The 55,109-nt window shown below is 68.8% G+C and carries 63 protein-coding genes and 1 tRNA gene (1 of these 64 running past the window's edge); 6 read left to right on the top strand and 58 right to left on the bottom strand.

Annotated elements, in window-relative coordinates:
* Both alr and F8R89_RS21250 read right to left on the bottom strand, forming a co-directional pair.
* Nucleotides 1-404: the 5' end (the start) of an alanine racemase gene (gene alr, locus F8R89_RS21255; RefSeq protein WP_151785421.1), read on the bottom strand. 763 nt of this gene lie to the left of the window's left edge; only the first 404 of its 1,167 coding nucleotides appear in the window; the start codon lies at nt 402-404; the stop codon falls past the left edge of the window.
* 62 nt (nt 405-466) lie between these two features.
* A complete protein-coding gene (locus tag F8R89_RS21250; RefSeq protein WP_225994451.1) occupies nt 467-1,354 on the bottom strand; it encodes a L,D-transpeptidase family protein in 888 nt (295 codons plus the stop codon).
* 85 nt (nt 1,355-1,439) lie between these two features.
* Between F8R89_RS21250 and F8R89_RS21245 the strand changes: the two genes are divergently transcribed.
* On the top strand, nt 1,440-1,811 hold the full coding sequence (locus F8R89_RS21245) for a holo-ACP synthase (RefSeq protein WP_151785420.1): 372 nt from the start codon (nt 1,440-1,442) through the stop codon (nt 1,809-1,811).
* A gap of 42 nt (nt 1,812-1,853) precedes the next feature.
* Nucleotides 1,854-3,290: an NAD(P)H-hydrate dehydratase gene (locus F8R89_RS21240; protein ID WP_151785419.1), complete on the top strand. Its 1,437-nt coding sequence runs from the start codon at nt 1,854-1,856 to the stop codon at nt 3,288-3,290.
* A gap of 28 nt (nt 3,291-3,318) precedes the next feature.
* On the opposite strand, the gene F8R89_RS21235 is transcribed toward F8R89_RS21240, so the two are convergent.
* Both F8R89_RS21235 and glmS read right to left on the bottom strand, forming a co-directional pair.
* Complete coding sequence (locus tag F8R89_RS21235) at nt 3,319-3,717, bottom strand: GNAT family N-acetyltransferase (protein WP_151785418.1); 399 nt, start codon at nt 3,715-3,717, stop codon at nt 3,319-3,321.
* Between the two features lie 52 nt (nt 3,718-3,769).
* Nucleotides 3,770-5,617, bottom strand: a complete 1,848-nt coding sequence (glmS, locus tag F8R89_RS21230; protein ID WP_151785417.1) for a glutamine--fructose-6-phosphate transaminase (isomerizing) — start codon at nt 5,615-5,617, stop codon at nt 3,770-3,772.
* 165 nt (nt 5,618-5,782) lie between these two features.
* Between glmS and coaA the strand changes: the two genes are divergently transcribed.
* Together coaA and F8R89_RS21220 are read left to right on the top strand one after the other, a co-directional pair.
* Complete coding sequence (gene coaA, locus F8R89_RS21225; protein WP_151785416.1) at nt 5,783-6,772, top strand: type I pantothenate kinase; 990 nt, start codon at nt 5,783-5,785, stop codon at nt 6,770-6,772.
* 16 nt (nt 6,773-6,788) lie between these two features.
* Complete coding sequence (locus F8R89_RS21220; protein WP_151785415.1) at nt 6,789-7,727, top strand: DUF389 domain-containing protein; 939 nt, start codon at nt 6,789-6,791, stop codon at nt 7,725-7,727.
* A gap of 58 nt (nt 7,728-7,785) precedes the next feature.
* On the opposite strand, the gene glmM is transcribed toward F8R89_RS21220, so the two are convergent.
* The 4 genes from glmM to F8R89_RS21200 all read right to left on the bottom strand — a co-directional run bounded on the left by glmM (nt 7,786) and on the right by F8R89_RS21200 (nt 11,861).
* Nucleotides 7,786-9,144 (bottom strand): phosphoglucosamine mutase, encoded by a 1,359-nt coding sequence (glmM, locus tag F8R89_RS21215; protein WP_151785414.1) that lies wholly within the window; start codon nt 9,142-9,144, stop codon nt 7,786-7,788.
* Between the two features lie 236 nt (nt 9,145-9,380).
* Nucleotides 9,381-9,893 carry a 30S ribosomal protein S9 gene (rpsI, locus tag F8R89_RS21210; protein WP_062664011.1) on the bottom strand — a complete coding sequence of 171 codons (513 nt, stop codon included), beginning with the start codon at nt 9,891-9,893 and terminating at the stop codon, nt 9,381-9,383.
* A 42-nt stretch (nt 9,894-9,935) separates the two neighbouring features.
* Entirely contained in the window at nt 9,936-10,379 is a 444-nt protein-coding gene (gene rplM, locus F8R89_RS21205) for a 50S ribosomal protein L13 (RefSeq protein ID WP_010036634.1), read from the bottom strand.
* Nucleotides 10,380-10,652: 273 nt separating this feature from the next.
* A complete protein-coding gene (locus F8R89_RS21200) occupies nt 10,653-11,861 on the bottom strand; it encodes a glycosyltransferase 87 family protein (protein WP_151785413.1) in 1,209 nt (402 codons plus the stop codon).
* Between the two features lie 73 nt (nt 11,862-11,934).
* Here F8R89_RS21200 and F8R89_RS21195 point away from each other — a divergent pair, with 73 nt between their 5' ends.
* Nucleotides 11,935-12,819 (top strand): hypothetical protein, encoded by an 885-nt coding sequence (locus tag F8R89_RS21195; protein WP_151785412.1) that lies wholly within the window; start codon nt 11,935-11,937, stop codon nt 12,817-12,819.
* A gap of 190 nt (nt 12,820-13,009) precedes the next feature.
* On the opposite strand, the gene truA is transcribed toward F8R89_RS21195, so the two are convergent.
* The 35 genes from truA to F8R89_RS21015 form a co-directional block, all read right to left on the bottom strand.
* Entirely contained in the window at nt 13,010-13,867 is an 858-nt protein-coding gene (gene truA, locus F8R89_RS21190) for a tRNA pseudouridine(38-40) synthase TruA (protein WP_151785411.1), read from the bottom strand.
* Nucleotides 13,868-13,941: 74 nt separating this feature from the next.
* Nucleotides 13,942-14,433 (bottom strand): 50S ribosomal protein L17, encoded by a 492-nt coding sequence (gene rplQ / locus F8R89_RS21185; protein WP_151785410.1) that lies wholly within the window; start codon nt 14,431-14,433, stop codon nt 13,942-13,944.
* Nucleotides 14,434-14,617: 184 nt separating this feature from the next.
* On the bottom strand, nt 14,618-15,640 hold the full coding sequence (locus F8R89_RS21180; protein WP_003966937.1) for a DNA-directed RNA polymerase subunit alpha: 1,023 nt from the start codon (nt 15,638-15,640) through the stop codon (nt 14,618-14,620).
* Between the two features lie 154 nt (nt 15,641-15,794).
* Nucleotides 15,795-16,199 (bottom strand): 30S ribosomal protein S11, encoded by a 405-nt coding sequence (gene rpsK / locus F8R89_RS21175; protein ID WP_003956432.1) that lies wholly within the window; start codon nt 16,197-16,199, stop codon nt 15,795-15,797.
* A 64-nt stretch (nt 16,200-16,263) separates the two neighbouring features.
* Nucleotides 16,264-16,644, bottom strand: a complete 381-nt coding sequence (gene rpsM / locus F8R89_RS21170) for a 30S ribosomal protein S13 (RefSeq protein WP_004984507.1) — start codon at nt 16,642-16,644, stop codon at nt 16,264-16,266.
* A 193-nt stretch (nt 16,645-16,837) separates the two neighbouring features.
* Nucleotides 16,838-16,951, bottom strand: coding sequence for a 50S ribosomal protein L36 (gene rpmJ, locus F8R89_RS21165; protein WP_003974245.1), 114 nt, complete (start codon nt 16,949-16,951; stop codon nt 16,838-16,840).
* A 59-nt stretch (nt 16,952-17,010) separates the two neighbouring features.
* On the bottom strand, nt 17,011-17,232 hold the full coding sequence (gene infA / locus F8R89_RS21160) for a translation initiation factor IF-1 (protein WP_003948620.1): 222 nt from the start codon (nt 17,230-17,232) through the stop codon (nt 17,011-17,013).
* Nucleotides 17,233-17,372: 140 nt separating this feature from the next.
* Nucleotides 17,373-18,209: a type I methionyl aminopeptidase gene (map, locus tag F8R89_RS21155; RefSeq protein WP_151785409.1), complete on the bottom strand. Its 837-nt coding sequence runs from the start codon at nt 18,207-18,209 to the stop codon at nt 17,373-17,375.
* Nucleotides 18,210-18,341: 132 nt separating this feature from the next.
* Nucleotides 18,342-19,004, bottom strand: a complete 663-nt coding sequence (locus F8R89_RS21150) for an adenylate kinase (protein ID WP_151785408.1) — start codon at nt 19,002-19,004, stop codon at nt 18,342-18,344.
* Nucleotides 19,004-20,317 carry a preprotein translocase subunit SecY gene (secY, locus tag F8R89_RS21145; protein ID WP_151785407.1) on the bottom strand — a complete coding sequence of 438 codons (1,314 nt, stop codon included), beginning with the start codon at nt 20,315-20,317 and terminating at the stop codon, nt 19,004-19,006. The genes F8R89_RS21150 and secY overlap by 1 nt, the downstream gene beginning before the upstream one ends.
* 244 nt (nt 20,318-20,561) lie before the next feature.
* Nucleotides 20,562-21,017, bottom strand: coding sequence for a 50S ribosomal protein L15 (gene rplO / locus F8R89_RS21140; protein WP_062664033.1), 456 nt, complete (start codon nt 21,015-21,017; stop codon nt 20,562-20,564).
* Between the two features lie 2 nt (nt 21,018-21,019).
* Entirely contained in the window at nt 21,020-21,202 is a 183-nt protein-coding gene (rpmD, locus tag F8R89_RS21135; RefSeq protein ID WP_003974250.1) for a 50S ribosomal protein L30, read from the bottom strand.
* 2 nt (nt 21,203-21,204) lie between these two features.
* Entirely contained in the window at nt 21,205-21,810 is a 606-nt protein-coding gene (gene rpsE / locus F8R89_RS21130; protein ID WP_009190144.1) for a 30S ribosomal protein S5, read from the bottom strand.
* Nucleotides 21,811-21,849: 39 nt separating this feature from the next.
* On the bottom strand, nt 21,850-22,233 hold the full coding sequence (rplR, locus tag F8R89_RS21125) for a 50S ribosomal protein L18 (RefSeq protein ID WP_007494754.1): 384 nt from the start codon (nt 22,231-22,233) through the stop codon (nt 21,850-21,852).
* Nucleotides 22,234-22,236: 3 nt separating this feature from the next.
* Nucleotides 22,237-22,776, bottom strand: a complete 540-nt coding sequence (gene rplF, locus F8R89_RS21120) for a 50S ribosomal protein L6 (protein WP_062664035.1) — start codon at nt 22,774-22,776, stop codon at nt 22,237-22,239.
* A gap of 24 nt (nt 22,777-22,800) precedes the next feature.
* Entirely contained in the window at nt 22,801-23,199 is a 399-nt protein-coding gene (rpsH, locus tag F8R89_RS21115; protein ID WP_053759511.1) for a 30S ribosomal protein S8, read from the bottom strand.
* 213 nt (nt 23,200-23,412) lie between these two features.
* On the bottom strand, nt 23,413-23,598 hold the full coding sequence (locus tag F8R89_RS21105) for a type Z 30S ribosomal protein S14 (RefSeq protein ID WP_003948630.1): 186 nt from the start codon (nt 23,596-23,598) through the stop codon (nt 23,413-23,415).
* Nucleotides 23,599-23,603: 5 nt separating this feature from the next.
* The gene (gene rplE / locus F8R89_RS21100; RefSeq protein WP_053661885.1) at nt 23,604-24,161 is read right to left on the bottom strand and encodes a 50S ribosomal protein L5; all 558 of its coding nucleotides are present in this window, start codon (nt 24,159-24,161) and stop codon (nt 23,604-23,606) included.
* The gene (gene rplX, locus F8R89_RS21095) at nt 24,161-24,484 is read right to left on the bottom strand and encodes a 50S ribosomal protein L24 (RefSeq protein WP_093546083.1); all 324 of its coding nucleotides are present in this window, start codon (nt 24,482-24,484) and stop codon (nt 24,161-24,163) included. Before rplX ends, rplE begins: the two co-directional genes overlap by 1 nt.
* A 2-nt stretch (nt 24,485-24,486) precedes the next feature.
* Entirely contained in the window at nt 24,487-24,855 is a 369-nt protein-coding gene (gene rplN / locus F8R89_RS21090; RefSeq protein ID WP_003998823.1) for a 50S ribosomal protein L14, read from the bottom strand.
* A gap of 98 nt (nt 24,856-24,953) precedes the next feature.
* Nucleotides 24,954-25,238 (bottom strand): 30S ribosomal protein S17, encoded by a 285-nt coding sequence (gene rpsQ, locus F8R89_RS21085; protein WP_039656223.1) that lies wholly within the window; start codon nt 25,236-25,238, stop codon nt 24,954-24,956.
* Nucleotides 25,235-25,459: a 50S ribosomal protein L29 gene (rpmC, locus tag F8R89_RS21080; protein WP_007494763.1), complete on the bottom strand. Its 225-nt coding sequence runs from the start codon at nt 25,457-25,459 to the stop codon at nt 25,235-25,237. The genes rpsQ and rpmC overlap by 4 nt, the downstream gene beginning before the upstream one ends.
* Complete coding sequence (rplP, locus tag F8R89_RS21075) at nt 25,459-25,878, bottom strand: 50S ribosomal protein L16 (protein ID WP_009190136.1); 420 nt, start codon at nt 25,876-25,878, stop codon at nt 25,459-25,461. The genes rpmC and rplP overlap by 1 nt, the downstream gene beginning before the upstream one ends.
* Nucleotides 25,879-25,883: 5 nt before the next feature.
* Nucleotides 25,884-26,705: a 30S ribosomal protein S3 gene (gene rpsC / locus F8R89_RS21070; protein ID WP_015658463.1), complete on the bottom strand. Its 822-nt coding sequence runs from the start codon at nt 26,703-26,705 to the stop codon at nt 25,884-25,886.
* Entirely contained in the window at nt 26,705-27,052 is a 348-nt protein-coding gene (gene rplV, locus F8R89_RS21065) for a 50S ribosomal protein L22 (protein WP_003998827.1), read from the bottom strand. The genes rpsC and rplV overlap by 1 nt, the downstream gene beginning before the upstream one ends.
* Before the next feature lie 43 nt (nt 27,053-27,095).
* Nucleotides 27,096-27,377, bottom strand: coding sequence for a 30S ribosomal protein S19 (rpsS, locus tag F8R89_RS21060; protein WP_019753092.1), 282 nt, complete (start codon nt 27,375-27,377; stop codon nt 27,096-27,098).
* 12 nt (nt 27,378-27,389) lie between these two features.
* The gene (rplB, locus tag F8R89_RS21055; protein WP_055622537.1) at nt 27,390-28,226 is read right to left on the bottom strand and encodes a 50S ribosomal protein L2; all 837 of its coding nucleotides are present in this window, start codon (nt 28,224-28,226) and stop codon (nt 27,390-27,392) included.
* A gap of 38 nt (nt 28,227-28,264) precedes the next feature.
* The gene (gene rplW, locus F8R89_RS21050) at nt 28,265-28,684 is read right to left on the bottom strand and encodes a 50S ribosomal protein L23 (RefSeq protein ID WP_062664037.1); all 420 of its coding nucleotides are present in this window, start codon (nt 28,682-28,684) and stop codon (nt 28,265-28,267) included.
* The gene (gene rplD / locus F8R89_RS21045; protein WP_151785406.1) at nt 28,684-29,340 is read right to left on the bottom strand and encodes a 50S ribosomal protein L4; all 657 of its coding nucleotides are present in this window, start codon (nt 29,338-29,340) and stop codon (nt 28,684-28,686) included. The genes rplW and rplD overlap by 1 nt, the downstream gene beginning before the upstream one ends.
* Nucleotides 29,341-29,348: 8 nt before the next feature.
* A complete protein-coding gene (gene rplC, locus F8R89_RS21040) occupies nt 29,349-29,993 on the bottom strand; it encodes a 50S ribosomal protein L3 (RefSeq protein ID WP_055622540.1) in 645 nt (214 codons plus the stop codon).
* Nucleotides 29,994-30,010: 17 nt separating this feature from the next.
* Nucleotides 30,011-30,319, bottom strand: coding sequence for a 30S ribosomal protein S10 (gene rpsJ, locus F8R89_RS21035; RefSeq protein ID WP_003948644.1), 309 nt, complete (start codon nt 30,317-30,319; stop codon nt 30,011-30,013).
* Between the two features lie 444 nt (nt 30,320-30,763).
* On the bottom strand, nt 30,764-32,122 hold the full coding sequence (gene gdhA, locus F8R89_RS21030) for an NADP-specific glutamate dehydrogenase (RefSeq protein ID WP_151788226.1): 1,359 nt from the start codon (nt 32,120-32,122) through the stop codon (nt 30,764-30,766).
* A gap of 282 nt (nt 32,123-32,404) precedes the next feature.
* Complete coding sequence (locus F8R89_RS21025) at nt 32,405-33,586, bottom strand: endo-1,4-beta-xylanase (protein WP_151785405.1); 1,182 nt, start codon at nt 33,584-33,586, stop codon at nt 32,405-32,407.
* A gap of 133 nt (nt 33,587-33,719) precedes the next feature.
* Nucleotides 33,720-34,598: an LLM class flavin-dependent oxidoreductase gene (locus F8R89_RS21020; protein WP_151785404.1), complete on the bottom strand. Its 879-nt coding sequence runs from the start codon at nt 34,596-34,598 to the stop codon at nt 33,720-33,722.
* Between the two features lie 19 nt (nt 34,599-34,617).
* A complete protein-coding gene (locus F8R89_RS21015) occupies nt 34,618-35,637 on the bottom strand; it encodes an aldo/keto reductase (RefSeq protein ID WP_151785403.1) in 1,020 nt (339 codons plus the stop codon).
* Between the two features lie 153 nt (nt 35,638-35,790).
* Between F8R89_RS21015 and F8R89_RS21010 the strand changes: the two genes are divergently transcribed.
* Nucleotides 35,791-36,381 carry a TetR/AcrR family transcriptional regulator gene (locus tag F8R89_RS21010; RefSeq protein WP_151785402.1) on the top strand — a complete coding sequence of 197 codons (591 nt, stop codon included), beginning with the start codon at nt 35,791-35,793 and terminating at the stop codon, nt 36,379-36,381.
* 109 nt (nt 36,382-36,490) lie between these two features.
* Here the strand turns inward: F8R89_RS21010 and tuf are convergent, their stop codons facing one another.
* The 15 genes from tuf to F8R89_RS20930 form a co-directional block, all read right to left on the bottom strand.
* Nucleotides 36,491-37,684, bottom strand: coding sequence for an elongation factor Tu (gene tuf / locus F8R89_RS21005; protein ID WP_055622545.1), 1,194 nt, complete (start codon nt 37,682-37,684; stop codon nt 36,491-36,493).
* 155 nt (nt 37,685-37,839) lie between these two features.
* Complete coding sequence (gene fusA, locus F8R89_RS21000; RefSeq protein WP_062664051.1) at nt 37,840-39,966, bottom strand: elongation factor G; 2,127 nt, start codon at nt 39,964-39,966, stop codon at nt 37,840-37,842.
* 39 nt (nt 39,967-40,005) lie between these two features.
* On the bottom strand, nt 40,006-40,476 hold the full coding sequence (rpsG, locus tag F8R89_RS20995) for a 30S ribosomal protein S7 (RefSeq protein WP_003992340.1): 471 nt from the start codon (nt 40,474-40,476) through the stop codon (nt 40,006-40,008).
* Nucleotides 40,477-40,478: 2 nt separating this feature from the next.
* Nucleotides 40,479-40,850 (bottom strand): 30S ribosomal protein S12, encoded by a 372-nt coding sequence (gene rpsL / locus F8R89_RS20990; RefSeq protein ID WP_003948652.1) that lies wholly within the window; start codon nt 40,848-40,850, stop codon nt 40,479-40,481.
* 340 nt (nt 40,851-41,190) lie between these two features.
* Complete coding sequence (locus tag F8R89_RS20985) at nt 41,191-41,769, bottom strand: DUF1707 and DUF4190 domain-containing protein (protein ID WP_151785401.1); 579 nt, start codon at nt 41,767-41,769, stop codon at nt 41,191-41,193.
* A gap of 156 nt (nt 41,770-41,925) precedes the next feature.
* Nucleotides 41,926-45,825: a DNA-directed RNA polymerase subunit beta' gene (locus tag F8R89_RS20980; RefSeq protein ID WP_115507722.1), complete on the bottom strand. Its 3,900-nt coding sequence runs from the start codon at nt 45,823-45,825 to the stop codon at nt 41,926-41,928.
* Nucleotides 45,826-45,922: 97 nt separating this feature from the next.
* Nucleotides 45,923-49,408 carry a DNA-directed RNA polymerase subunit beta gene (gene rpoB, locus F8R89_RS20975; protein WP_151785400.1) on the bottom strand — a complete coding sequence of 1,162 codons (3,486 nt, stop codon included), beginning with the start codon at nt 49,406-49,408 and terminating at the stop codon, nt 45,923-45,925.
* A 554-nt stretch (nt 49,409-49,962) separates the two neighbouring features.
* Nucleotides 49,963-50,352: a 50S ribosomal protein L7/L12 gene (gene rplL / locus F8R89_RS20965; RefSeq protein ID WP_151785399.1), complete on the bottom strand. Its 390-nt coding sequence runs from the start codon at nt 50,350-50,352 to the stop codon at nt 49,963-49,965.
* Between the two features lie 110 nt (nt 50,353-50,462).
* Nucleotides 50,463-50,993, bottom strand: coding sequence for a 50S ribosomal protein L10 (gene rplJ / locus F8R89_RS20960; protein WP_055622549.1), 531 nt, complete (start codon nt 50,991-50,993; stop codon nt 50,463-50,465).
* 288 nt (nt 50,994-51,281) lie between these two features.
* On the bottom strand, nt 51,282-52,088 hold the full coding sequence (locus F8R89_RS20955; RefSeq protein ID WP_151785398.1) for a hypothetical protein: 807 nt from the start codon (nt 52,086-52,088) through the stop codon (nt 51,282-51,284).
* 127 nt (nt 52,089-52,215) lie between these two features.
* Nucleotides 52,216-52,941, bottom strand: a complete 726-nt coding sequence (rplA, locus tag F8R89_RS20950; RefSeq protein WP_151785397.1) for a 50S ribosomal protein L1 — start codon at nt 52,939-52,941, stop codon at nt 52,216-52,218.
* Between the two features lie 83 nt (nt 52,942-53,024).
* Nucleotides 53,025-53,459: a 50S ribosomal protein L11 gene (gene rplK, locus F8R89_RS20945; protein WP_055622551.1), complete on the bottom strand. Its 435-nt coding sequence runs from the start codon at nt 53,457-53,459 to the stop codon at nt 53,025-53,027.
* A gap of 170 nt (nt 53,460-53,629) precedes the next feature.
* Entirely contained in the window at nt 53,630-54,472 is an 843-nt protein-coding gene (nusG, locus tag F8R89_RS20940) for a transcription termination/antitermination protein NusG (RefSeq protein ID WP_151785396.1), read from the bottom strand.
* 81 nt (nt 54,473-54,553) lie between these two features.
* A complete protein-coding gene (gene secE, locus F8R89_RS20935) occupies nt 54,554-54,835 on the bottom strand; it encodes a preprotein translocase subunit SecE (RefSeq protein ID WP_151785395.1) in 282 nt (93 codons plus the stop codon).
* 108 nt (nt 54,836-54,943) lie between these two features.
* Nucleotides 54,944-55,016, bottom strand: a tRNA-Trp gene (locus F8R89_RS20930).
* Nucleotides 55,017-55,109: the final 93 nt, after the last annotated feature.

The following is a 55,109-nucleotide window of genomic DNA, read 5'->3' as shown; positions in this document are numbered from 1 at the left end:
AGCTGCACCCGCGCGGGCGTCCCGGCCCGCCGGGCGGCCCCGGTGACCTCGCGCAGCGCCCACATCGCGCTGACGGAGACGTCGAGGTCGGCCTCGATCGCCTCCTGCCAGGGCCCGCCGGGCGTCCACAGCCAGCACATCATCCGTACGCCCTGGATCCCGGCGGCCCGCAGCGCGAGGGCCTCCTCGGGAGTCGCCGTGCCCAGCCAGGTCGCCCCGGCCTCCAGCGCGGCGCGGGCACAGGGAAGCGCCCCGTGGCCGTACGCGTCCGCCTTGACGACGGCCATCAGGGCGGCGCCGGGGGCGCGGCCGCGCAGGGTCCGCACGTTGGCCCGCAGGGCGGCCAGGTCGATCTCGGCGCGGGCACGCGCGGGCGCGGTCCGCTGTGGTGCTGTCTCTCTCATCGCGCCCCCAGTGTCTCAGAGGGGCCCGGCGACGCCGTCGCGCCGGACCCCTCACGCACCGCTCAGCCCTCCGTGCGGTGGCCCCACACATAGACGCGGTCGCCGTTCCTCAGCAGCTTCCACAGCGCGCGGGCGTCGTCCAGGCGCATGTTGACGCAGCCCATGGAGCCGACCTCGGTGAAGATGCCGCCGTAGACGCCGTGGAAGGCCTGGCCGCCGTCGAAGAACTGCGCGTACGGCATGGGGCTGTTGTAGAGCGTCGAGACGTGGTTCTTGTGCCGCCAGTAGATCCGGTGCCATCCGGTGCGGGTGCCGTAGCCCTTGCGTCCGCTGCGCACGGACACCGGCTGGAAGACGACCTCGCGGCCCGTCTGCACCCAGGCGATCTGCCGGTCGAGGTCGACGCAGGCGACCCGGTACGCCCGTACGGGGCACTTCCCGGCGGCGTTGGGGTTCTCGCGGGCCGACTCCAGCCGCATGGTGGCCCAGGTGACGGGACCCGCGAAGCCGATCGCGGGCTTGATCTTGTGCTTGACCTGGAAGCCGCGGATGGCACGGCAGTCGGCGGGCGACTGCTCGCCGTCGGCCTTCCGCCCCAGCCACCGCTCGACCTCGCGCTGGTACGGCCCGTCCTCGTCGCTGCACTTCACGCCGCCGAGGGCGCCCATCGGGGTGACGTACTCGACGAGGTCGTGCGTGGGGTCGGGGGCGGCCTTCGGCTCGACGGCGTCCTCCTCGGCGCTGGGCTCGTACACCTTCGGCGGCAGGGCCTGGTCCGCGGTGTCGGCCGGGGCGGGCTGGAGCATGTCGAGGGGGACACCCGGTACGAGGCCGGCACCGGGTCCGGTGGCCGGGGGCCCGGGGTCCGCCGAGGCGCTGCCGACGGGCAGCAGGGAGGCCGCCGCGAGCATCACGGCGATGCTCCGGCAGGCGATACGTCCGCTGATCATGCGCACAGGGAAGCGTGCCCGCCGGGCCCGGTGGGAGGCGCCGCGCGGCGGGGTCACCCGAAGGAGGAACCGTAAGGTGCTGGGCATGAGCATCATCGGGGTCGGCATCGACGTGGCCGAGATCGACCGGTTCGACGCGGCGCTGCGCCGCACGCCCGGCCTGGCCGAACGGCTGTTCCTGGAGAGTGAGTTGCTGCTGCCGGGCGGTGACCGCCGGGGCATCGCCTCGCTCGCCGCGCGCTTCGCTGCCAAGGAGGCCCTCGCGAAGGCGCTCGGCGCCCCGGCGGGCCTGCTGTGGACCGACGCCGAGGTCTACGTCGAGGACAGCGGGCGGCCCCGGCTGCGGGTGCGCGGCACGGTGGCGGCCCGCGCGGCCGAACTGGGCGTGCGGTCCTGGCACGTGTCCCTCAGCCATGACGCCGGGGTCGCCTCGGCGGTGGTGATCGCCGAGGGCTGATTCGATGGGCCGGGCGCGGCCCGGTGCGTCAGACTCGGTCGTATGCGGACTGCTTACGGCGTGGAGACGGTGAGGGCGGCCGAACGGGAGCTGATGGCACGGCTCCCCGAGGGCGCGCTGATGCAGCGGGCGGCGGCCGGACTCGCCGCGGCCTGCGCGGACCTGCTGGGCCGGGTGTACGGCCGCCGGATCGTGCTGCTGGTCGGCAGCGGCGACAACGGCGGTGACGCCCTGTACGCCGGGGCCCGCCTCGCCCGGCGAGGGGCGGGTGTCACGGCGGTGCTGCTCTCCCCGGACCGGGCGCACCCGGGCGGCCTGGCCGCGCTCCGCAAGGCGGGCGGCCGCAGCGCGACGGCCGACGCGGGCGGGGAGTTGATCGGGCGCGCCGACCTCGTCGTGGACGGCATCGTCGGGATCGGCGGCAAGGGCGGGCTGCGCCCGGAGGCGGCGGCGCTCGCGCATGCCGCGGAGCGGGCCCGGGTGCCGGTGGTCGCGGTGGACCTGCCGAGCGGTGTGGACGCCGACACCGGCGAGGTGCGTGGGACGGCGATGCGGGCGGACCTCACCGTCACGTTCGGCACGCACAAGCCGGGGCTGCTGATCGACCCGGCCCGTGAACACGCCGGTGTGGTGCGGCTCGTCGACATCGGGCTGGCGCTGCCGCACGACGCGGTGGAGCTGGAGGCGCTGCAACACGCGGACGTGGCGCGGCTGTTGCCGGTGCCGGCGGCGGAGTCCGACAAGTACCGCCGGGGCGTGGTCGGCATCGCGGCCGGTTCGGCGCGCTATCCGGGGGCCGCCGTGCTCGCGGTGTCGGGGGCGCTGCGCGGCGGGGCCGGGGCGGTGCGGTACGTGGGCCCGGCAGGGGACGCGGTGATCACCCGGTTCCCGGAGACGCTGGTGTCGGACCGGGGGCCGCGCAAGGCCGGGCGGGTCCAGGCGTGGGTGGTCGGGCCGGGCGCCGGTGACGACGCGGCGACGGTCGCGGAGGTCCTGTCGACGGACGTGCCGGTGCTGATCGACGCCGACGGGTTGCGGCTCGCGGACCCGGAGGCGGTACGGGCGCGGACGGCGCCGACGCTGATGACCCCGCACGCCGGGGAGGCGGCGGCGCTGCTCGGCGTCACCCGTGAGGAGGTCGAGGCGGCCCGGCTGACGTCGGTGCGCGAGCTGGCGGCGCGCTACACGGCGACCGTGCTGCTGAAGGGCTCCACGACCCTGGTGGCCGGCGCCGGGGGCACGGGCCCGGTCCGGGTGAACCCCACGGGCACCTCCTGGCTGGCCACGGCCGGGAGCGGTGACGTCCTGTCGGGCCTCGCGGGCTCCCTGCTGGCGGCGGGCCTCGCCCCGCTGGACGCGGCGAGCGCCGGGGCGTATCTGCACGGGCTGTCGGCCCGGTTCGCGGCGGACGGCGCCCCGCTGGCCGCCCACGACGTGGCGGAGGGCGTCCCGGAGGCGTGGCGGGACGTGACGGGCTGACGGGACGGCGGGGTGAGCGGGCGGCGGGTCAGCGCAGGGCGATCAGCCCCGCGTCCGTCGGCCTGAACTCGCACGCCTCGAAGTAGAAGGGGCGCAGCCGTTCCTCGAAGTCGACGTGCAGCCAGTGGCAGCCCGCCGAGCGCGCCTCCTCGGCGGCGACGGCCACGAGTTCGGTCCCGACGCCCCTCCCTCGCGCGTCCGAGGCGACCATCGTGTCGAGGAGGAAGGCGTGCGCACCGCCGTCCCAGACGACGTTGACGAACCCAACGAGCCGCCCGTCCCGGTGTGCGCAGACCCAGCCGAGGCTGTGCCCGCGCACCCGCGCGCCCCACTCGGTGCCCGTCGGAGCGTGCCCGAACGCCTCGCCGTGCAGGGCGTCGACGGCCGCGTCCTCGAAGTCGCCCCGCCACGCGTACGTGATCGTCATGCCGGGGAGCGTAGGCGGCGGGCGGCTCCGCGCGCCGGGGTTTTGCCGCCGCCTACTCCACCGTCACGGACTTCGCGAGGTTGCGCGGCTGGTCCACCTCGTTGCCGCGGGCCGTGGCCAGTTCGCAGGCGAAGACCTGGAGGGGGACGGTCGCCACCAGCGGCTGGAGCAGGGTCGGGGTGGCCGGGATGCGGATGAGGTGGTCGGCGTACGGCACGACCGTCTCGTCGCCCTCCTCCGCGATGACGATGGTGCGCGCCCCCCGCGCCCGGATCTCCTGGATGTTGGAGACGATCTTGTCGTGCAGGACCGACCGGCCGCGCGGCGACGGCACGACCACGACGACGGGCAGGTCGTCCTCGATCAGGGCGATCGGACCGTGCTTCAGCTCGCCCGCCGCGAAGCCCTCGGCGTGCATGTAGGCGAGTTCCTTCAGCTTCAGGGCGCCTTCGAGGGCGACCGGGTAGCCGACGTGCCGGCCGAGGAACAGCACCGTGTTCTTCGCGGCGAGGCTCCGCGCCAGCTCCCGCACGGGTTCCATGGTCTCCAGCACCCGGTCGACCGCGCCGGCGATCTGTGAGAGGTCCCGGATGACCGCCCGGATCTCGTCGCCCCACTTGGTGCCCCGCACCTGCCCCAGGTACAGCGCCACCAGATAGCAGGCGACCAGCTGTGTCAGGAACGCCTTCGTCGAGGCGACCGCGACCTCCGGCCCGGCGTGCGTGTACAGCACGGCGTCGGACTCGCGCGGGATCGTCGACCCGTTGGTGTTGCAGATCGCCAGCACCCTGGCGCCCTGCTCACGGGCGTGCCGCAGCGCCATGAGGGTGTCCATGGTCTCCCCGGACTGCGAGATGGCGACGACCAGGGTCTGCTGGTCCATGATCGGGTCCCGGTACCGGAACTCGCTCGCCAGCTCCACCTCGCAGGGGATGCGCGTCCAGTGCTCGATGGCGTACTTGGCGATGAGCCCGGCGTGGAAGGCCGTCCCGCAGGCGACGATGACGACCTTGTCGACCTCGCGCAGCTCGGACGCGCTGATCCGCACCTCGTCGAGCCGGAGCGAGCCGGCCGCGTCGATGCGCCCGAGCAGGGTGTCGGCGACCGCCTTGGGCTGCTCGGCGATCTCCTTGAGCATGAAGTAGTCGTAGCCGCCCTTCTCGGCGGCGGCGGCGTCCCAGTCGACCTCGTAGGAACGCACGTCGGCGGGCCGCCCGTCGAACCCGGTGACCCGCACCCCGTCCCGGCGCAGTTCCACGACCTGGTCCTGGCCCAGCTCGATCGCCGAGCGGGTGTGGGCGATGAACGCGGCGACGTCCGACGCGAGGAACGCCTCGCCCTCGCCGACGCCCACCACGAGCGGCGAGTTGCGCCGGGCGCCCACCACGACGTCCGGCTCGTCGGCGTGCACGGCGACCAGCGTGAAGGCGCCCTCCAGCCGGCGGCACACCAGCCGCATGGCCTCGGCGAGGTCGGCCGTCGCCGAGAACTCCTCGGCGAGCAGATGGGCGACGACCTCGGTGTCGGTCTCGGAGGCCAGGTCATGGCCGCGTTCGGCCAGCTCGGCGCGCAGGCCGGCGAAGTTCTCGATGATGCCGTTGTGGACGACGGCGACCCGTCCGGCGTTGTCGAGGTGCGGGTGGGCGTTGGCGTCCGTGGGGCCGCCGTGGGTGGCCCAGCGGGTGTGCCCGATGCCGGTGGTGCCGGTCGGCAGCGGCCGCTCGGTCAGCTCCTTCTCGAGGTTGACGAGCTTCCCGGCCTTCTTCCCGGCCGCCAGCCCGCCGTCCGCGAGCACCGCGACCCCGGCCGAGTCGTACCCCTGGTATTCGAGCCGCTTCAGTCCGGCCATCACGATGTCGAGCGCCGGCTGCGACCCCACGTATCCCACGATTCCGCACATGCGCGGCAGCCTACGGGCGGAGCCGGAGCGCGAAGGGCCGAATCGTGCCCGATTTCGGAAATTCCTACGGTGGTACGAACGCTTCCGGCGGCCGGAGGCAGCCGGATGGGCGCCGAGTGACGGATCCCACCCTGCCGTCCGTTCGTACTGCCGTAACAATGGACTGTGATCTCTCCGGTCTCCTCGATCCCCCGGAGCGCCCACCGGCAGCGGCCGGAGGCGACTCCCTACGTGGACCTCACCCGCTCGGAGTGGAGCGCGCTGCGCGACAAGACCCCGCTGCCGCTCACGGCGGAGGAGGTCGAGAAGCTGCGCGGTCTCGGTGACGTCATCGACCTCGACGAGGTGCGGGACATCTACCTCCCGCTCTCCCGCCTGCTCAATCTCTACGTCGGTGCCACCGACGGCCTGCGCGGCGCGCTGAACACCTTCCTCGGCGAGCAGGGCTCCCAGTCCGGCACACCCTTCGTCATAGGGGTCGCCGGCTCGGTCGCGGTGGGCAAGTCGACGGTGGCCCGTCTGCTGCAGGCGCTGCTGTCGCGCTGGCCCGAGCACCCGCGCGTCGAGCTGGTCACCACCGACGGCTTCCTGCTGCCCACCCGGGAGCTGCAGAAGCGCGGCCTGATGTCCCGCAAGGGGTTCCCGGAGTCGTACGACCGGCGGGCGCTCACCCGGTTCGTCGCCGACATCAAGGCGGGCAAGGACGAGGTCACCGCCCCCGTCTACTCGCACCTGATCTACGACATCGTCCCGGACAAGCGGCTCACCGTGCGCCGGCCCGACATCCTGATCGTCGAGGGCCTGAACGTGCTCCAGCCCGCCCTGCCGGGCAAGGACGGCCGCACCCGCGTCGGACTCGCCGACTACTTCGACTTCAGCGTGTACGTCGACGCCCGCGCCGAGGACATCGAGAGCTGGTACCTGCACCGCTTCAAGCGGCTGCGCGAGACGGCGTTCCAGAACCCGTCCTCGTACTTCCGCAAGTACACCCAGGTCTCCGAGGAGGAGGCCCTGGACTACGCCCGCACGATGTGGCGGACCATCAACAAGCCGAACCTGGTGGAGAACATCGCCCCCACCCGCGGCCGCGCCACCCTCGTCGTCCGCAAGGGCCCGGACCACAAGGTGCAGCGCCTGAGCCTGCGCAAGCTGTGACGGCTACGCTGCCCCCATGCTCCACCTCCGGCTGATCTCGCCTACCGACCGGACCGAGGACGTGGTCCGGCTGATCGAGCGGACGGTGGGGACGGCCCATCTCGTCGTCCTGTCCGGCGCCGCCCGCGACCCCGCCGGGGACCTCGTCCTGTGCGACGTGGCGCGGGAGTCGGGCGACGCGCTCCTCACCGGGCTCCAGCGACTGGGCATCGAGGACGACGGGGCCATCGCCGTCGAGAACGTCGACCTGTCGCTGTCCCGGCGGGCCGAACAGGCGGAGAGGGACGCGCCCGGCGAAGCCGCGGACGCGGTGCTGTGGGACCACCTGACGGAGGCCACGCACGAGGAGTCGACGCTCTCCGCGACCTATCTGGCGTTCATCACCCTGGCCACCATGATCGCCGCGTGCGGTGTGGTGCTGGACAACGCGGTGCTGATCGTCGGGGCGATGGCGGTCGGCCCGGAGTTCGGGCCGCTGGCCGGGATCTCCACGGCGATGGTGCGGCGCCGGCCCCGGCTGGCCCTGCGCTCGGTGATCGCGCTGATCTCGGGGTTCGCCGTCGCGATGGCGGTGACCGTGGGCTTCAGTTGGTTCATGGACGCGCTGGGGCTGTTCTCCGAACGGCAGTTGGAGGGCGACCGGCCCAACACGGCCTTCGTCTACGCCCCCGACTGGTTCTCGTTCATCGTGGCCGTCCTCGCGGGCACAGCCGGAACCCTGTCGCTGACCTCGGCCAAGTCCGGTGCCCTGGTGGGCGTCGCCATCTCCGTGACGACGGTGCCGGCCGCCGCCAACGCGGCCGTCGCCCTCAGCTACGGCGACACCCGGCAGACCTGGGGCTCCTCGGAACAGCTCCTGCTGAACCTGCTGGGCATCGTCCTGGCGGGCACGTTCACGCTGCTGCTCCAGAGGTGGTTCTGGTCCCGGCAGCCGCGCAAGGTCAACGCCGTCTGACACGGCGGGAACCGCACGGCGCGTCACGCCGCGCGGTCCCCGCCCCCCTGACGGAGTGTCAGCCGAGCGCGGACTTCACCACGTCGGCCAGGCGGCCGGCCACGGACCGGGCCTGCTCGATGTCGGCCGCCTCGACCATCACGCGGACCAGCGGCTCGGTGCCCGAGGGGCGCAGCAGCACCCGTCCGGTGGCGCCGAGTTCGCGCTCGGCGTCGGTGACGGCCGCCGCGAGCTCCGCCGACGTCCTCACCCGCGACCTGTCCACGTCGGGGACGTTGATCAGGACCTGCGGCAGCCGGTCCATGACGCCGGCCAGCTCCCGCAGCGAGCGCCCGGTCTGCGCGACGCGGGCCGCGAGCAGCAGTCCGGTCAGCGTGCCGTCGCCGGTGGTGGCGTGGTCGAGGATGATGACGTGCCCGGACTGCTCGCCGCCGAGGGCGTAGCCGTGCTCCTTCATCTCCTCCAGCACGTACCGGTCGCCGACGGACGTCTGCACCAGCTTCAGGCCCTCGCGCTCCAGCGCCAGTTTGAAGCCCAGGTTGGACATCACGGTCGCCACCACGGTGTCGGACCGCAGCACGGACCGCTCCCGCATGGCGAGGGCCAGCACGGCGAGGATCTGGTCGCCGTCCACTTCGTCACCGGTGTGGTCCACGGCCAGGCAGCGGTCGGCGTCGCCGTCGTGCGCGACACCGAGGTCGGCGCCGTGCTCGAGGACGGCGGCCTTCAGCTTCTCCAGGTGGGTGGAGCCGCAGCCGTCGTTGATGTTGAGCCCGTCCGGCTCGGCCCCGATGGTGACGACCTCGGCGCCGGCCCGCCGGAACGCCTCCGGCGACACCCCGGCGGCGGCGCCGTGCGCCTCGTCCAGGACGATCTTCAGGCCCTCCAGGCGGTTGGGCAGCACGCCGAGGAGGTGCCCGACGTAGTCGTCGAAGCCCTCCTCGTAGTCGCGTACCCGGCCGACGCCCGCGCCCGTCGGCCGCTCCCACGGCTCGCCGTGCCGGTGGGAGTCGTACACCGACTCGATCCTGTCCTCCAGTTCGTCGGCGAGCTTGTGGCCGCCGCGGGCGAAGAACTTGATCCCGTTGTCGGGCATGGCGTTGTGGCTGGCGGAGAGCATGACACCGAGGTCGGCGCCGAGCGAGCCCGTGAGATACGCCACCGCGGGCGTCGGCAGCACACCGACGCGCAGGACGTCCACACCGGCGCTCGCGAGACCGGCGACCACGGCGGCCTCCAGGAACTCCCCGGACGCGCGCGGGTCCCTCCCGACCACCGCGGTCGGCCGGTGGCCTTCAAAGGTGCCCGCCTCGGCCAGTACGTGCGCCGCCGCCACGGAGAGACCGAGAGCCATCTCGGCCGTCAGATCCGCGTTGGCGACACCCCGCACGCCGTCCGTGCCGAAGAGTCGTCCCACTTGTCCTCCTGAGGAAACTTCACTGCCGGGAAGCGGAGCCGGCGCCCGCCCTGCCGCCTGCCGCCGGTGGCTCCCGCTTTCCGGCATTCCATGCCGGGGCAGCGGATCACACAAGCCTTTGAACGTCTTGTGCCGTTATACGCCCGCGCCCGGTGATAAGACGAACGCCCCGGTGGCACAGTGGCGTGCCGCCGGGGCGTTCGGAGTACCGGAGTACGTGCAGAGGCAGCTGGCGCTTAGCGCTTGCTGTACTGCGGGGCCTTGCGGGCCTTCTTGAGACCGGCCTTCTTGCGCTCGACCGCACGGTCGTCGCGCTTGAGGAAGCCGGCCTTCTTCAGCGGGCCGCGGTTGTTGTCGACGTCGGCCTCGTTCAGCGCGCGGGCGACACCGAGACGGAGCGCGCCGGCCTGACCGGAGACACCGCCACCCGAGATACGGGCGACGACGTCGTAACGACCTTCAAGCTCGAGGACCTTGAAGGGCTCGTTGACTTCCTGCTGGTGCACCTTGTTCGGGAAGTAGTCCTCGAGGGTGCGACCGTTGATCTTCCACTTGCCGGTGCCCGGAACGATCCGGACGCGGGCGATGGCGTTCTTGCGACGGCCCAGGCCGGCGGCCGGCTGGGGCTCACCGAAGCGCGAGGCGAGGGACTCGGAGGTGTACTCGCCCTCCACCGGAACCTCGGACTCGGTGGTGTAGCTGTCGATGTCAAGCTCTTCGAGCGGCTGCTCGGCAGTGGTCTCGGCCACGATTCTCCTCAGATTCTCTTCAGTCTTAGGGGGTGGCCGGACTTACTGCGCGACCTGGGTGATCTCGTACGGCTGCGGCTGCTGCGCGCCGTGCGGGTGCTGGTCACCCTTGTAGACCTTCAGCTTCGAGAGCATCTGACGGCCCAGCGTGTTCTTGGGGAGCATGCCCTTGACGGCCTTTTCGATGGCCTTCTCGGGGTTCTTGTCGAGGAGCTCGTCGTAACGGACGGAGCGCAGACCACCCGGGTAGCCGGAGTGGCGGTACGCCATCTTCTGGGTCCGCTTGTTGCCGGAGAGGTGCACCTTGTCGGCGTTGATGATGATGACGAAGTCACCAGCGTCGACGTGCGGCGCGTAGATCGGCTTGTGCTTGCCCCGGAGGAGCGTCGCGGCAGTGGTGGCGAGACGACCCAGGACGACGTCCTGAGCGTCGATGACGTGCCACTGGCGCGTCACATCGCCGGGCTTGGGGCTGTACGTACGCACGGTTCGTAGCCTTCGCTTCGAGTGAATGGTCCTGAACAGGTCACCGAAACGATCACGACAGCCTGAGCCACTGCGGCGACGCATACCGCGTACGTGGGGTTGCTGGTCATCGGCCCGGTGGACCGGTGTAAGGGCCCGTCCCGTGAGAATGAGCAAGCCAATACACAACGAACATGCAGGATACCTGCGGGGCCCCAGCCGGGTCAAAACGGGTTGCCCACGGCCGGCGTCGCTGTTCCAGGTCCAGGGTAGTCGACCGCCGGGGCCCACCCGTCACACGCCGGACGCGCTGCTCGGCGCCGCCGCCCCCCGCGAGGGCGGGACGGGCACGGCCGGCGCCGTCTCCCGGCCCGACCGCCGCCAGGAGTGCAGGCCCACCGTCACCGCGAGGGCGCACAGCGTCACGGCGTCCCGGAAGGCCCGCCGCTCCCCCGCCTCCAGATAGGGCCAGGTCACCCCGGGCAGCTGCGGCACCAGGGCCATCCAGAACCAGACCGAGCGGGTCACCGACGCCGCGTACGGCAGCCCCGCCAGCAGCAGCGGCACCGGGACCAGCAGATAGTGGTCGTACGACGGCCGGGAGACCAGGAACGCCGAGAGCATCAGCAGCGCCCCGGTCTCCGCGTACCGCAGCGGGCCCCCGTCGCCGCGCCAGCGCCGGTGGGCGCACACCAGCCCCGCCGCGGCCAGCGCGAACGCCAGCGCCCCGGCCAGGGCTCCCGGCACCCCCAGCCGGGGCAGCACGGCCGCCGGGGACGCCTCGTAGAGCCGGACGAACCGGTCGTCGCCGCTGAGCAGGAACGGCACGGTCCGCGTGAAGAACCCGGCGGGGTCCGGCAGCAGCAGGGCCGCGCCGGCCGAGGCCGCCACCGGCACCGCGACCAGCACGCCCAGCGCGCGCCACCGCCGGGCGAACACGAACAGCAGGGCCATCGGCGCGAGCAGCGGCTTCAGCGCCACCGCCGCCCCGAGCACCGCCGCCGCGGCCACCCACCGCCCGCGCCCCGCGAGCAGCAGCGCCAGGGGCAGGGCCAGGGCGGCGGTCGCCGTCCAGTTGCCCAGCCAGACGAGATGGGCGAAGGGGGCGAAGCCCGCCGCGAGCGCGAGCAGGCCGAGGGCCGCGAAGCGGCTGCGCAGGGGGACGCCGTGCAGCCGCAGCGCGCAGACCCAGCCGCCCACCAGGCATCCGGTCACCACGAGGGGCGCCAGCACGCACAGCACGTCCCGGTCCACGAAGACCTGCGGGGCGGCGGCCAGCACCGCGCTCGGCAGATAGAGGAAGTGGGGGTCGTCATACGGCGAGCCGCCGTCCAGCCACGCCTTCGCCGCCCGGACGACGATGGCGTTGTCCATCCCTCCGCGCGAGGTCAGCCGGGCCGTGCGCGCCACGAGGGCCCCCAGCACGGCGACCAGCGCGACCCACAGCGGCCAGGACGCCCGTCGTACCAACCACCCGGACATGTCGCTTTTGCGCTCGCTCATCCCCTGAACGCTAGGTGGCGAAGGGCCCTTTGGGGCGGACCGGCACACCCGAGGTCCGTCTAAGATGCGCCCCATGAGCTACGGGCAGCAGGGGGGACCCCCGTCCCAGTGGGATCCCTGGAAACCGCATTCCCAGCAGCCGTGGACCGGCGGCACCGACCAGACCCCGGACTGGGCGGCGCTGGCCGAGGCGTCGGAGACCCGCAACAAGCGGCGCCGGCTGCTGTTCATCGGCGGTGGCGCACTGGCCACCGTCGCCATCGGCGCGGCCGTGGCGGTGGCGGTGGTGTCGGCGAACGGGGACAACTCCGCGTCCGGCAAACCGGCTTCCGGCCTGCCCTCGACGACTGACCTGCCGGGCGAGTCGGCGGCCGTCCCGTCGTTCGCGCCCACCAGCGCGCCGCCGCCGCTGGACCCGAAGGACTTCGTGGCCAGCAAGAACAAGGACACGGCCCCGCTCGGCGCCCAGATCCTCTTCCCCGGCACCCAGCTGACCATGGGGGAGACGGTCTACAAGAAGGGCGCGACGGACGACACGAAGAACTGTTCCGCCGCCACCAAGGGCGGGCTGCCGAAGCTCCTCGCCGAGGGCGGCTGCACCCGCTTCATGCGGGTCTCCTACGTCAAGGACGGCATCGCGGTGACCGTCGGCGTGGCCGTCTTCGACACCGAGGCGAAGGCGCAGAAGGTCAAGAGCAAGGTCGACACCAAGAAGGACATCGTCCGTTCGCTGTCCGGAAAGGGCGTCAAGGACTTCTGCACGGCGGCGGTCTGCCGCTCGACCTCCAACTCCTACGGCCGGTACGCCTACTTCACCATCACGGGCTTCACCAACGGCCGGAACATGACGGACAAGGACACCGCCGCCTTCAAGGCCGGTGACGACCTCGCCGAGTTCACGTTCCGTCAGATCCGCCGGCGCGGCGAGGCGCAGGCGTCCGCGGCGGCCGGCGAGTGACCGGCCGCCCGTAGGGCGCGGGCTCCACCGGGCCGGGGACCCCGGCCCGGCCCGGGACGGCCCGGGACACTCCTAGAGCCGCTTGGCGCTGCGCAGCGTCTTGGCGTAGTAGCCGTTGCCGTCGAGCCGGGAGACACCGCCGACGTCGCCGATGGTGGGCCCGTTGACCACCGGGACTGAGCGCCGCGGCTCAGCAGCAGCCGGCGCCCGGCAGCGTCCGCTTGTTCCGCGCCTCCTTGTTCCGCGCGGCGAGCAGCTCGTCCGCCGGGTAGCCGACCTCTTCGAGGGTCAGCCCGTGCGGCCGTACGACGTGTACGGCGGAGTCCCGGACACCGGCGGCGAGCACCTTCCCGGGCCAGTCCGGGGGCCGGTGCCCGTCCCCCACGAACAGCAGCGCCCCGATGAGGGAGCGCACCATGTTGTGGCAGAAGGCGTCCGCCCGCACGGTCGCGGTGATGATCCCGTCGTCCCCGCGCACCAGGCTCAGCTCCTGGAGGGTGCGGATGGTCGTGGCGCCCTCCCGCTTCTTGCAGTAGGCCGCGAAGTCGTGCTCCCCGAGGAGCGCCCGGGCCGCCTCGTTCATGGCGTCCACGTCGAGCGGCCAGTCGTGCCACAGGACGTGGTTGCGCAGCAGCGGATCGACGCCCCCGGGGTTGTCGGTCACGCGGTAGGCGTACCGCCGCCACACCGCGGAGAACCGGGCGTTGAACCCGGCGGGTGCCTCGCGCAGCGCCCAGACACGCACGTCCCTGGGCAGCCGTCCGGCGAGCCGCTTGAGCAGCTTCTCGCTGTGCTCGGCCCACACCGAGCGCGGCAGATCCACGTGCGCGACCTGCCCGCGCGCGTGCACCCCTGCGTCCGTCCGCCCCGCGACGGTCAGCTCGTACGTGGTGTCCCCGGACCGGGTGACGGTCCGCAACGCGTCCTCGATCTCCCCCTGCACGGTCCGCCGCCCGCCGGCCTGCTTGGCCCACCCGGAGAACTCGGTGCCGTCGTACGACAGGTCGAGGCGCAGCCGTACGTATCCGGGTTCCACTTCGTCACTCACCCGTAGATCCTCTCAGCGACACGAAAGCGGGCCCGCCCCCGGAAGGGACGGACCCGCGATCGAACAGCCCTGGACTAGGCGTCCTTCGACTCCTCGGCGGGAGCCTCGTCGGCCTTGGTCGTGTCGACCGTGGTCTCGGCGGCCTCGGCGTCCTTGGCGGCACGCTTGGTGGCGGCCTCGGCCTCACCCGTGGCCTCCTGGGCGACCGTCAGCGCCTCGACCAGCTCGATGACAGCCATGGGCGCGTTGTCGCCACGGCGGTTACCGATCTTGGTGATCCGGGTGTAGCCACCCGGGCGGTTCTCGTACCGCGGGCCGATCTCGGTGAAGAGCGTGTGGACGATGCCCTTGTCCGTGATGACCTGGAGCACCTGACGGCGGTTGTGAAGGTCGCCCTTCTTCGCCTTGGTGATCAGACGCTCGGCGTACGGCCGCAGACGGCGGGCCTTCGCCTCGGTGGTGGTGATGCGGCCGTGCTCGAAGAGGCTCTTCGCCAGGTTCGCGAGGAGGAGCTTCTCGTGCGCGGCGCTGCCGCCCAGACGGGCACCCTTGGTGGGCTTCGGCATGTTCTTTCTCCTGTGTGTCTGCCCCGGCCGTATCAGGTACCGGAGTCAGTATCCGAGCAGGCGGTCGCCTGTCGGAGATCCGGGCACAGGCCCCGCGAGGGGCCGTGCCCGGAAGGGGCGCGGGGAACTGCGCGAGAAACCACAGCGCACCCGCACCCAAGTACGGACCGGATGGCCCGAGCTCTTAGTACTGCTCGGTCTCCACGAAGCCCGCGTCCGCGTCGTCGTCCGCCCCGAAGGCGTCCGCGGCGGCGGTCGGGTCGAACCCGGGAGGCGAGTCCTTGAGCGCCAGGCCCATACCCGCGAGCTTCGCCTTGACCTCGTCGATCGACTTGGCGCCGAAGTTGCGGATGTCGAGCAGGTCGGCCTCGGAACGCGCCACGAGCTCACCCACGGAGTGGATGCCCTCGCGCTTGAGGCAGTTGTACGACCGAACGGTGAGCTCCAGCTCCTCGATCGGCAGCGCCAGGTCGGCGGCGAGCGCGGCGTCCGTCGGGGACGGACCCATGTCGATGCCCTCGGCGTCGATGTTCAGCTCGCGGGCGAGACCGAACAGCTCGACCAGGGTCTTGCCGGCGGAGGCCATGGCGTCACGGGGACGCATCGCCTGCTTGGTCTCGACGTCGACGATCAGCTTGTCGAAGTCGGTGCGCTGCTCGACACGCGTGGCCTCGACCTTGTACGTGACCTTCAGCACCGGCGAGTAGATGGAGTCGACCGGGATACGGCCGATCTCCTGGCCCACCTGCTTGTTCTGCACGGCGGAGACGTAACCGCGGCCACGCTCGACCGTCAGCTCCATCTCCAGCTTGCCCTTGCCGTTGAGCGTGGCGAGGACGAGGTCGGGGTTGTGCACCTCGACACCGGCCGGGGGCGCGATGTCGGCGGCGGTGACCAGACCCGGGCCCTGCTTGCGCAGGTACATCACGACGGGCTCGTCGTGCTCCGAGGAGACGACCAGCTGCTTGATGTTGAGGATCAGGTCGGTGACGTCCTCCTTGACACCCGGCACGGTGGTGAACTCGTGCAGGACACCGTCGATGCGGATGCTGGTGACAGCGGCTCCGGGGATCGACGACAGGAGGGTGCGGCGCAGGGAGTTGCCGAGGGTGTAGCCGAAGCCCGGCTCCAGCGGCTCGATCACGAACCGGGAGCGGAATTCGTCGACGACCTCTTCGGTCAACGAGGGACGCTGAGCGATCAGCATGTGTGGATCAGATCCTTCATTCGTGGACGCCCGCTATTTGACGCCCGACGGAAACCGCCCCCGGCAAGAGGGACGGGTACTGCAAGGGTACGGGCGATACGGCCCTTGCAGAGCCGTACCGCCCGAAACCAAGCCTGCGTGAAGCAGCCGTACGTCAGACGCGGCGGCGCTTCGGCGGACGGCAGCCGTTGTGCGGGGTCGGGGTGACGTCCTGGATGGAGCCGACCTCGAGGCCCGTGGCCTGCAGGGAGCGGATCGCGGTCTCACGGCCGGAACCCGGGCCCTTGACGAACACGTCGACCTTGCGCATGCCGTGCTCCTGGGCGCGGCGGGCAGCCGACTCGGCGGCCATCTGCGCGGCGAACGGCGTGGACTTCCGGGAGCCCTTGAAGCCGACGTGGCCGGCGGAGGCCCAGGAGATCACGTTGCCCGACGGGTCCGTGATGGAGACGATCGTGTTGTTGAACGTGCTCTTGATGTGCGCGTGGCCGTGAGCGACGTTCTTCTTTTCCTTGCGGCGCACCTTCTTGGCAGCGCCCTGACGACCCTTGGGGGGCATCTATTACTCCTACGGGAGGTGGTCGGTCCTACAGCGAAGACCGCTGGACGGTGTCCGCTGCGGACTACTTCTTGCCCGGCTTCTTCTTGCCGGCGATGGCGCGACGCGGGCCCTTGCGGGTACGCGCGTTGGTGCTGGTGCGCTGACCGCGGACGGGCAGACCGCGACGGTGACGCAGACCCTGGTAGGTACCGATCTCGACCTTGCGGCGGATGTCGGCCTGGATCTCGCGACGGAGGTCACCCTCGGTCTTGATGTTGTTGTCGACGTACTCGCGGATCGCGACGAGCTGCTCCTCGGAGAGGTCGCGAACGCGGGTGTTCGGGTCGACGCCGGTGGCGGCCAGCGTCTGCTGCGAAAGGGTCCGGCCGATGCCGAACACGTAGGTGAGGGCGATCTCCACGCGCTTTTCGCGCGGGATGTCAACACCGGAAACGCGTGCCATTCAATGGCTCCTGGTGGTTGTCGGAGGTCTTCCGCAGAACCGGTTCCCAGCCGCCGTACCAGGTACGAACTGGGTCCCCGGCCTCCGAACCGGGGGTGTCCGGCGATGACTTCGCCGGGGCTCTGCGTATGAACAATTCAGCTCGCGTCGCGCGAATCTCTGCGATAGCGGTGCAGAGGGGTGTGGTCGTGCTTCAGCCCTGGCGCTGCTTGTGGCGCGGGTTGTCGCAGATGACCATGACCCGACCGTGACGGCGGATCACCCTGCACTTGTCGCAGATCTTCTTGACGCTCGGCTTGACCTTCATGGGGTGAGGTTCTCCGGGTCAGTGCCAACGCCCCGGAGGAACCGGGGCCCGGGCAAGATCTACTTGTAGCGGTAGACGATCCGGCCACGCGTCAGGTCGTACGGAGACAGCTCCACCACGACCCGGTCGTCAGGGAGGATGCGGATGTAGTGCATACGCATCTTGCCGCTGATGTGTGCCAGGACCTGGTGGCCGTTCTGGAGCTCGACCTTGAACATGGCGTTCGGAAGAGACTCGACGACAGTGCCCTCGATCTCGATGGCACCTTGCTTCTTGGCCACGCTTCGCCCTTCGAATCGACTACCTTGATCGACTTTTGCGAGCGCATGCGGACATGCGGGTACACAAGAGCCGACGAGTCAGTCTACGTCAGGGCACCCGGAAACACGAATCGGGGAAGTCTGCCCCACAAGGGAGATCCTTACGCAAGCGGATCGGGAGCCGCCGTGACGCCCAGCTCCGCCAGCTTGGCCCTGCCGCCGTCGGGGGCCGTGAGGACCAGCGGCCCCTGTTCGGTCAGGGCGACCGAGTGCTCCCAGTGGGAGGACCAGGTGCCGTCCGTCGTGATGACGGTCCAGTCGTCCTCGAGGACCTCGGTCTTCGGGGTGCCCAGGGAGACCATCGGCTCGATGGCCAGGCAGAAGCCGGGGACCAGCTTGGGGCCCTTGCCGCGCCGGCGCTCCACGTAGTTCAGCAGGTGCGGGTCCATGTGCATCTCGGTGCCGATGCCGTGACCGCCGTAGTCCTCGATGATCCCGTAGCGGCCGCCGCCCGGCTTGGGCTGGCGACGGATGTACGTCTCGATGGCACGGGAGATGTCCACGAGGCGGTTGCCCTGCTTCATCGCCGCGATGCCGGCCCACATCGACTCCTCGGTCACCCGGGACAGCTCCACCAGCTCGGGGGCGTGCCCGGAACCGACGAACGCCGTGTAGGCGGCGTCACCGTGCCAGCCGTCGATGATGGCGCCGCAGTCGATGGAGATGATGTCGCCGTCCTTGAGGACGACGTTCTCCGAGGGGATGCCGTGGACGACGACGTCGTTCACGGACGTGCAGATCGTCGCCGGGAAGCCGCCGTAGCCCAGGAAGTTCGACTTGGCGCCGTGCTCGGCGAGCACCTTGCGCGCGACCTCGTCCAGATCCTTGGTGCTGGCCCCGGGCACCGCGGCCTCCCGGGTGGCCGCGTGGATGGCGGCGACGACCAGCCCCGCCTCGCGCATCTTGGCGATCTGCTCGGGGTTCTTGATCTGCACCATGGCGGCGGGGCCTTTCTCGGACCGGACTGTGGGACTTTTCTCAACCATAAGGGCGGAGCCACACCCCGCCCCACGCAGCAGCCGCGGCCCCCTGAGCGGGAACCGCGGCTTCGCCGTACGAGCTGGTGACTGCTACCGGGCGTCCACGTCACGCTTCAGCGCCTGCATGGCGCGAGCCGTGACGTCCTCGACCTTGCCGAGGGCGGAGATGGTCACGACCAGCCCCTGCGCCTTGTAGTAGTCGATGATCGGCTCGGTCTGCGTGTGGTAGACCTCGAGCCGCTTGCGGACGGTCTCCTCGGAGTCGTCGTCGCGCTGGTACAGCTCGCCGCCGCAGACGTCGCAGACGCCTTCCTTCTTCGGCGGGCTGTACGTGACGTGGAAGACGTGGCTGGAGTCCTTGCGGCAGATCCGCCGCCCGGCGATCCGCTTGACGACCTCGTCCTCGGGGACCTCGAGATCCAGCACCGCGTCGAGCTTCATGCCCTCGGAGCGGAGCATCTCATCGAGCGCCTCGGCCTGCGACACGTTGCGCGGGAAGCCGTCGAGCAGGAAGCCGTTCTCGGCGTCCGGCTGCTCCATGCGGGCCTTGGCCATCCCGATGGTGACCTCGTCCGGCACCAGTTCGCCCGCGTCCATGTAGGACTTCGCGAGCTTGCCGAGGTCCGTCTGCTGGCTGATGTTGGCGCGGAACAGGTCGCCCGTGGAGATGTGCGGGATCGACAGGTTCTTGGCCAGGAACGCGGCCTGCGTTCCCTTCCCGGCGCCCGGCGGCCCGACGAGGACGATTCGCATCAGCGGAGGAACCCTTCGTAATTGCGCTGCTGGAGCTGGCTCTCGATCTGCTTCACCGTCTCGAGACCGACACCCACGATGATCAGGATGCTGGTCCCGCCGAACGGGAAGTTCTGGTTTGCCCCAAAACCTGCCAACGCCAGTGTCGGCACGAGAGCGATCAGACCCAAGTACAGCGAGCCCGGCCACGTGATCCGGTTGAGTACGTACGACAGGTACTCAGCGGTCGGTCGGCCAGCCCGGATGCCCGGGATGAAGCCACCATACTTCTTCATGTTGTCCGCGACTTCCTCGGGGTTGAACGAGATGGCCACGTAGAAGAACGCGAAGAAGACGATCAGCAGGAAGTACAGCGCGACGTGGATCGGGGCCGAGGTCGAGGCCAGGTTCTGCTGGATCCAGGCGGCCCATCCGGCGGTCGAACCGGAGAACTGCACGATCAGGGCCGGGATGTAGAGCAGCGACGACGCGAAGATGACGGGGATCACGCCCGCCTGGTTCACCTTGAGCGGGATGTACGTCGAGGTGCCGCCGTAGGAACGGCGGCCGATCATGCGCTTGGCGTACTGCACGGGCACCCGGCGCTGGGCCTGCTCGACGAAGACCACCAGGCCGACCATGACGAGGCCGACGAGGATCACCGTGCCGAACTCGATCCAGCCGTCCGCCAGGTCGCCCTGCTGCTTGATGGCCCACAGCGCGGCCGGGAAGGTCGCGGCGATCGAGATGAACATCAGGATCGACATGCCGTTGCCGATGCCGCGGTCGGTGATGAGCTCACCGAGCCACATGACGACGGCCGTACCGGCGGTCATGGTGATGACCATCGTGATGGTCGTGAAGATGGAGCGGTCCGGGACGATCTGGCCGGCGACGGCGCACTGCGGGAACAGCGAGCCGCTGCGGGCCGTGGCGACCAGGCCGGTGCCCTGGAGGATGGCGAGCGCGACCGTCAGGTAACGGGTGTACTGCGTGATCTTCGCGGTACCCGACTGGCCCTCCTTCTTCAGGGCCTCGAGACGCGGGATCACGACGGTCAGCAGCTGCAGGATGATGCTCGCCGTGATGTACGGCATGATGCCGAGCGCGAAGATCGTGATCTGCAGCAGCGCGCCACCGCTGAACATGTTGACCAGGCCGAAGATGCCCTGGTTCGTGCTCGCCTGGTCGATACAGACCTGAACGGCCCGGTAGTCGACGCCGGGGATCGGGATGTGGGTACCGATCCGGTAGATCACGATGATGCCGAGCGTGAAGAACAGCTTCTTGCGCAGGTCGGGCGTCTTGAACGCCCGGGCGAACGCGGTGAGCACGGTGCCTCCTGCGACCCCCGCGCAACTGCGTCAAGGGTGACGGTCTGAGGTTCGACTGATAGGGAACGACTTAGCTAACGGCCAACTGCCGCTCAGAGTGCCCCATGGGAGCACTCGGGGAAAGTGGGCAGTGCAGGCCACCTTACCGGCGAGACCGCCCCCCTAGGAACGACCAACCGGGGATACCCCATTTGTGGGGTATCCCCGGTCGGGATCGCTCAAGTCATCGAGACGCCTGATGTACTCAGACGAGCTCGGTGACGCTGCCGCCGGCGGCGGTGATCTTCTCCTTGGCGGAGCCGGAGACGGCGTCGACCGTCACCTGCAGCGCCACGGAGATCTCGCCCTGGCCGAGGACCTTGACGAGGCTGTTCTTGCGAACAGCGCCCTTCTCGACCAGATCGGCGACCGTGACCTCGCCGCCCTCGGGGTAGAGGGAGGCGAGCTTGTCCAGGTTGACGACCTGGTACTCGGTCTTGAACGGGTTCTTGAAGCCCTTCAGCTTCGGGAGACGCATGTGGAGGGGCATCTGGCCACCCTCGAAGCGCTCCGGAACCTGGTAACGGGCCTTCGTGCCCTTGGTACCACGACCGGCCGTCTTACCCTTCGACGCCTCACCACGACCGACACGGGTCTTCGCGGTCTTGGCGCCCGGGGCGGGACGGAGGTTGTGGATCTTGAGCGGGTTCTGCTCCGCCATGATCAGTCGACCTCCTCGACCGTCACGAGGTGGCGGACGGTGTGCACCATGCCGCGGAACTCGGGACGATCCTCCTTGACGACCTGCGTGTTGATGCCCTTGAGACCAAGGGAGCGCAGGGTGTCACGGTGGTTCTGCTTGCTGCCGATGTAGGACTTGACCTGCGTAATCTTCAGCTGCGCCATGATTACGCACCCGCCCCGGCACGCGCACGGAGAAGAGCCGCGGGGGCGACGTCCTCGAGCGGCAGACCACGGCGGGCCGCGATCTCCTCGGGACGCTGCAGGCCCTTCAGGGCCTCCACGGTCGCGTGCACGATGTTGATGGCGTTGTCGGAGCCGAGCGACTTCGACAGCACGTCGTGGATACCGGCGCACTCGAGCACGGCACGCACCGGACCACCGGCGATAACACCGGTACCGGGCGACGCGGGCTTGAGCAGCACGACGCCGGCAGCCTTCTCACCCTGGATGGGGTGCGGGATGGTGCCCTGGATACGGGGGACCTTGAAGAAGTGCTTCTTGGCCTCCTCAACACCCTTGGCGATGGCGGCCGGCACCTCCTTGGCCTTGCCGTAACCGACACCCACGGTGCCGTCACCGTCGCCCACCACGACCAGCGCGGTGAAGCTGAAGCGACGACCACCCTTCACAACCTTGGCGACGCGGTTGATCGCGACGACGCGCTCAACGTACGCGGTCTTCTCGGCGGCAGCTGCGCCGCCGTCACGGCCCTTCCGGTCCCGCCGCTCGCCGCCACCGGCACCGCCACCGCGGCGCTGGGGTCCAGCCATTGGATTTACCTCTCTCTGTTTCCGCTAGCTACGGCAGGCTCAGAACTTGAGCCCGGCTTCGCGGGCGGCGTCCGCCAGGGCGGCGATGCGCCCGGCGTACTGGTTGCCACCACGGTCGAACACGACAGCCTCGACACCGGCGGCCTTGGCACGCTCGGCGACCAGGGCGCCGACCTGCTTGGCCTGCGCGGACTTGTCGCCCTCGCCACCGCGGATCGAGGTGTCCAGGGTGGACGCGGACGCCAGGGTGTGACCCTTGATGTCGTCGATCACCTGGGCCACGATGTGGCGGTTCGAGCGGGTAACGACCAGACGCGGACGCTCCGCCGTTCCGTTGATGTGCTTACGGATCCGGATGTGGCGGCGCTTGATCGCGGCGCGCTTGTAGGCGTCGCCCTTGAGGATCTTCTGTCCGTATGCCATGGCTTACTTACCCGCCTTTCCGACCTTGCGGCGGATGACTTCGCCCTCGTACTTGACGCCCTTGGCCTTGTACGGGTCGGGCTTGCGCAGCTTGCGGATGTTGGCCGCGACCTCGCCGACCTTCTGCTTGTCGATGCCCTCGACCGAGAAACGCGTGGGCGCCTCGACCTTGAAGGTGATGCCTTCGGGGGCCTCGACAGTGATCGGGTGGCTGTAACCGAGGGCGAACTCGAGGTTCGAACCCTTGGCGGTCACGCGGTAACCGACACCGCTGATCTCGAGCTTCTTCACGTAACCCTGGGTCACGCCGGTGATCATGTTCGCCACCAGCGTGCGGGACAGGCCGTGGAGGGCCTTGTTCTGACGCTCGTCGTTCGGGCGGGTCACCGACAGGGTGCCGTCTTCGCCCTTGGCGACCTCGATCGGCGCCGAGACGGTGTGGGTCAGCTCGCCCTTGGGGCCCTTGACCTTGACCGTACGGCCGTCGATGGTGACGTCCACGCCGGCGGGAACCGCGATGGGGAGCTTGCCGATGCGCGACATAGCTGTTTCCTCCGTTCCCTTCTGCTACCAGACGTAGGCGAGGACTTCCCCACCCACGCCCTTCTTGCCGGCCTGCTTGTCGGTGAGGAGACCGTGGGACGTGGAGATGATGGCCACGCCCAGGCCGCCGAGCACCTTCGGCAGGTTGGTGGACTTCGCGTACACCCGGAGACCGGGCTTGGAGATCCGCTTGATGCCCGCGATGGAGCGCTCACGGTTCGGGCCGAACTTCAGCTCGAGAACGAGGCTCTTGCCGACCTCGGCGTCCTCGACCTTCCAGCCCGTGATGAAGCCCTCCTGCTGGAGGATCTCCGCGATGTGCGACTTGATCTTCGAGTGCGGCATCGCCACGGTGTCGTGGTACGCCGAGTTCGCGTTCCGCAGACGCGTAAGCATGTCTGCGATCGGATCAGTCATGGTCATGAATTGGCCTTCGGCCTCTCTCGCCGGGGTTTCCTGGTGCGCCATCCCTCTCCCCGATCCGAGACGGGACGGGTGCGGCGCGGTGGACCTACGGCGTAGTAAGTCGTAAGGGCGGCAGCAGGCGCCCAACCCCACAAGCCTAAGGCATGCGGGCTGGGCGTCCTGCCGCCCTGTCTGCTTACCGAGAGCCTTGGTTATCCCTGAAAGCGGGGATTACCAGGAGCTCTTGGTCACGCCCGGCAGCTCGCCACGGTGAGCCATCTCACGAAGGCACACGCGGCACAGGCCGAACTTGCGGTACACGGAGTGCGGACGGCCGCAGCGCTGGCAGCGGGTGTAGCCACGCACACCGAACTTGGGCTTGCGAGCAGCCTTAGCGATCAGAGCCTTCTTCGCCATCTCGCTCACGCCTCCTTGAAGGGGAAGCCGAGGTGACGAAGGAGCGCGCGGCCCTCAGCGTCGTTGGTCGCCGTGGTGACCACGGTGATGTCCATACCCCGGACGCGGTCGATCTTGTCCTGGTCGATCTCGTGGAACATGACCTGCTCCGTGAGACCGAAGGTGTAGTTGCCACGGCCGTCGAACTGCTTGGGGGACAGGCCGCGGAAGTCGCGGATGCGCGGGAGCGCGAGCGACAGGGTGCGGTCCAGGAACTCCCACATGCGGTCGCCACGGAGCGTGACGTGGGCACCGATCGGCTGGCCCTCACGCAGCTTGAACTGCGCGATGGACTTGCGGGCCTTGGTGACGGCCGGCTTCTGACCGGTGATGGTGGTCAGGTCGCGGATCGCGCCCTCGATCAGCTTCGAGTCACGGGCGGCGTCACCGACACCCATGTTGACCACGATCTTCACGAGGCCGGGGACCTGCATGACGTTCTCGTACTTGAACTCGTCACGCAGCTTGCCCGCGATCTCCTCGCGGTACTTCGTCTTGAGACGCGGGGTCGTGGTGGTAGCCATCAGATGTCCTCACCCGTCCGCTTGGCAACGCGGATCTTGTTGCCCTCGTCGTCGAAGCGGTAACCGACACGCGTGACGACCTTCTTGCCGTCCTTCTCCACGACCAGCTGGACGTTGGAGACGTGGATCGGGGCCTCGGTGGTCACGATGCCGCCGGCCTGGGAACCGCTGGCGGTCGGGCCGGCCTTGGTGTGCTTCTTGACCCGGTTGACACCCTCGACCAGGACGCGGTCCTCGCGGGGGAAGGCCGCGATGACCTTGCCCTGCTTGCCCTTGTCCTTACCGGTGATGACCTGGACCAGGTCGCCCTTCTTGATCTTCATGCTTACAGCACCTCCGGCGCGAGCGAGATGATCTTCATGAACTTCTTCTCGCGCAGCTCACGGCCGACGGGGCCGAAGATACGGGTGCCGCGAGGGTCGCCGTCGTTCTTCAGAATGACGGCGGCGTTCTCGTCGAAGCGGATGTACGAGCCGTCCGGACGGCGGCGCTCCTTGACGGTGCGAACGATGACCGCCTTGACGACGTCACCCTTCTTCACGTTGCCACCGGGGATCGCGTCCTTGACGGTGGCGACGATGACGTCACCGATGCCCGCGTAGCGGCGACCGGAGCCACCGAGCACACGGATGCAAAGGATCTCCTTCGCACCAGTGTTGTCGGCGACACGCAGTCGCGACTCCTGCTGGATCACGTCTATCTCCTGTTTGTCTGCCGGTTCCCCGGGGGCCGTTCAGGAACGGCCCCCGGAGCCTGGCGGAACTGTCCTGCGAGGAATGCCCCGCAGGAGATTTACTTGGCCTTCTCGAGGATCTCGACGACGCGCCAGCGCTTCGTCGCGGACAGCGGCCGGGTCTCCATGAGGAGGACGCGGTCGCCGACACCCGCGGCGTTCTGCTCGTCGTGCGCCTTGAGCTTGTTGGTACGGCGGATGACCTTGCCGTACAGCGCGTGCTTGACGCGGTCCTCGACGGCGACGACGACGGTCTTGTCCATCTTGTCGCTGACGACCAGACCCTCACGGGTCTTGCGGAAACCGCGAGCTTCCTTGTTCTCAGTCACGTTGCTCTCGCTCATGCGTTCTCCACCGTTTCGATGCCCAGCTCACGCTCGCGCATCAGGGTGTAGATCCGCGCGATGTCCTTGCGGACGGCCTTCAGCCGACCGTGGTTCTCGAGCTGACCCGTGGCCGCCTGGAAGCGGAGGTTGAACAGCTCTTCCTTGGCCTCGCGGAGCTTCGCCAGAAGCTCCTCGTTGCCCAGCTCGCGCAGCTCGGACGCCTTGGTACCGGCCGACATCACGCTTCACCTGCCTCGCGCTTGACGATCCGGCACTTCATCGGCAGCTTGTGGGCTGCGCGAGTCAGGGCCTCACGGGCGATCTTCTCGTTGGGGTACGACAGCTCGAACATGACGCGTCCGGGCTTGACGTTGGCGATCCACCACTCCGGCGAACCCTTACCGGAACCCATGCGGGTCTCGGCCGGCTTCTTGGTGAGGGGACGGTCCGGGTAGATGTTGATCCAGACCTTGCCGCCACGCTTGATGTGGCGGGTCATCGCGATACGGGCCGCCTCGATCTGGCGGTTCGTCACGTAGGCCGGGGTCAGCGCCTGGATGCCGTACTCGCCGAACGCAACCTGCGTTCCACCCTTGGACATACCGTTGCGCTTCGGGTGGTGCTGCTTGCGGTGCTTGACCCTACGGGGGATCAGCATGACGGTCAGGCCTCCGTTCCGGTGCTCTCAGCCGGAGCAGCGGCGGGAGCCTCGGCCTTGGGGGCCTCGGAACCGGCAGCCTGCTGCGGCTTACGACCGCGCCGCTCGCCACCGCGGCCACCACGGGCCGGGCGGTCGGCACCGCCGCGCGCCGGGCGGTTACCCGCACGGGCAGCGGCGTTCTCGGCGCGGACCTCGGCGATGTTCTTGACGTCGCCCTTGTAGATCCAGACCTTCACGCCGATGCGGCCGAAGGTCGTCTTGGCCTCGAAGAAGCCGTAGTCCACGTTCGCGCGGAGCGTGTGCAGGGGCACGCGGCCCTCGCGGTAGAACTCCGAGCGGGACATCTCGGCGCCACCGAGGCGGCCACCGCACTGGATCTTGATGCCCTTGGCGCCCGCCTTCATCGCCGACTGCATGCTCTTGCGCATGGCACGGCGGAAGGAGACGCGGGAGGAGAGCTGCTCGGCGACGGCCTGGGCCACCAGCTGAGCGTCCGTCTCCGGGTTCTTGACCTCGAGGATGTTCAGCTGGACCTGCTTGCCGGTCAGCTTCTCCAGGTCACCGCGGATACGGTCCGCCTCGGCGCCGCGGCGGCCGATGACGATGCCCGGGCGAGCGGTGTGGATGTCCACACGGACGCGGTCACGGGTGCGCTCGATCTCCACCTTCGAGATGCCGGCGCGCTCCATGCCGGACGTCATCATCCGACGGATGGCGACGTCTTCCTTGACGTAGTCCTTGTACAGCTTGTCGGCGTACCACCGGGACTTGAAGTCCGTGGTGACACCGAGCCGGAACCCATGCGGGTTAACCTTCTGGCCCATTACCGGGTTCCTTCCTTGCTGGCGACGACCACGGTGATGTGGCTGGTCCGCTTGCGGATCCGGTAGGCACGGCCCTGGGCGCGCGGCCGGAACCGCTTCAGGGTCGGGCCCTCGTCGACGTACGCCTCGCTGATGAACAGCGAGGAGGCGTCCGTGTGGTCGTAGTTGTGCGCGGCGTTGGCGATGGCGCTGTCGAGCACCTTGCCGACCGGCACGGAGGCTGCCTGCGGAGCGAATCGCAGAACAGCCTGGGCCTCCGTGGCGTCCATGCCACGGATGAGGTCCACCACGCGGCGGGCCTTCATGGGCGTGACGCGGATGTACCGCGCCTGGGCCCTGGCTTCCATGGTTGTCCCTTCAGTTTCTTACGTGTCTGAATGCGATCCGCTACTAGCGGCGCTTCGACTTCCGGTCGTCCTTGACGTGGCCCCGGAAGGTGCGCGTCGGCGAGAACTCGCCGAGCTTGTGGCCGACCATCGACTCGGTGACGAACACCGGGATGTGGGTCTTGCCGTTGTGCACCGCGAGCGTGTGGCCGAGCATGGCCGGCACGATCATGGAGCGACGGGACCAGGTCTTGATGACGTTCTTGGTGCCGGCTTCGTTCTGGGCTTCCACCTTCTTGATCAGGTGGTCGTCGACGAAGGGCCCCTTCTTGAGACTGCGCGGCATCTAAACCCGCTCCTAGCGCTTCTTGTTCGTCTTGCGGCGGCGGACGATGTACTTGTTGCTCGCCTTCTTGGGAGCACGAGTACGACCTTCCTTCTGACCCCACGGGGAGACCGGGTGGCGACCACCGGAGGTCTTGCCCTCACCACCACCGTGCGGGTGGTCAACCGGGTTCATCGCCACACCGCGGACGGTCGGGCGGACGCCCAGCCAGCGCTTGCGGCCGGCCTTGCCCCAGTTGATGTTGCTCTGCTCGGCGTTGCCGACCTCGCCGACGGTGGCGCGGCAGCGCACGTCGACCAGGCGGATCTCACCGGACGGCATGCGGAGGTGGGCCATCTGGCCCTCCTTCGCGAGCAGCTGCACGGAGGCACCGGCGGAGCGGGCGAACTTGGCGCCGCCACCGGGACGGAGCTCGATCGCGTGGATCGTGGTACCGACCGGGATGTTGCGGAGCGCCAGGTTGTTGCCCGGCTTGATGTCGGCCCCGGGACCGTTCTCGACGCGGTCACCCTGCTGCAGGTTGCGCGGGGCGAGGATGTAGCGCTTCTCGCCGTCGGCGTAGTGCAGCAGCGCGATGCGCGCGGTGCGGTTGGGGTCGTACTCGATGTGCGCGACCTTCGCCGGCACGCCGTCCTTGTCGTGACGACGGAAGTCGATCACGCGGTAGGCGCGCTTGTGTCCGCCACCCTGGTGGCGAACGGTCACACGACCGGCGTTGTTACGGCCGCCCTTGCTGTGCAGGGGGCGGACCAGCGACTTCTCCGGCGTGGACCGCGTGACCTCGACGAAGTCGGCGACGCTGGAGCCACGACGGCCCGGCGTAGTCGGCTTGTACTTGCGGATTCCCATTTCTCAGTCCTCGTCCGATATCGGACGATCCGACCCGCTTACGCGGTCGGACCGCCGAAGATGTCGATACGGTCGCCCTCGGCGAGGGTCACGATCGCGCGCTTGGTGGCGGCACGCTGGCCGAACCCGGTGCGGGTCCGCTTGCGCTTGCCGGCGCGGTTGATCGTGTTGACCCCAGTGACCTTGACGTCGAAGACCGCCTGGACGGCCTGCTTGATCTGGGTCTTGTTGGCGTTCGGGTCGACGATGAACGTGTACTTGTTCTCGTCGAGGAGCGCGTAGCTCTTCTCCGACACGACCGGCTTCAGCAGCACGTCACGGGGGTCCGTGTACGCCTTGCTGACCGGGGTGACGACGGTGTTCTTGCCCTCGGCGGCGTGGCGGCGCGCCTTGGCGACGCGAGCGGCCTTGGCCTTCTTCGCGGCCTTGGAGGCAATAGCGGGGTGACGGATAGCCATCAGGCCTCGCTCCCTTCGGTGTCATCGGCCTTCGGGCCCGACACGAAGGACTCGAACGCGGCCTGGGTGAAGACCACGTCGTCCGAGACGAGAACGTCGTACGTGTTCAGCTGGCCCGGCTCCAGGATGTGGACCTGGGGCAGGTTGCGGGCGGAGAGCCACGCGGCCTCGTCGGCGCGCTCGACGACCAGGAGCAGGTTCTTGCGCTCCGAGATCTTGCCGAACAGGCTCTTCGCGGCCTTCGTGGACGGGTTGTCGCCCTCGATCACGCCGGAGACGACGTGGATGCGGTTGTTGCGGGCCCGGTCGGTGAGGGCGTGGCGCAGGGCCGCGGCCTTCATCTTCTTCGGGGTCCGCTGCGAGTAGTCACGCGGCACGGGACCGTGCACGACGCCACCACCGGCGAACTGCGGCGCGCGGGTCGAACCCTGACGGGCGCGACCGGTGCCCTTCTGGCGGTACGGCTTCTTGCCGCCACCACGGACCTCGCCACGGGTCTTGGTCTTGTGCGTGCCCTGACGGGCAGCGGCCAGCTGGGCGACGACGACCTGGTGGAGCAGCGGAACGCTGATCTTCTCTACGCCGAAGATCTCCGCGGGGAGCTCGACGGAACCGGCCTTGTCGCCAGCAGGCGAAAGGATGTCAACAGTGCTCATCGGTTACCTCAGGCCCCCTTGGCCGCGGTGCGGACCAGGACGAGGCCGCCGTTCGGACCGGGAACCGCGCCCTTGATGAGCAGCAGACCCTTCTCCGCGTCAACGGCGTGGACGGTCAGGTTCTGGGTGGTGACCCGCTCGTTGCCCATGCGACCCGCCATGCGGAGGCCCTTGAACACACGGCCCGGGGTGGCGCAGCCACCGATGGAACCGGGCGAGCGGTGCTTGCGCTGGGTGCCGTGACCGGCGCCGAGGCCCTTGAAGTTGTGACGCTTCATGACACCGGCGAAGCCCTTGCCCTTGCTCTTGCCGGTGACGTCGACCTTCACGCCGGCCTCGAAGACCTCGGCCGTGACTTCCTGGCCGAGCGTGTACTCGGAGGCGTCAGCGGTGCGGATCTCGACGAGGTGGCGACGGGGAGTGACGTCGGCCTTGGCGAAGTGGCCCTTGAGGGGCTTGTTCACCTTGCGCGGGTCGATCTCGCCGAAGGCGATCTGGACCGACTCGTAGCCGTCGACGTCGTTCGTACGGACCTGGGTGACGACGTTGGGGCCCGCCTTGACGACGGTGACCGGGACGACGCGGTTGTTCGCGTCCCACACCTGCGTCATGCCGAGCTTCTCGCCCAGGATGCCCTTGATCTGCTTAGCCATCGTTCAGATCACCGGCCTCAGAGCTTGATCTCGATGTCGACACCGGCCGGGAGGTCGAGTCGCATCAGAGAGTCAACGGTCTTGGGGGTCGGGTCGAGGATGTCGATCAGGCGCTTGTGCGTGCGCATCTCGAAGTGCTCGCGCGAGTCCTTGTACTTGTGCGGCGACTTGATGACGCAGTACACGTTCTTCTCAGTGGGCAGCGGCACCGGGCCCGCGACCGACGCACCAGTGCGAGTCACCGTCTCGACGATCTTCTTCGCCGAAGAGTCGATGACCTCGTGGTCGTAGGCCTTGAGCCGGATGCGGATCTTCTGTCCCGCCATGGCTACTCAGTAGTCCTGTCTCTCATACGCTCTGGAACCCGGTGTTCCCTTGACCTCCTCCGACCCACGCGGTCGGGCGTGTCGCGCTCCCGCTGACACAGATGTCCCTTGTTCGAACATCCCTGCGTGGGGAACACGGCCCTTCCGGAACCGCAAGCCGGGAGCTAGGAGGCCCACCGGGTGCCTGGTCGGTGCCGCGCCGACACTTCCCGGAAGATTCCCGTACGTCCGCCCCAGCGCTGCCTTTCGGCAGTTAGGGCGACGAGTACTGTGGGACTCGCTTCCGGTCCTCCCGGCGGGAGGCGCGCAGCATCAACACTCGACCGAGCAACCCCGCTAGTCTGCCATACGGGGCAGGGGCCTGGCCAATCGAGCCGGAGAGAATACCCCGAGCGTGACGCAGGTCAAACCCTGGGCCGCCGTGCGCGCGCCTCCCCCGGTACGTCAGATGACGCCCTGGGCCAGCATCGCGTCCGCCACCCGCTCGAAGCCGGCGATGTTGGCGCCGGTCACGTAGTCGCCCGGGGCGCCGTAGCGCTCGGCCGTCTCGGCGCAGGTGGTGTGGATGTCGCTCATGATGCGGGCCAGCTCGCGCTCGACCTGGTCGGCCTTCCACGAGGTGCGCGAGGCGTTCTGCGTCATCTCCAGCGCGCTGACCGCGACCCCGCCGGCGTTGGCCGCCTTGCCGGGCCCGAAGGCGACCCCGGCCCGCTGGAACAGCTGCACGGCCTCGGGCGTGGTGGGCATGTTCGCGCCCTCGGAGACCGCCTTGACGCCGTTGCGGATCAGGGCGTCGGCGTCCACGGCGTTCAGCTCGTTCTGCGTGGCCGACGGCAGGGCGACGTCCGCCGGGACGTCCCAGACCCGGCCGTCCGGCACGAACCGCGCGGAGGCGCCCCGGCGTTCGGCGTACGCGCTCACCCGGCCCCGCTCGACCTCCTTGATCTGGCGCAGCAACTCCAGGTCGATGCCCTTCTCGTCGACGACGTAGCCGCTGGAGTCGGAGCAGGTGACCGGGTTGGCGCCGAGGGCGGTCAGCTTCTGGATGGTGTAGATGGCCACGTTGCCGGAGCCGGAGACGACCGCGGTCTGCCCCTCCAGGTCCTCGCCGCGGGAGCGCAGCATGGCCTCGGTGAAGAGCACGTTGCCGTACCCGGTGGCCTCCGGGCGGATCAGCGAGCCGCCCCAGCCGGCGCTCTTGCCGGTGAGGACGCCGCCCTCCCAGCGGTTGGTGATGCGCCGGTACTGGCCGAACAGGTAGCCGATCTCCCGGCCGCCGACGCCGATGTCACCGGCGGGGATGTCGGTGTACTCGCCGATGTGCCGGTACAGCTCGCTCATGAAGGACTGGCAGAAGCGCATGACCTCGGCGTCGCTGCGGCCCTGCGGGTCGAAGTCGCTGCCGCCCTTGCCGCCGCCGATGCCGAGCCCGGTGAGCGCGTTCTTGAAGATCTGCTCGAAGCCCAGGAACTTGATGATGCCGAGGTTCACCGAGGGGTGGAAGCGCAGACCGCCCTTGTACGGGCCGAGGGCGCTGTTGAACTCGACGCGGAAGCCGCGGTTCACGTGGACGCGGCCCTGGTCGTCCTGCCACGGGACCCGGAACATGATCTGCCGCTCCGGCTCGACGAGCCGCTCCACGAGCCCCGGCTCGGCGTACTCGGGCCGCGCGGCGAGCACGGGGGCGAGCGTCTCCAGGACCTCTCGGGCGGCCTGGTGGAACTCGGGCTCCGCGGGGTTGCGGCGCTCCACCTCGGCGCGCAGACGGTCGAGGGAGGTCTTGGGGTCGGGTCGGGAGGACACGGGGGTCACGGGGCAGGTCCCTTTCTGGCACGGCTTCACCGGTACGGCACCGGTGGGGGCGCTCGGCGCCGTTGCCGCGCGCGGGACGTCGGCGGCCGCGTTCGTACGCCGGTTTCGTATACGAAGGGTCGCGCAACCCTTCCAGTGTTACTCCTGCGTTACGCGGATACCAAGGGGCGGGCCCGAATGTCCGCTATCTGGACAACGTGTACGGACTGTGGACATGGAACCGCCCCGGGCCGGTGTCGGACGACCGGGCCGGGGCGGTGGTTCGGGGACGCCTCAGTGCGTCGGGGGCCTGGGCCCCTTCGGGCCGCCCTTCCCGCAGTCGTGCTCGCGGGCGTCCTTCAGCGTGTCGCGCAGCGCGTAGTACGCCGGCTTGCGGCCGAAGCCGTCCGTCATGACGGTCGCGAAGCCCTCGCCCTGGAAGAACACCGGGACCCACGAGTACTTGTCGGTGAAGCCCCAGATGGTGAACGAGTTGCAGCCGTCGACCTCCAGGCACGCCTGAAGCATCCGCTGGTAGTACTCCGCCTGCCGCTTCTCCTGGGCCGCGGTCGGGCGCGAGCCCTCCGGGACGTCCATGCGGACGTCCAGCTCGGTGACCGCCGTCTCCAGGCCGAGCGCGTCGAAGCGGCGCAGGTTGTCGGCGAGGTCGCCGGGGAAGCCGTAGCGCGTGCTCAGGTGGCCCTGCACGGAGAAGCCGTGCACCGGCACCCGCTGGGCGCGCAGATCCTTCACCAGCGCGTAGTACGCGTCGCTCTTCGCGTTGACGCTCTCGACGTTGTAGTCGTTGAGGAACAGCTTCGCCTTCGGGTCGGCCTGGTGCGCCCAGCGGAACGCGTCCGCGACGATTCCCGGACCGAGCTCACGGATCCAGATGTTCTCCTGCGTCCGCAGGTTGCCCTGGTCGTCGAAGATCTCGTTCGCCACGTCCCACTGCTGGATCCTCCCCTTGTACCGGCCGACCACCTTGGTGATGTGCTCGTGCAGGAGGGAGCGCAGCTCCGCCTTGGTGAAGTCGCCGTTCTCCAGCCACGCGGGGTTCTGGCTGTGCCACAACAGCGTGTGGCCGCGCACCACTTGGTGGTTCTTGCGGGCGAACTCGACGATCGCGTCCGCCTGCCCGAAGTCGTAGCGGTCGCGCTCGGGGTGGATGTAGTCCCACTTCATCTGGTTCTCGGGCGAGACGGAGCTGAACTCCCGCCCCAGGACCTTCCGGTACTCCTTGTCGTACGTGAAGGGGTCCGGGTAGTCCTGCTCCAGATGGTGACCGCCGCCGGCCACGGCCGAGCCGATCACGAAACCTTCGGGGGCGGCCGCGCGCAGCCGGTCGGGCGCCGCGTGGGCGTGCGGCGGCGCCTTGGGGCCGGCCTTGGGGGCGGCGGACGCCGAACCGCCCAGGAGCGGCAGGGCCAGTGCCGCGGTGGTGAGGGCCACGGTGGCGAAACGAAGGGGTCTCATGGGGCTTCCATTCCCGTCCTCGTTCTCGAATGTTTCGAAAACGCATCCGAAACATTAGGGGGTGGGGCGGACGGTATGGTCTGGCCGAGCGGCGCGTCAATACCCGTGCACGCGCCGGGTTTTCAGGCCCCTGTCATCCCGCCGACGGACGGATCACCTCCTCCGCCACCCACCGGGCGATGCCCGCGGGGAACGGCGCCGGCAGCCCGAGCACGACGTGCCGGAACCCCGCCTCCAGCGCCTCCCCCACGGCGTCCCGCACGGCGCCGGGCCGGCCGGTGTCGACCGGCAGGTGGATCGACCGGACGATCGACGCCGGGTCGCGGCCGATGTCGGCGCAGTACCGGTCCAGCAGGGCGCTGCGCCGCACCACGTCGTCGATGTCGCCGCCCGGCACGTTCCACACGTCGGCGTGGACCGCGGCCACCCGCAGCGTCGCCGACGACCGGCCGCCGACGAGGATCGGCGGATGCGGGCGCTGCACGGGCCTGGGGCGGGCGAAGGCCCCGGTCAGCCGGTGATGGGTGCCGTGGAAGTCGAACGGCTCGTCCGCGGTCCACAGCCGGCGGATCACCGTGCACGCCTCGGCGAGGCTCTCGACCGCCCGGGCCGGCTCCAGGAAGGGCAGACCGTGGGCCGGGTACTCGCGCCGGGCCTCCGGCGGGTGGGGCCGTGAGCCGACCCCGATGCCGAAGTCCAGCCGCCCGCCGGAGACGACGTCCACCGTCGTCGCGATCTTGGCGAGATGCGCGGGCGCCCGGAACCGGTTGCTGGTCACCATCACGCCGAGCCGGAGCCGCCGGGTCTGCGCCGCGAGGGCGGCGAGCAGCGTCCAGCCCTCGAAGACCGGACCCTGGGGGTCGCCGAAGATGGGCATGAGGTGGTCGAACAGCCAGGCGTGCTCGATCTCGGGGACCTCGTCCGCCTCGCGCCAGACGCGGACGAGGTCGTCGTAGCCGACCTGCGAGGGCGCGGTCATGATCCCGAAGCTGGGCCGGGGGATGCCGGACATCAGGTGCCGTCCGTCCCGGTCAGCGGCGGCGCAGGGACACGTCGAGCAGCGCGGGCGGCGTGTCGAACTTCTCCTGCGGGGCCAGGTCGGTGCCGGGGGCGACGATCTCGTCGATCGCGTCGAGGACGTCGGCGGAGAGCACGGTGTCGGCGGCGGCGAGCTGGGAGTGCAGATGCTCCAGCGTGCGGGGGCCGATGAGCGCGGCGGTCACGGCGGGGTGCGCGTTGACGAATCCCAGGGCCAGCTGGATCAGGGTGAGCCCGGCCTCGTCGGCGACCACGGCCAGCCGCTCGACGGCCTCGCTGCGGGCCTGGTTGGAGGGGATCGAGAGGTCGAAGCGCTCGGGCAGCACCTTCGAGCGGCTCGTGGTCACCTCCTGGCCCTTGCGGACCGCGCCGGACAGCCAGCCCGAGGCGAGCGGGCTCCACACCAGCACGCCGAGGCCGTACTCCTGGGTCACCGGGAGGACGTGCGACTCGATGCCGCGCTGGAGGATCGAGTAGCTGGGCTGCTCGGTGACGTACCGGCCCAGACGCAGCTCGCGGGCGGCCCACTGCGCCTGCACGATGCGGTAGGCGGGGAAGGTGGAGGAGCCGAAGTAGCGGATCTTCCCGGCGCGCTGGAGGTCGGTCAGGGCCGACAGGGTCTCCTCGTCGGTCGTCGTGGGGTCCCAGCGGTGGATCTGGAACAGGTCGACGTGGTCGACGCCGAGGCGGCGCAGGCTGTCGTCGAGGGCCTTGTAGAGCCAGCGGCGGGAGCTGCCACGGTGGTTGCGCTCCTCCCCGATCGGCATGGTGGCCTTGGTGGCCAGGACCAGGTCGTCGCGGCGACCCGCGATGGCCTTGCCGACCATCTCCTCGGACTCGCCCTCGCCGTAGAAGTCGGCGGTGTCGATGAGGTTGACGCCGGCCTCCAGGGCCGCGTCGACGATGGCGGTGGCCTCGTCCTGGGTGGTGCGCCCGATGGCGCCGAAGTTCATGGCGCCGAGCGCGAGCGTGCTGACCTGGACGCCGGTGCGGCCGAGCGTGCGGTACTGCATGGAAGTCTCCTACACTGGAAGCGGAACAACGTTCCGGTACGCCTCCCACGATACGGAACGTTGTTCCGCTTCCGCAAGCGCAGACGTACGACGGCTCCGTTCCGCCTGCGTGAGACCATGCGGGGACCCGGCGAGAGAGCGAGGAGCGACGCGGTGAGCGAGAGCGACCAGCGCGGCACGAGCGCGGCACCGTCCCGGCGGAAGGACGCCCGGCGCAACAAGGAGACGCTGCTCGACGCGGCCGCCGCGGTCTTCGTCACCGCGGGCGTGGACGCCCCGGTGCGGGACATCGCCGCCCGGGCCGGCGTCGGCACGGGCACCCTCTACCGGCACTTCCCGACCCGCGCGGACCTGATCATCGCCGTCTACCGGCACCAGGTGGACGCCTGCGCCGAGGCCGGCCCGGCCCTGCTCGCCGAGGGCCCGACCCCGCACGCGGCCCTGCGCCGCTGGATCGACCTGTTCGTGGACTTCCTGGTCACCAAGCACGGCCTCGCCGCCGTGCTGCGCTCCGACCAGTCCGGGTTCGCCGCCCTGCACGACTACTTCCTGGACCGTCTGGTGCCCGTCTGCGCCGACCTGCTGTCCGCCTCGGCCGCCGCCGGCGAGATCCGCGACGACATCACGGCGCTCACCCTGCTGCGCGGCGTCGGCAACCTGTGCATCGGCGCCGAGAACGACCCCGACTACGACGCCCGCGGGCTCGCCGCCGTCCTGGTCGACGGCCTGCGCCGCACCCCCTGACGAACCGCGCCCGGACGTGTCTCCGGGCATGCGAAAGGGCCCGCACGACCGAAGTCGTGCGGGCCCCTTCAGGTGCTCGCGCTGGAGCTACCAGGTCAGACCGACAAGATTACTTGTTGATCTTGGTGACCTGGCCGGCGCCGACCGTCCGGCCACCCTCACGGATGGCGAACTTCAGGCCCTCTTCCATGGCGACGGGCTGGATGAGCTCCACCTTCATCTCGGTGTTGTCACCCGGCATGACCATCTCGGTGCCCTCGGGGAGGGTCACGACGCCGGTCACGTCCGTCGTACGGAAGTAGAACTGCGGACGGTAGTTGTTGAAGAACGGCGTGTGGCGGCCACCCTCGTCCTTGGACAGGATGTAGGCCTGGGCCTCGAACTCGGTGTGCGGGGTGACCGAACCGGGCTTGATGATGACCTGGCCGCGCTCGACGTCCTCGCGCTTGATGCCGCGGAGCAGCAGACCGACGTTCTCACCGGCCTGGCCCTCGTCGAGCAGCTTGCGGAACATCTCGATGCCGGTGACCGTGGTGGTGGTCTTCTCCGGCTTGATGCCGATGATGTCGACGGTCTCGTTGACCTTGAGGACACCACGCTCGATACGGCCGGTGACGACCGTACCGCGACCGGTGATGGTGAAGACGTCCTCGATCGGCATCAGGAACGGCTTGTCGACGTCACGCTCGGGCTGCGGGATCGCCTCGTCGACGGCGGCCATCAGGTCTAGGACCGACTGGCCCCACTCCTTGTCGCCCTCGAGCGCCTTGAGCGCCGAGACCTTGACGACGGGAACGTCGTCGCCCGGGAACTCGTACTCGGAGAGGAGCTCACGCACCTCGAGCTCGACGAGCTCCAGGATCTCCTCGTCGTCCACCATGTCGGCCTTGTTCAGGGCGACGACGATGTACGGAACGCCGACCTGGCGGGCCAGGAGCACGTGCTCCTTGGTCTGCGGCATCGGGCCGTCGGTGGCGGCGACCACGAGGATGGCGCCGTCCATCTGCGCCGCACCCGTGATCATGTTCTTGATGTAGTCCGCGTGACCGGGGCAGTCGACGTGGGCGTAGTGACGGGTCTCCGTCTGGTACTCGACGTGCGCGATGGAGATGGTGATACCGCGCTGGCGCTCCTCGGGAGCCTTGTCGATCTGGTCGAAGGCCGAGGCCTCGTTCAGGTCCGGGTACGCGTCGTGCAGCACCTTGGTAATGGCGGCCGTGAGGGTCGTCTTACCGTGGTCGATGTGACCGATGGTGCCGATGTTGACGTGGGGCTTAGTCCGCTCGAACTTCGCCTTCGCCACGGGGTCCTCCTGTGGAGTGGTTCTGAACGCCTTGCTTCATCGGCGCCAGGTGATCTTTGCTGGAAAGCCCGGGCCCCGGGGCATTCCGCCCGCTGTTGCGGTGGAATGCCCCCTGAGGCTCCGGAGTCAAGCCTAAAGCGTGTGAACGCGGTGCGTTACTCGCCCTTGGCCTTCGCGATGATCTCCTCGGCGACGTTCCGCGGAACCTCGGCGTAGGAGTCGAACTGCATGGAGTAGCTGGCCCGGCCGGACGTCTTGCTGCGCAGGTCGCCGACGTAACCGAACATCTCCGAGAGGGGCACGAGGCCCTTCACGACGCGAGCACCCGCCCGCTCCTCCATGGCCTGGATCTGGCCACGGCGGGAGTTGATGTCACCGATGACCTCGCCCATGTAGTCCTCGGGCGTGGTGACCTCGACGGCCATCATCGGCTCGAGCAGCACGGGGCTGGCCTTGCGCGCGGCCTCCTTGAAGGCCTGCGAGCCGGCGATCTTGAACGCGAGCTCGGAGGAGTCGACCTCGTGGTAGCCACCGTCGATCAGCGTGACGCGCACGCCGGTCATCTCGTAGCCCGCGAGGATGCCGAACTGCATGGCCTCCTGCGCACCGGCGTCCACCGAAGGGATGTACTCCTTCGGGATACGGCCACCGGTGACCTTGTTCACGAACTCGTACGAGGCGTCGCCGCCCTCGATCGGCTCGATCGCGATCTGCACCTTCGCGAACTGGCCGGTACCACCAGTCTGCTTCTTGTGCGTGTAGTCGACGCGCTCGACGGCCTTGCGGATCGTCTCGCGGTAGGCGACCTGCGGCTTGCCGACGTTGGCCTCGACCTTGAACTCACGGCGCATACGGTCGACCAGCACCTCGAGGTGCAGCTCGCCCATACCGCCGATGATGGTCTGACCGGTCTCCTCGTCCGAGTGGACCTGGAAGGAGGGGTCCTCCTCCGCGAGACGCTGGATGGCGACACCCAGCTTCTCCTGGTCGCCCTTGGACTTGGGCTCGATCGCGACCTGGATGACCGGCGCCGGGAAGTCCATGGACTCCAGGATCACCGGCTGCTTGTCGTCGGACAGCGTCTCACCGGTGGTGGTCTGCTTCAGGCCCATGACGGCGACGATGTCGCCGGCGCCCACCGACTCGATCTCCTCACGCTTGTTCGCGTGCATGCGGTAGATCTTGCCGATGCGCTCCTTCTTGCCCTTGACGGAGTTCAGCACGGCGGTGCCGGACTCCAGGCGGCCCGAGTAGACCCGGACGAAGGTGAGCTTGCCGAGGTGCGGGTCGCTCATGATCTTGAACGCCAGCGCGGACAGCGGCTCGTCGTCGGACGGCTTGCGCTTGACGACCAGCTCGGGGTCCTTCACGTCGTGGCCCTCGATGGCCTCGACGTCGAGCGGGGTCGGCAGGTAGCGCACGACCGCGTCGAGCAGGGGCTGGACGCCCTTGTTCTTGAACGCGGTGCCACAGAACACCGGGGTGACCGTGGTGTCGCTGGACTTGCCGGACGCGATGGTGATGCGACGGATCGCGGCGTACAGCTGCTCCTCGGTGGGCTCCTGGCCCTCGAGGTACAGCTCCATGATCTCTTCGTCGTTCTCCGCGACGGCCTCGACCAGCTTGCCGCGCCACTCCTCGGCGGCCTCGGTGTGCGTGGCCGGGATGTCGACGACGTCGTACATCTCGCCCTTGGCGGCCTCGGCGGACCACACGAGCGCCTTCATGCGGACCAGGTCCACGACGCCCTTGAAGTCGGCCTCGGCGCCGATCGGGAGCTGCATGACGAGCGGCTGGGCGCCCAGGCGGTCCGAGATCATGTCCACGCAGCGGTGGAACTCGGCGCCGGTACGGTCCAGCTTGTTGACGAAGCAGATGCGCGGGACGCCGTAACGGTCGGCCTGACGCCACACCGTCTCGGACTGGGGCTCGACACCGGCGACACCGTCGAACACCGTCACGGCACCATCGAGCACACGCAGGGACCGCTCCACCTCGACGGTGAAGTCGACGTGCCCGGGGGTGTCGATGATGTTGATGGTGTAGTCGTTGTCTTCGAGCGGCCAGTGACAGGTGGTGGCAGCAGACGTGATCGTGATGCCACGCTCCTGCTCCTGCTCCATCCAGTCCATGGTGGCAGCGCCGTCGTGGACCTCACCGATCTTGTAGGACACACCGGTGTAGAACAGAATCCGCTCGGTGGTGGTCGTCTTGCCCGCGTCGATGTGGGCCATGATCCCGATGTTTCGGACCCTGGCCAGGTCAAGTGAAGTGGTAGCCATAAGGCTTCAGTCTTCTCTCGGTCTCGATGTGGGGAGCGACTACCAGCGGTAGTGCGCGAAGGCCTTGTTGGACTCGGCCATCTTGTGCGTGTCCTCGCGCTTCTTCACAGCGGCACCCAGGCCGTTGGAGGCGTCGAGGAGCTCGTTGAGCAGACGCTCGGTCATGGTCTTCTCGCGACGGGCGCGGGAGTAACCGACCAGCCAGCGCAGCGCGAGCGTGTTGGCGCGACCGGGCTTGACCTCGATCGGGACCTGGTACGTCGCACCACCGACACGGCGGGACTTGACCTCGAGGGTCGGCTTGATGTTCTCAAGAGCGCGCTTCAGCGTGATGATCGGGTCGTTGCCCGTCTTCTCACGCAGGCCCTCCATGGCGCCGTAGACGATGCGCTCGGCGGTGGAGCGCTTGCCGTTCAGCAGCACCTTGTTGATCAGGGAGGTCACCAGAGGAGAGCCGTAGACCGGGTCGATGATGACCGGGCGCTTCGGGGCGGGGCCCTTACGAGGCATTCTTACTTCTCCTTCTTGGCGCCGTAGCGGCTGCGGGCCTGCTTGCGGTTCTTGACACCCTGGGTGTCGAGGGAGCCGCGGATGATCTTGTAGCGAACACCCGGCAGGTCCTTCACACGGCCGCCGCGCACGAGCACGATGGAGTGCTCCTGCAGGTTGTGTCCCTCACCCGGAATGTAAGCGGTGACCTCGATCCCGCTGGTCAGACGCACACGCGCGACCTTACGCAGGGCCGAGTTCGGCTTCTTCGGGGTGGTCGTGAACACACGCGTGCAGACGCCACGACGCTGAGGGGAACCCTCGAGTGCGGGCGTCTTGTTCTTCTCGACCTTGTCCTGCCGGCCCTTGCGGACCAGCTGCTGGATCGTAGGCACTACTTCTCCGGTTTCTGTGTGCCGAATGGTGAAGCTAACCTGGAACGTCACCGACCCACGCGGTCGGGTGTGTCGAATCCGGCGGACTCCCGCCGCGAGGCGAAAAGAGCACAGATCACGGTGGCCGCTCACAGCTCGCTGTACGGTCTGAAGGCACGCACAAGAGCCAGGGCACACCCCAGGCACAAGGTCTGAGCGTACCTATCGCATTCGCTGCGGTCAAAACAAATGGGTCTCGCCCGCATCGCCATGCGGCCGATGTCAAGACCACACGGCGACAACGATCTTCGTCCGGTCGATCCGGCCACGTCACAGACCTCTCACCGCGCGCCCGCCACCGTCACGCGGACACGGCCGCGGCCACGATCATCAGCGTCAGCAGCGCCGCCCACGCCGCGTTCGACAGCCAGCCGAGGACGAGCCCCGTCAGCGCGAGCCCGTCACCGCTCTCGCCCGTGCGCCGTATCTCGGCGCGGGCCGAGTGCCCCAGCACGACGGCCGGTATGCCGGCCAGGCCGAAACTCATCAGGCAGAGCACCCCGCACACGGCCGAACCGACCGCCTTGCCGTTGGTCCGCGGCCGGTCGTATGGCAGGAAGGTCCGCGGCACGGGCGTGACGGGCGCCGGCAGCGGCAGGGGGCCCTGGGGCAGGTCGGCCACCAGCAGGGCCAGCTCCCCCACCGTACGGGCCGCGTAGGCCCGCGCCACCCGCTGGTCGAACTCGGGCTTCTCCAGGCGCCCCTCCCCGAACCCTGCCCTGAGCACGTCCACGGCGCGCTCCCGGTCGGCGTGCGAGGCGAGCATCGCGGGGGCGGCGGCCGGTGCCCAGGGCCGCGGCGCACCACCTCCACCCCTCGGCCACGGCTGCGGCCCGGGCCCCTGCCAGGGCCGCCACGGCGGCCACGACGGCTGAGTCATGGAGCACCTCCCCCGTAACGGTCGGAGTCCCTCCATCATGCGCCGAACCGGCCGTCAGGGCATCGGGGTCGGACCCTGAGGGATCCCGGAGCCGGCCCCGGACACGCCGAAGGGCGGCCACCCCGAGGGGTGACCGCCCTTCACACGATCGCTCGCTTACTGGTTGTACGGACCGTAGTCGTAGTCCTCCAGCGGAACGGCCTGGCCGGAGCCCGTGCCGAACGGCGAGTAGTCGATGTCGTCGTAGCCGACGGCCGAGTACATCGCGGCCTTGGCCTCCTCGGTCGGCTCGACCCGGATGTTGCGGTAGCGGGACAGACCCGTACCGGCCGGGATGAGCTTACCGATGATGACGTTCTCCTTGAGGCCGATGAGCGAGTCGGACTTGGCGTTGATCGCCGCGTCCGTGAGGACTCGCGTCGTCTCCTGGAAGGACGCCGCCGACAGCCAGGACTCCGTGGCCAGCGAGGCCTTGGTGATACCCATGAGCTGCGGCCGGCCGGAGGCCGGGTGACCGCCCTCCTGGACCACACGACGGTTCTCGGTCTCGAACTTCGAGCGCTCGACCAGCTCGCCGGGCAGCAGCTCGGCGTCGCCGGACTCGATGATCGTCACGCGGCGGAGCATCTGCCGGATGATGATCTCGATGTGCTTGTCGTGGATCGACACACCCTGCGAGTTGTAGACCTTCTGGACCTCGCCGACCAGGTGGACCTGGACGGCACGCTGACCCAGGATGCGCAGCACGTCGTGCGGGTTGGTGGCACCCACGGTGAGCTTCTGGCCCACCTCGACGTGCTCGCCCTCGCTGACCAGGAGACGGGCGCGCTTCGAGATCGGGTACGCCGTCTCGTCGCTGCCGTCGTCCGGGGTGACGACGATCTTCTTGGTCTTCTCGGTCTCCTCGATCCGCACGCGGCCGGTGGCCTCGGAGATCGGGGCGACACCCTTCGGGGTACGGGCCTCGAAGAGCTCGACGACACGCGGCAGACCCTGGGTGATGTCGTCACCGGCCACACCACCGGTGTGGAAGGTACGCATCGTCAGCTGGGTGCCGGGCTCACCGATGGACTGGGCGGCGATGATGCCGACCGCCTCACCGATGTCGACCAGCTTGCCGGTGGCCAGCGAACGGCCGTAGCACATCGCGCAGGTGCCGACCTGGGACTCGCAGGTCAGGATCGAACGGGTCTTGACCTCCTCGACACCGTGGTGCACCAGCTGGTCGATGAGCACGTCGCCCAGGTCCACGTTGGCCGGCGCGATCACCTTGCCGTCGATGACGACGTCCTCGGCGAGCATGCGGGCGTAGACGCTGGTCTCGACGTCGTCCGCCTTGCGCAGCACGCCGTCGGCGCCGCGGTGGGCGATCCGCAGCTTCAGACCGCGCTCGGTGCCGCAGTCCTCCTCGCGGATGATGACGTCCTGCGAGACGTCCACCAGACGACGGGTGAGGTAACCCGAGTCGGCGGTACGCAGGGCGGTGTCCGCCAGACCCTTACGGGCACCGTGCGTGGAGATGAAGTACTCCAGCACGGACAGGCCCTCACGGAACGACGCCTTGATCGGACGCGGGATCGTCTCGTTCTTCGCGTTCGACACCAGACCACGCATACCGGCGATCTGACGCATCTGCATCATGTTGCCTCGTGCACCCGAGTTCACCATCATGAAGATCGGGTTGGTCTTCGGGAAGTTGTCGTTCATCGCCTCGGCGACCTCGTTGGTCGCCTTGGTCCAGATCGCGATGAGCTCCTGCGTGCGCTCGTCCTTGGTGATCAGACCGCGCTCGTACTGCTTCTGGACCTTCTCGTCCTGCGCCTCGTAGCCCTTGACGATCTCCTTCTTCGCCTCGGGAACGACGACGTCGGAGATGGCCACGGTGACACCGGAACGGGTCGCCCAGTAGAAGCCGGACGCCTTCAGGTTGTCGAGCGTCGCCGCCACGATGACCTTCGGGTACCGCTCGGCGAGGTCGTTGACGATCTCGGAGAGCTGCTTCTTGCCGACCTCGTAGTCGACGAACGGGTAGTCCTCGGGCAGCAGCTCGTTGAAGAGCGCGCGGCCCAGGGTCGTCCGCAGACGGAACGAGTCACCCTGCTGCCACTCCGGCTCGCCCTCCTCCTGCGCCGGCGGGGTCCAGCCGCGCGGCGGGATGGTGCCGACCGGGAAGCGGATGTCGATCTTCGACTGGAGCGAGAGCTCGCCGGCGTCGAAGGCCATGATCGCCTCGGCCACGGAGGAGAAGGAGCGGTCCTCGCCCTTCACGTCCCGCATCTCGCCGTCGGTGGTGAGGAAGAACAGACCGAGGACCATGTCCTGGGTCGGCATCGTCACCGGACGGCCGTCGGCGGGCTTGAGGATGTTGTTCGAGGACAGCATCAGGATGCGGGCCTCGGCCTGCGCCTCCGCGGACAGCGGCAGGTGCACGGCCATCTGGTCACCGTCGAAGTCCGCGTTGAACGCGGTGCAGACGAGCGGGTGGATCTGGATGGCCTTGCCCTCGACCAGCTGCGGCTCGAAGGCCTGGATGCCGAGGCGGTGCAGGGTGGGAGCACGGTTCAGCAGAACCGGGTGCTCGGCGATGACCTCTTCGAGGACGTCGTACACGACCGTGCGGCCGCGCTCCACCATGCGCTTGGCGCTCTTGATGTTCTGCGCGTGGTTCAGGTCGACCAGGCGCTTCATCACGAACGGCTTGAAGAGCTCCAGCGCCATGGCCTTGGGCAGACCGCACTGGTGCAGCTTCAGCTGCGGGCCGACGACGATGACGGAACGCGCCGAGTAGTCGACTCGCTTGCCGAGCAGGTTCTGACGGAAGCGGCCCTGCTTGCCCTTGAGCATGTCGGACAGCGACTTCAGCGGACGGTTGCCCGGGCCGGTGACCGGCCGGCCACGACGGCCGTTGTCGAACAGCGCGTCCACGGCCTCCTGGAGCATGCGCTTCTCGTTGTTCACGATGATCTCGGGCGCGCCGAGGTCGAGAAGCCGCTTCAGGCGGTTGTTGCGGTTGATGACACGGCGGTACAGGTCGTTCAGGTCGGAGGTCGCGAAGCGGCCACCGTCCAGCTGCACCATCGGACGCAGGTCCGGCGGGATGACCGGCACGCAGTCGAGCACCATGCCCTTGGGGCTGTTGCTGGTCTGCAGGAACGCGGAGACGACCTTCAGGCGCTTGAGCGCACGGGTCTTCTTCTGGCCCTTGCCGGTGCGGATGATCTCGCGGAGCTTCTCGGCCTCCTCCTCCAGGTCGAAGGACTCCAGGCGCTTCTGCAGCGCCGCGGCACCCATCGAGCCGTCGAAGTACGTGCCGAAGCGGTCACGCAGCTCGCGGTAGAGCAGCTCGTCGCCCTCGAGGTCCTGGACCTTGAGGTTCTTGAACCGGGTCCAGACCTCGTCGAGACGGTCGATCTCGCGCTGCGCACGGTCGCGCAGCTGCTTCATCTCGCGCTCGGCACCCTCGCGCACCTTGCGGCGCACGTCGGCCTTGGCACCCTCGGCCTCGAGCTCGGCCAGGTCGGTCTCGAGCTTCTTGGCGCGGGCCTCCAGGTCGGCGTCCCGGCGGTTCTCGATCTGCTGGCGCTCGACCGAGACGTGCGCCTCCAGGGAGGGCAGGTCGCGGGTACGGCGCTCCTCGTCGACGTACGTGATCATGTACGCCGCGAAGTAGATGACCTTCTCGAGGTCCTTGGGCGCCAGGTCCAGCAGGTAGCCGAGGCGCGACGGGACACCCTTGAAGTACCAGATGTGCGTGACGGGGGCGGCCAGCTCGATGTGGCCCATCCGCTCACGGCGCACCTTGGCGCGGGTCACCTCGACGCCGCAGCGCTCACAGATGATGCCCTTGAAGCGGACACGCTTGTACTTGCCGCAGTAGCACTCCCAGTCCCGGGTGGGGCCGAAGATCTTCTCGCAGAAGAGGCCGTCCTTCTCGGGCTTGAGGGTGCGGTAGTTGATGGTCTCGGGCTTCTTGACCTCGCCGTGGCTCCACTGACGGATGTCGTCAGCGGTGGCCAGACCGATCCGGAGCTCATCGAAGAAGTTGACGTCGAGCACTATGCGTCAATCCCTCTCAGGGTTGTAAGTCTGTGGTCTGAAACGGGGGCCTGGGGGTCGGCGGGGCCCTGTGGGTGAGGGCCCCGCCGGACTCCCGTCAGACCTCTTCGACGCTGCTCGGCTCGCGCCGGGACAGGTCGATGCCGAGCTCCTCCGCAGCGCGGAAGACGTCCTCGTCGGTGTCACGCATCTCGATGGACATACCGTCGCTGGACAGCACCTCCACGTTCAGGCAGAGCGACTGCATCTCCTTGATGAGCACCTTGAAGGACTCGGGGATGCCGGGCTCGGGGATGTTCTCGCCCTTGACGATGGCCTCGTAGACCTTCACGCGGCCGGTGACGTCGTCGGACTTGATGGTCAGCAGCTCCTGGAGGGCGTAGGCGGCGCCGTACGCCTCCAGCGCCCACACCTCCATCTCGCCGAACCGCTGGCCACCGAACTGGGCCTTACCACCCAGCGGCTGCTGGGTGATCATCGAGTACGGGCCGGTCGAACGGGCGTGCAGCTTGTCGTCGACCAGGTGGTGCAGCTTCAGGATGTACATGTACCCGATGGAGATCGGGTCCGGGAACGGCTCACCGGAGCGGCCGTCGAACAGCCGCGCCTTACCGGTCGGCTGCACCATGCGCTCGCCGTCCCGGTTCGGGATGGTGTGCTGCAGCAGACCCGCCAGCTCGTCCTCCCGGGCACCGTCGAAGACCGGGGTCGCGACGTTGGTGCCGGGGGCGACCTGGTCGGCGCCGATGGCCTGGAGGCGCTGCGCCCACTCCTCGCCGAGGCCGGAGACGTCCCAGCCGCGGCTGGCGAGCCAGCCGAGGTGGATCTCCAGGACCTGTCCCGGGTTCATTCGGGACGGGACACCCAGCGGGTTGAGGATGATGTCGACCGGGGTGCCGTCCTCCAGGAACGGCATGTCCTCGATCGGCAGGATCTTGGAGATGACGCCCTTGTTGCCGTGACGGCCGGCGAGCTTGTCACCGTCGGTGATCTTGCGCTTCTGCGCGACGTACACGCGCACCAGCTGGTTCACACCGGGGGGAAGCTCGTCGCCCTCCTCGCGGTCGAAGACGCGGACGCCGATGACCTTGCCGATCTCGCCGTGCGGCACCTTCAGCGAGGTGTCACGGACCTCACGGGCCTTCTCACCGAAGATGGCGCGCAGCAGGCGCTCCTCCGGGGTCAGCTCGGTCTCGCCCTTGGGCGTGACCTTGCCGACCAGGATGTCGCCGGCGACGACCTCGGCACCGATGCGGATGATGCCGCGCTCGTCGAGGTCGGCGAGGACCTCCTCGGAGACGTTCGGGATGTCCCGGGTGATCTCCTCGGGGCCGAGCTTGGTGTCACGGGCGTCGACCTCGTGCTCCTCGATGTGGATCGAGGAGAGGACGTCGTCCTGCACGAGGCGCTGCGACAGGATGATCGCGTCCTCGTAGTTGTGACCCTCCCACGGCATGAACGCCACGAGCAGGTTCTTGCCGAGGGCCATCTCGCCGTTCTCGGTGGCCGGACCGTCGGCCAGGACCTGGCCCTCGATGATCCGGTCGCCCTCGTGGACGATGACCTTCTGGTTGACCGAGGTGCCCTGGTTGGAGCGGGCGAACTTGGCCAGGCGGTACGTGATGTACGTGCCGTCGTCGTTGGCGGTGGTGATGTAGTCCGCGGAGACCTCCTGGACCACACCGGCCTTCTCGGCCTTGACGACGTCGCCGGCGTCGACGGCGGAGCGGTACTCCATGCCGGTGCCGACGAGCGGGGCCTCCGCCTTGATGAGCGGAACGGCCTGGCGCATCATGTTCGCGCCCATGAGGGCACGGTTGGCGTCGTCGTGCTCGAGGAACGGGATCATGGCCGTCGCGACCGACACCATCTGGCGCGGGGAGACGTCCATGTAGTCGACGTCCTCGCCGCCGACGTAGTCGACCTCGCCGCCACGGCGGCGGACGAGGACGCGGGCCTCCTCGAAGCGGAGGTCGTCCGTCAGCGGCGCGTTGGCCTGCGCGATGACGAAGCGGTCCTCCTCGTCGGCGGTCAGGTAGTCCACCTCGTCGGTGACCTGGCCGTCGATGACCTTCCGGTACGGGGTCTCGACGAAACCGAACGCGTTGACGCGGCCGTACGAGGCGAGCGAGCCGATCAGACCGATGTTCGGGCCTTCGGGCGTCTCGATCGGGCACATGCGGCCGTAGTGCGACGGGTGGACGTCACGGACCTCGAAGCCGGCCCGCTCACGGGACAGACCACCCGGGCCGAGCGCGGACAGACGACGCTTGTGCGTCAGCCCGGACAGCGGGTTGTTCTGGTCCATGAACTGCGACAGCTGGCTGGTGCCGAAGAACTCCTTGATGGAGGCGACGACCGGCCGGATGTTGATCAGGGTCTGCGGCGTGATCGCCTCGACGTCCTGGGTGGTCATGCGCTCGCGCACGACGCGCTCCATACGAGCCAGACCCGTACGGACCTGGTTCTGGATGAGCTCGCCGACGCTGCGCAGACGACGGTTGCCGAAGTGGTCGATGTCGTCGGTCTCGACGACGATGCCCTGACCGCTGTCGCCGACCGTCTCGGTCTCGCCCGCGTGCAGCTTCACCAGGTACTTGATCGTCGAGATGATGTCCTCGACGGTCAGGATGCCCGCGTCCAGCGGAGCGTCCGCACCCAGCTTCTTGTTGACCTTGTAGCGGCCGACCTTGGCGAGGTCGTATCGCTTGGGGTTGAAGTAGAGGTTCTCGAGCAGCGTCTGCGCGGCCTCACGGGTCGGCGGCTCGCCCGGACGCAGCTTGCGGTAGATGTCGAGCAGCGCGTCGTCCTGGCCCTGGGTGTGGTCCTTCTCCAGGGTGGCGCGCATCGACTCGTACTCGCCGAACTCCTCGAGGATCTGCTCGGTGGTCCAGCCGAGAGCCTTCAGGAGGACGGTGACGGACTGCTTGCGCTTACGGTCGATGCGCACACCGACCATGTCGCGCTTGTCGATCTCCATCTCCAGCCAGGCACCCCGGGACGGGATGATCTTGGCGGAGAAGATGTCCTTGTCGGACGTCTTGTCGATGGAGGAGTCGAAGTAGACGCCCGGCGAGCGGACGAGCTGCGACACCACGACACGCTCGGTGCCGTTGATGACGAAGGTGCCCTTGTTGGTCATGAGCGGGAAGTCGCCCATGAAGACCGTCTGGGACTTGATCTCGCCGGTCTCGTTGTTGGTGAACTCGGCGGTGACGAAGAGCGGGGCCGCGTACGTGAAGTCGCGCTCCTTGCACTCGTCGATGCTGTTCTTCGGGGGCTCGAAACGGTGGTCGCGGAACGTCAGCGACATCGACCCGGAGAAGTCCTCGATCGGGGAGATCTCCTCGAAGATCTCCTCGAGGCCGGACTTGGTGGGGACGTCCTGACCGGACTCCAGAGCCGCCTCGACCCGACTCTGCCAGGCGGTGTTGCCGAGCAGCCAGTCGAAGCTCTCGGTCTGCAGCGCGAGCAGGTTCGGAACCTCGAGGGGCTCCTTGATCTTTGCAAAAGAGATGCGCAGCGGGGCGGTGCTGGCGCCGTTGTTCGTATTCGCGGTCGAGGCGTTGCGCGAGGCGGCCAAGAGGGGGTCCTTCCGAGGGCTCGGACTCACTACGCGCGTACCGGCCCCTCACTCCCACATCGGGACAGACGTCGTCCGATCCGGCTCTTGGGCCAGGTCGGAGATGTCCGGTCGGCGATACTGAGGCGAGGGCAGACCCCTGGTGACGGGCAGGGGACAGCTAACAGGCAGCGCAAAGGGTCAGTGTAGCCACAAGGCACACTGATGTCCAGTCCCGGTTTTCAGAGACCCTCATTGTTCTCAACGCCTGCGCCATGCCTGCCTTCAACGCACGTTGATACTGCCCTCTTCGCCGCCGATCCATGCCTCGGATTCGGATCCTTGTGACGACGCGTCCTGAGAATTGCGCGCTGCGTGCGGTTCGTCAAGGCCCTCATACCCGAACCCCGGGCCGACCAGGGACACGACGAAGATCACCATACCCCCCGACGAACGCGGCGCAAGGCAACCGCGGCCACACCCCGGGAACGCCGAAGAGCGACCACCCGAATGGATGATCGCTCCTCGGTACGTCCGCGTTACAGCCCTAGCGGGCCGCTGCGTTCGTGAAGGTCTTACTTGACCTCGACGGAGGCGCCGGCGCCCTCGAGGGACTCCTTGGCCTTGTCCGCGGCCTCCTTGTTGACCTTCTCCAGAACCGGCTTCGGCGCACCGTCGACCAGGTCCTTGGCCTCCTTCAGGCCGAGGGAGGTCAGCTCACGCACGACCTTGATGACCTGGATCTTCTTGTCGCCGGCGCCGGTGAGGATGACGTCGAACTCGTCCTTCTCCTCGACGGCCTCGCCACCACCGGCGGCACCGCCGGCGGCCGGGGCGGCGACGACGGCCGCAGCGGCGGCGGTGACGTCGAACTTCTCCTCGAACGCCTTCACGAACTCGGAGAGCTGGATCAGGGTCATGTTCTCGAACTCGGCGAGCAGTTCGTCCTGGGTGAGAGCCACGATGGCTTTCCTTCCACTAATTCGGCAGGTGCCGGATGTACATGTGCTGGCGGGCGTACGTTGGCCCGCTACGACCTCCGCCTCAGGCGGCGGCGGTCATCGTGCGAGCCGAATTACTCGGCACCGCCCTGCTCGTCCTGCTTGGCACGAAGCGCGTCCACGGTGCGGACGAGCTTCGACGGGAGCGCCTGGAAGACCTGAGCAGCCTGCGTCTGCTTGCCCTTCAGAGCGCCCGCCAGCTTGGCGAGCAGAACCTCGCGGGACTCGAGGTCCGCAAGCTTCTTGATCTCGTCGGCGGACAGCGCCTTGCCGTCAAGGACACCGCCCTTGATGACGAGATTCGGGTTGTCCTTGGCGAAGTCGCGCAGACCCTTAGCCGACTCCACCGGGTCACCGGTGACGAAGGCGACAGCCGTCGGACCGTTGAACAGGTCGTCCAGCGTCGAGATCCCGGCCTCGTTGGCCGCAATCTTGGTCAGCGTGTTCTTCACCACGGCGTACTGGGCGTTCTCACCGAGCGAACGACGCAGCGTCTTGAGCTGCGCCACGGTGAGACCGCGGTACTCGGTCAGCACGGCAGCGCTGGAGTTGCGGAACTGCTCCGTCAACTCGGCCACTGCGGCAGCCTTGTCGGGCCTCGCCATAGAGTCTCGGCCTCCTTCCGGGTGATTCTGACCGCGCGGACCCGAAGGAGGACTGGGGAAAACGAAACGCCCCGGCGCAGGCGCACGGGGCGGACTCGACCGGCCTTGCACACAGGCTGTGCGCACTCCGGGAGTTCTTCCACTGACACCTGCGCGGGTCGTCCGCTATTCAGCGGATCCTTCGGCCACCGCACCCTCATCCGAGCGCACGGCAACGACCAGCGGTCTTTGGCTTCTGTAGGAGAGTACGGGACGCCATCGCCGTCAGGCAAATCGCCCCTTACGGCATCAGTTCCCGACCTCGCTCCCCAGCAGTTCCTCCAGGTCCGCGGTGTCCCCGGCCGGCGGCCTGCCGACCTTCACCGCGACGCCGTAGTCGCGGTAGAAGGCGGTCTGGGTCAGCGCCCCCGTGGCCGTACGGCCCTTCTCGACCTTCTTGACCAGCAGGTGCCGTTCGTCGACCCAGATCTCGACGGTCTGCGCGTCCGCGCCCTCCCCCGGCACCGTGCCGGAGTAGTGCGTGGTCCGCGTCCCCCGCACGGTCTCCTCGCCGACCCTGCGGACGTCCGAGGACGCGAGGAGCCGCTTCACCGAGGTGTGCGGCGCGGTGTCGCGCATCCGGTCGGCGAGGTCCGCCCCGGAGCTGCCCGCGAGGCGCTCCAGGTCGTCGTAGGCGTATCTGATCCAGTGCCTGCCGTCGGTCCTGCCGGCGAACGCCTCGCCCATCCGCGCGTAGTACGCGTCCGGCAGATAGCGGGCCTCCATCGACGTCGTGCCCAGGCGGCGCATCGTGTCGGCCGTGCTGCCGCCCGTGTAGCGGATGCGCAGGGTGCCGGTGAGGGGGCCGCGCCAGGCGAGGGTGCCGTGGGCCGTCATGGAGAGCGAGGAGCCCAGGGTGGTCGTGGACTCCACGTACGAGGACGCGGCGCGGTCGGTGGACCGCTCGGCCTGGCGCAGGGCGGCCGTCACGGCCGGGGCGGGCGCGGTGCGCTCGGGGCCCGCGGAGCCGTCGGGGGCGGTGCAGGCGGCCAGGGCGGTCAGCGCGGCCGGCAGGGCGGTCCACAGCGCCGGCCGGTGCGCCCTCGTGCTGGTCATACGTCCCCCCTGCGGTTCCCGTGAAGGCACGTTAACCCAGGGCACGGACACGGCGGGCGGGGACAGGGAACGGGCCCCGCACCGGGAAGGTGCGGGGCCCGTGTCCGACTTCGGTGAGCGGGAAGGCTCAGACCGCGGCCGGGTCCTCCTCGACGAGGAGGTTGCGGGTGCGGTTGGCGTCCAGCGGAATGCCGGGGCCCATCGTGGTGCTGATGGCGGCCTTCTTGATGTAGCGACCCTTGGCGGCGGACGGCTTCAGACGGAGGATCTCCTCCAGGGCCGCGCCGTAGTTCTCCACCAGCTTGGTGTCGTCGAACGACGTCTTGCCGATGATGAAGTGCAGGTTCGAGTGCTTGTCGACGCGGAACTCGATCTTGCCGCCCTTGATGTCGTTGACAGCCTTGGCGACGTCCGGCGTGACGGTGCCGGTCTTCGGGTTCGGCATCAGACCACGGGGGCCGAGGACGCGGCCGAGGCGGCCGACCTTGCCCATGAGGTCCGGGGTGGCGACGACGGCGTCGAAGTCCAGGCGGCCCTTCGAGACCTCGTCGATCAGCTCGTCGGCGCCGACGATGTCGGCGCCCGCGGCACGCGCGGCCTCGGCACGGTCACCGGTCGCGAAGACCAGGACCCGGGCGGTCTTACCGGTGCCGTGCGGAAGGTTCACGGTGCCACGGACCATCTGGTCGGCCTTGCGCGGGTCGACACCCAGGCGGAAGGCGACCTCGACGGTGCCGTCGAACTTGGTCGTGGACGTCTCCTTGGCGAGACGGACGGCCTCGAGCGGGGCGTAGAGCTTGTCCCGGTCGATCTTGGCGTCCGCAGCGCGGAGAGACTTGCTGCGCTTGCTCACTACTGCTCCTGTGTGTTCTTAGGAGTCGTGGTCCGGGCCGAGCAGGCCCTCCCACGTTCTGCTTGTCGTACGGGGGGTGGAGGTCAGCCCTCGACCGTGACGCCCATGGAACGCGCGGTGCCGGCGATGATCTTCGACGCGGCGTCCAGGTCGTTGGCGTTGAGGTCGGGCAGCTTCGTCTGGGCGATCTCGCGGACCTGCGCCTCGGTGATCTTGGCGACCTTGGTCTTGTGCGGCTCGCCGGAGCCCTTCTCGATGCCCGCGGCCTTGAGGATCATCTTGGCGGCCGGAGGCGTCTTGGTGATGAAGGTGAAGGAGCGGTCCTCGTAGACCGTGATCTCCACCGGGATGACCCAGCCACGCTGCGACTCGGTCGCGGCGTTGTAGGCCTTGCAGAACTCCATGATGTTGACGCCGTGCTGACCCAGCGCGGGGCCGACCGGCGGGGCCGGGTTCGCGGCACCGGCCTGGATCTGGAGCTTGATGAGCCCCGTGACCTTCTTCTTCTTGGGAGGCATTGCTCTCCGGTTCCTCTCTTCGGGTCCTACCCGCCCCCAGATGGCGTTCCTGGACGCAGGCATACCGCACAACGATAACGGGTATAGATGCGCGGCCTGAAACCGAGCAGGTCAGACAGGCTGCGGGACAGCCGGTCTGACCTGTTCGGAAGCTCTGGCGAAGACGCCGGCTAGTTCTTCTGGATCTGGTCGAAGCTCAGCTCGACCGGCGTCTCACGGCCGAAGATCTCGACGAGACCCTTGACCTTCTTGGAGTCGGCGTTGATCTCGTTGATCGTGGCCTGCAGCGTGGCGAAGGGGCCGTCGGTGACGGTGACCGAGTCGCCGACCTCGAAGTCCAGCACCTGGACCTCGACCTTGCGCTGCGGCGCCGGCTTGCCCTCGGCCTCGGCTGCCTCGCGGGCGGCCTTCTCCTCGGCCTCCGGGGCGAGCATCTTGACGATCTCGTCCAGGGTCAGCGGGTACGGGTCGTAGGCGTTGCCCACGAAGCCGGTGACGCCGGGGGTGTTGCGGACGACGCCCCAGGACTCGTTCGTCAGGTCCATGCGGACGAGGACGTAGCCCGGCAGCTTGTTCTGCTTGATCGTCTTGCGGTCGCCGTTCTTGATCTGGACGACCTCTTCCTGCGGCACCTCGGCCTGGAAGATGTAGTCCTCGACGTTCAGCGAGACGGCGCGCTGCTCCAGGTTGGTCTTCACGCGGTTCTCGTAGCCGGCGTAGGTGTGGATCACGTACCACTCGCCGGGCAGGGTGCGGAGCTCCTCGCGGAGGGCGGCGACGGGGTCGACGGGGTCGGCCTCCTCCTCGGTCGCCTCGTCCGCCTCACCGGAGGCGTCCTCGGAGTCGTCCGCAGCGTCCTCGACGTGCAGCGCGGCCTTCTCGGCGGGCTCGCCCGCCTCGGCGTCGGCAGCCTCGAACTCGTCCAGGTCCTCGTCCGCGCCCTCGACGATGTCGAGCTCGTCGTCCACGGACTGGTCCGGCTCGACGGCGTCGTTCAGGTTCTGGTCAGACACGGTGGCTGCTTCTTCCTGGATACATAGGGGTGGAACATGCGAAAGGGGCGCCGGTGACCCGCGGCGCCCTTCGCTCTGTGCTCAGCCGAAGACGTACTTGGCTGCGTGGTCGAGCCCATAGTCAATCACGGTCACGAGACCGATCATGATGACGACGAAGATGATCACCACAGTGGTGTACGTCGTCAGCTGATTGCGCGTCGGCCAGACGACCTTCCGGAGCTCCGCGACGATCTGGCGGTAGAACAGCGCGAGCCGCTTCAGCGGGCCCTTCTTGCCGCGCTTGCCGCCCTTGCGCGTCTTCTTCTCCGGCGCCTCGTCCTGGGCATCAGGCATGTCGATGGAGCCCACGGCGTCCGTCACTCGTCCTCACCTGATTCCGGGTCGTGGCCGTGCCGCGCCCGGTCTGAGCCGCACGGCGGTGCATTGCTGTACGTACATGCGCACACATCCTGGCGAAGGTGTGTGTAGCAGGGCCGGAGGGACTTGAACCCCCAACCGCTGGTTTTGGAGACCAGTGCTCTACCAATTGAGCTACGACCCTTTGTGTGTCCCCCAACGTACCGCATCCGCGCGGATGCTCGGTGTGCACCGTGCGACGGCGGCTGCTGAAGGCCAACGAGGTGAGAGTGTACGT

This window comes from Streptomyces sp. SS1-1, assembly GCF_008973465.1.
Lineage (GTDB): Bacteria > Actinomycetota > Actinomycetes > Streptomycetales > Streptomycetaceae > Streptomyces.
Note: the sequence above shows the minus strand (reverse complement) of the source record. Positions and strands in the feature narration are given on the sequence as shown.

Coding starts and splice junctions, on each gene's coding strand:
- F8R89_RS21250 (WP_225994451.1), bottom strand. CDS start 1,354: ATGATCAGCGGACGTATCGCCTGCCGGAGCATCGCCGTGATGCTCGCG.
- F8R89_RS21245 (WP_151785420.1), top strand. CDS start 1,440: ATGAGCATCATCGGGGTCGGCATCGACGTGGCCGAGATCGACCGGTTC.
- F8R89_RS21240 (WP_151785419.1), top strand. CDS start 1,854: ATGCGGACTGCTTACGGCGTGGAGACGGTGAGGGCGGCCGAACGGGAG.
- F8R89_RS21235 (WP_151785418.1), bottom strand. CDS start 3,717: ATGACGATCACGTACGCGTGGCGGGGCGACTTCGAGGACGCGGCCGTC.
- glmS (WP_151785417.1), bottom strand. CDS start 5,617: ATGTGCGGAATCGTGGGATACGTGGGGTCGCAGCCGGCGCTCGACATC.
- F8R89_RS21220 (WP_151785415.1), top strand. CDS start 6,789: ATGCTCCACCTCCGGCTGATCTCGCCTACCGACCGGACCGAGGACGTG.
- F8R89_RS21200 (WP_151785413.1), bottom strand. CDS start 11,861: ATGAGCGAGCGCAAAAGCGACATGTCCGGGTGGTTGGTACGACGGGCG.
- F8R89_RS21195 (WP_151785412.1), top strand. CDS start 11,935: ATGAGCTACGGGCAGCAGGGGGGACCCCCGTCCCAGTGGGATCCCTGG.
- rplQ (WP_151785410.1), bottom strand. CDS start 14,433: ATGCCGAAGCCCACCAAGGGTGCCCGTCTGGGCGGCAGCGCCGCGCAC.
- F8R89_RS21180 (WP_003966937.1), bottom strand. CDS start 15,640: ATGCTGATCGCTCAGCGTCCCTCGTTGACCGAAGAGGTCGTCGACGAA.
- rpsK (WP_003956432.1), bottom strand. CDS start 16,199: ATGCCCCCCAAGGGTCGTCAGGGCGCTGCCAAGAAGGTGCGCCGCAAG.
- rpsM (WP_004984507.1), bottom strand. CDS start 16,644: ATGGCACGCGTTTCCGGTGTTGACATCCCGCGCGAAAAGCGCGTGGAG.
- rpmJ (WP_003974245.1), bottom strand. CDS start 16,951: ATGAAGGTCAAGCCGAGCGTCAAGAAGATCTGCGACAAGTGCAGGGTG.
- map (WP_151785409.1), bottom strand. CDS start 18,209: ATGGTGCAGATCAAGAACCCCGAGCAGATCGCCAAGATGCGCGAGGCG.
- F8R89_RS21150 (WP_151785408.1), bottom strand. CDS start 19,004: ATGCGAATCGTCCTCGTCGGGCCGCCGGGCGCCGGGAAGGGAACGCAG.
- rplO (WP_062664033.1), bottom strand. CDS start 21,017: ATGGCGGAGCAGAACCCGCTCAAGATCCACAACCTCCGTCCCGCCCCG.
- rpmD (WP_003974250.1), bottom strand. CDS start 21,202: ATGGCGCAGCTGAAGATTACGCAGGTCAAGTCCTACATCGGCAGCAAG.
- rpsE (WP_009190144.1), bottom strand. CDS start 21,810: ATGGCTGGACCCCAGCGCCGCGGTGGCGGTGCCGGTGGCGGCGAGCGG.
- rplR (WP_007494754.1), bottom strand. CDS start 22,233: ATGGCATACGGACAGAAGATCCTCAAGGGCGACGCCTACAAGCGCGCC.
- rplF (WP_062664035.1), bottom strand. CDS start 22,776: ATGTCGCGCATCGGCAAGCTCCCCATCGCGGTTCCCGCCGGCGTGGAC.
- rpsH (WP_053759511.1), bottom strand. CDS start 23,199: ATGACCATGACTGATCCGATCGCAGACATGCTTACGCGTCTGCGGAAC.
- F8R89_RS21105 (WP_003948630.1), bottom strand. CDS start 23,598: ATGGCGAAGAAGGCTCTGATCGCTAAGGCTGCTCGCAAGCCCAAGTTC.
- rplE (WP_053661885.1), bottom strand. CDS start 24,161: ATGGCTACCACCACGACCCCGCGTCTCAAGACGAAGTACCGCGAGGAG.
- rplX (WP_093546083.1), bottom strand. CDS start 24,484: ATGAAGATCAAGAAGGGCGACCTGGTCCAGGTCATCACCGGTAAGGAC.
- rpsQ (WP_039656223.1), bottom strand. CDS start 25,238: ATGAGCGAGAGCAACGTGACTGAGAACAAGGAAGCTCGCGGTTTCCGC.
- rpmC (WP_007494763.1), bottom strand. CDS start 25,459: ATGTCGGCCGGTACCAAGGCGTCCGAGCTGCGCGAGCTGGGCAACGAG.
- rplP (WP_009190136.1), bottom strand. CDS start 25,878: ATGCTGATCCCCCGTAGGGTCAAGCACCGCAAGCAGCACCACCCGAAG.
- rpsC (WP_015658463.1), bottom strand. CDS start 26,705: ATGGGCCAGAAGGTTAACCCGCATGGGTTCCGGCTCGGTGTCACCACG.
- rplV (WP_003998827.1), bottom strand. CDS start 27,052: ATGGAAGCCAGGGCCCAGGCGCGGTACATCCGCGTCACGCCCATGAAG.
- rpsS (WP_019753092.1), bottom strand. CDS start 27,377: ATGCCGCGCAGTCTCAAGAAGGGGCCCTTCGTCGACGACCACCTGATC.
- rplB (WP_055622537.1), bottom strand. CDS start 28,226: ATGGGAATCCGCAAGTACAAGCCGACTACGCCGGGCCGTCGTGGCTCC.
- rplW (WP_062664037.1), bottom strand. CDS start 28,684: ATGGCTATCCGTCACCCCGCTATTGCCTCCAAGGCCGCGAAGAAGGCC.
- rplD (WP_151785406.1), bottom strand. CDS start 29,340: ATGAGCACTGTTGACATCCTTTCGCCTGCTGGCGACAAGGCCGGTTCC.
- rplC (WP_055622540.1), bottom strand. CDS start 29,993: ATGGCTAAGCAGATCAAGGGCATCCTGGGCGAGAAGCTCGGCATGACG.
- rpsJ (WP_003948644.1), bottom strand. CDS start 30,319: ATGGCGGGACAGAAGATCCGCATCCGGCTCAAGGCCTACGACCACGAG.
- F8R89_RS21025 (WP_151785405.1), bottom strand. CDS start 33,586: ATGAGACCCCTTCGTTTCGCCACCGTGGCCCTCACCACCGCGGCACTG.
- F8R89_RS21020 (WP_151785404.1), bottom strand. CDS start 34,598: ATGTCCGGCATCCCCCGGCCCAGCTTCGGGATCATGACCGCGCCCTCG.
- F8R89_RS21015 (WP_151785403.1), bottom strand. CDS start 35,637: ATGCAGTACCGCACGCTCGGCCGCACCGGCGTCCAGGTCAGCACGCTC.
- fusA (WP_062664051.1), bottom strand. CDS start 39,966: ATGGCTACCACTTCACTTGACCTGGCCAGGGTCCGAAACATCGGGATC.
- rpsG (WP_003992340.1), bottom strand. CDS start 40,476: ATGCCTCGTAAGGGCCCCGCCCCGAAGCGCCCGGTCATCATCGACCCG.
- F8R89_RS20985 (WP_151785401.1), bottom strand. CDS start 41,769: ATGACTCAGCCGTCGTGGCCGCCGTGGCGGCCCTGGCAGGGGCCCGGG.
- rplJ (WP_055622549.1), bottom strand. CDS start 50,993: ATGGCGAGGCCCGACAAGGCTGCCGCAGTGGCCGAGTTGACGGAGCAG.
- F8R89_RS20955 (WP_151785398.1), bottom strand. CDS start 52,088: ATGACCAGCACGAGGGCGCACCGGCCGGCGCTGTGGACCGCCCTGCCG.
- rplK (WP_055622551.1), bottom strand. CDS start 53,459: ATGCCTCCCAAGAAGAAGAAGGTCACGGGGCTCATCAAGCTCCAGATC.